General features: G+C 70.1%; 55 protein-coding genes and 1 pseudogene (1 of these 56 only partly in view). 27 read left to right on the forward strand and 29 right to left on the reverse strand.

What is annotated here, in order from left to right; genetic code table 11:
* The 5 genes from ABD927_RS11640 to ABD927_RS11660 all read right to left on the reverse strand — a co-directional run.
* On the reverse strand, positions 1–626 hold a 626-nt coding region (locus ABD927_RS11640; protein WP_345249514.1), incomplete at its 3' end, for a DUF4390 domain-containing protein.
* 23 nt (positions 627–649) lie between these two features.
* Entirely contained in the window at positions 650–2,032 is a 1,383-nt protein-coding gene (gene rsmB, locus ABD927_RS11645) for a 16S rRNA (cytosine(967)-C(5))-methyltransferase RsmB (RefSeq protein WP_345249516.1), read from the reverse strand.
* 24 nt (positions 2,033–2,056) lie between these two features.
* Complete coding sequence (gene fmt / locus ABD927_RS11650) at positions 2,057–3,010, reverse strand: methionyl-tRNA formyltransferase (protein WP_345249518.1); 954 nt, start codon at positions 3,008–3,010, stop codon at positions 2,057–2,059.
* 19 nt (positions 3,011–3,029) lie between these two features.
* Complete coding sequence (gene def, locus ABD927_RS11655; RefSeq protein WP_345249520.1) at positions 3,030–3,536, reverse strand: peptide deformylase; 507 nt, start codon at positions 3,534–3,536, stop codon at positions 3,030–3,032.
* Positions 3,537–3,655: 119 nt separating this feature from the next.
* Positions 3,656–4,345, reverse strand: a complete 690-nt coding sequence (locus ABD927_RS11660; RefSeq protein ID WP_345249522.1) for a fumarylacetoacetate hydrolase family protein — start codon at positions 4,343–4,345, stop codon at positions 3,656–3,658.
* A gap of 276 nt (positions 4,346–4,621) precedes the next feature.
* On the opposite strand from ABD927_RS11660, the gene dprA reads away from it, so the two are divergent.
* From dprA to ABD927_RS11680, 4 genes are all read left to right on the forward strand, one after another.
* Positions 4,622–5,740 (forward strand): DNA-processing protein DprA, encoded by a 1,119-nt coding sequence (gene dprA / locus ABD927_RS11665; RefSeq protein WP_345249524.1) that lies wholly within the window; start codon positions 4,622–4,624, stop codon positions 5,738–5,740.
* Between the two features lie 147 nt (positions 5,741–5,887).
* On the forward strand, positions 5,888–6,346 hold the full coding sequence (locus ABD927_RS11670; RefSeq protein ID WP_345249526.1) for a Smg family protein: 459 nt from the start codon (positions 5,888–5,890) through the stop codon (positions 6,344–6,346).
* 127 nt (positions 6,347–6,473) lie between these two features.
* Positions 6,474–9,122 carry a DNA topoisomerase III gene (locus tag ABD927_RS11675; RefSeq protein ID WP_345249528.1) on the forward strand — a complete coding sequence of 883 codons (2,649 nt, stop codon included), beginning with the start codon at positions 6,474–6,476 and terminating at the stop codon, positions 9,120–9,122.
* Between the two features lie 65 nt (positions 9,123–9,187).
* Entirely contained in the window at positions 9,188–9,808 is a 621-nt protein-coding gene (locus ABD927_RS11680) for an SET domain-containing protein (RefSeq protein WP_345249530.1), read from the forward strand.
* 87 nt (positions 9,809–9,895) lie between these two features.
* On the opposite strand, the gene ABD927_RS11685 is transcribed toward ABD927_RS11680, so the two are convergent.
* Positions 9,896–10,615 (reverse strand): outer membrane lipoprotein, encoded by a 720-nt coding sequence (locus tag ABD927_RS11685; protein WP_345249532.1) that lies wholly within the window; start codon positions 10,613–10,615, stop codon positions 9,896–9,898.
* A gap of 246 nt (positions 10,616–10,861) precedes the next feature.
* Here ABD927_RS11685 and ABD927_RS11690 point away from each other — a divergent pair, with 246 nt between their 5' ends.
* Positions 10,862–11,107, forward strand: a complete 246-nt coding sequence (locus tag ABD927_RS11690; protein ID WP_345249534.1) for a DUF3717 domain-containing protein — start codon at positions 10,862–10,864, stop codon at positions 11,105–11,107.
* Positions 11,108–11,122: 15 nt separating this feature from the next.
* Here the strand turns inward: ABD927_RS11690 and ABD927_RS11695 are convergent, their stop codons facing one another.
* Positions 11,123–11,947, reverse strand: coding sequence for an NUDIX hydrolase (locus ABD927_RS11695; RefSeq protein ID WP_345249536.1), 825 nt, complete (start codon positions 11,945–11,947; stop codon positions 11,123–11,125).
* A gap of 213 nt (positions 11,948–12,160) precedes the next feature.
* Here ABD927_RS11695 and ABD927_RS11700 point away from each other — a divergent pair, with 213 nt between their 5' ends.
* From ABD927_RS11700 to ABD927_RS11710, 3 genes are read left to right on the forward strand one after another with little or no spacing between them, the layout of a single operon-like run.
* Positions 12,161–13,552, forward strand: coding sequence for an efflux RND transporter periplasmic adaptor subunit (locus ABD927_RS11700; protein ID WP_345249538.1), 1,392 nt, complete (start codon positions 12,161–12,163; stop codon positions 13,550–13,552).
* Complete coding sequence (locus ABD927_RS11705; RefSeq protein WP_345249540.1) at positions 13,552–15,516, forward strand: MacB family efflux pump subunit; 1,965 nt, start codon at positions 13,552–13,554, stop codon at positions 15,514–15,516. Before ABD927_RS11700 ends, ABD927_RS11705 begins: the two co-directional genes overlap by 1 nt.
* Before the next feature lie 5 nt (positions 15,517–15,521).
* A complete protein-coding gene (locus tag ABD927_RS11710; RefSeq protein ID WP_345249542.1) occupies positions 15,522–16,958 on the forward strand; it encodes an efflux transporter outer membrane subunit in 1,437 nt (478 codons plus the stop codon).
* 107 nt (positions 16,959–17,065) lie between these two features.
* Here ABD927_RS11710 and ABD927_RS11715 read toward each other — a convergent pair whose 3' ends face one another.
* The 3 genes from ABD927_RS11715 to ABD927_RS11725 form a co-directional block, all read right to left on the reverse strand.
* The gene (locus ABD927_RS11715) at positions 17,066–18,454 is read right to left on the reverse strand and encodes an MmgE/PrpD family protein (RefSeq protein WP_345249544.1); all 1,389 of its coding nucleotides are present in this window, start codon (positions 18,452–18,454) and stop codon (positions 17,066–17,068) included.
* Positions 18,451–19,863, reverse strand: a complete 1,413-nt coding sequence (locus ABD927_RS11720) for an MmgE/PrpD family protein (protein ID WP_345249546.1) — start codon at positions 19,861–19,863, stop codon at positions 18,451–18,453. The genes ABD927_RS11715 and ABD927_RS11720 overlap by 4 nt, the downstream gene beginning before the upstream one ends.
* An 81-nt stretch (positions 19,864–19,944) precedes the next feature.
* Entirely contained in the window at positions 19,945–20,916 is a 972-nt protein-coding gene (locus ABD927_RS11725) for a Bug family tripartite tricarboxylate transporter substrate binding protein (protein ID WP_345249548.1), read from the reverse strand.
* A gap of 206 nt (positions 20,917–21,122) precedes the next feature.
* Between ABD927_RS11725 and ABD927_RS11730 the strand changes: the two genes are divergently transcribed.
* Complete coding sequence (locus ABD927_RS11730) at positions 21,123–22,160, forward strand: Ldh family oxidoreductase (RefSeq protein WP_345249550.1); 1,038 nt, start codon at positions 21,123–21,125, stop codon at positions 22,158–22,160.
* Positions 22,161–22,255: 95 nt separating this feature from the next.
* On the forward strand, positions 22,256–23,167 hold the full coding sequence (locus ABD927_RS11735) for a GntR family transcriptional regulator (protein ID WP_345249552.1): 912 nt from the start codon (positions 22,256–22,258) through the stop codon (positions 23,165–23,167).
* Between the two features lie 23 nt (positions 23,168–23,190).
* Here ABD927_RS11735 and ABD927_RS11740 read toward each other — a convergent pair whose 3' ends face one another.
* A complete protein-coding gene (locus ABD927_RS11740) occupies positions 23,191–23,931 on the reverse strand; it encodes an SDR family oxidoreductase (RefSeq protein ID WP_345249554.1) in 741 nt (246 codons plus the stop codon).
* Between the two features lie 352 nt (positions 23,932–24,283).
* On the opposite strand from ABD927_RS11740, the gene ABD927_RS11745 reads away from it, so the two are divergent.
* Complete coding sequence (locus ABD927_RS11745; protein ID WP_345249556.1) at positions 24,284–24,577, forward strand: (2Fe-2S)-binding protein; 294 nt, start codon at positions 24,284–24,286, stop codon at positions 24,575–24,577.
* A gap of 151 nt (positions 24,578–24,728) precedes the next feature.
* Positions 24,729–25,208, forward strand: coding sequence for a bacterioferritin (bfr, locus tag ABD927_RS11750; RefSeq protein ID WP_345249558.1), 480 nt, complete (start codon positions 24,729–24,731; stop codon positions 25,206–25,208).
* Between the two features lies 1 nt (position 25,209).
* Here the strand turns inward: bfr and ABD927_RS11755 are convergent, their stop codons facing one another.
* Together ABD927_RS11755 and ABD927_RS11760 are read right to left on the reverse strand one after the other, a co-directional pair.
* On the reverse strand, positions 25,210–25,896 hold the full coding sequence (locus tag ABD927_RS11755) for a hypothetical protein (protein WP_345249560.1): 687 nt from the start codon (positions 25,894–25,896) through the stop codon (positions 25,210–25,212).
* 56 nt (positions 25,897–25,952) lie between these two features.
* The gene (locus ABD927_RS11760) at positions 25,953–27,575 is read right to left on the reverse strand and encodes a peptide chain release factor 3 (RefSeq protein ID WP_345249562.1); all 1,623 of its coding nucleotides are present in this window, start codon (positions 27,573–27,575) and stop codon (positions 25,953–25,955) included.
* Between the two features lie 184 nt (positions 27,576–27,759).
* Between ABD927_RS11760 and ABD927_RS11765 the strand changes: the two genes are divergently transcribed.
* From ABD927_RS11765 to ABD927_RS11795, 7 genes are all read left to right on the forward strand, one after another.
* The gene (locus tag ABD927_RS11765) at positions 27,760–28,161 is read left to right on the forward strand and encodes an MbcA/ParS/Xre antitoxin family protein (protein WP_345249564.1); all 402 of its coding nucleotides are present in this window, start codon (positions 27,760–27,762) and stop codon (positions 28,159–28,161) included.
* Positions 28,158–28,853, forward strand: a complete 696-nt coding sequence (locus ABD927_RS11770) for an RES family NAD+ phosphorylase (protein WP_345249566.1) — start codon at positions 28,158–28,160, stop codon at positions 28,851–28,853. The genes ABD927_RS11765 and ABD927_RS11770 overlap by 4 nt, the downstream gene beginning before the upstream one ends.
* A gap of 101 nt (positions 28,854–28,954) precedes the next feature.
* Complete coding sequence (locus ABD927_RS11775; RefSeq protein ID WP_345249568.1) at positions 28,955–30,115, forward strand: ABC transporter substrate-binding protein; 1,161 nt, start codon at positions 28,955–28,957, stop codon at positions 30,113–30,115.
* A gap of 7 nt (positions 30,116–30,122) precedes the next feature.
* Positions 30,123–30,983 (forward strand): branched-chain amino acid ABC transporter permease, encoded by an 861-nt coding sequence (locus ABD927_RS11780; protein ID WP_345249570.1) that lies wholly within the window; start codon positions 30,123–30,125, stop codon positions 30,981–30,983.
* Entirely contained in the window at positions 30,980–31,936 is a 957-nt protein-coding gene (locus ABD927_RS11785; protein WP_345249572.1) for a branched-chain amino acid ABC transporter permease, read from the forward strand. Before ABD927_RS11780 ends, ABD927_RS11785 begins: the two co-directional genes overlap by 4 nt.
* A complete protein-coding gene (locus ABD927_RS11790) occupies positions 31,933–32,799 on the forward strand; it encodes an ABC transporter ATP-binding protein (protein WP_345249574.1) in 867 nt (288 codons plus the stop codon). Before ABD927_RS11785 ends, ABD927_RS11790 begins: the two co-directional genes overlap by 4 nt.
* A complete protein-coding gene (locus ABD927_RS11795) occupies positions 32,792–33,550 on the forward strand; it encodes an ABC transporter ATP-binding protein (RefSeq protein WP_345249576.1) in 759 nt (252 codons plus the stop codon). The genes ABD927_RS11790 and ABD927_RS11795 overlap by 8 nt, the downstream gene beginning before the upstream one ends.
* On the opposite strand, the gene ABD927_RS11800 is transcribed toward ABD927_RS11795, so the two are convergent.
* On the reverse strand, positions 33,537–34,934 hold the full coding sequence (locus ABD927_RS11800) for a DEAD/DEAH box helicase (protein ID WP_425570245.1): 1,398 nt from the start codon (positions 34,932–34,934) through the stop codon (positions 33,537–33,539). The genes ABD927_RS11795 and ABD927_RS11800 overlap by 14 nt on opposite strands.
* A 365-nt stretch (positions 34,935–35,299) precedes the next feature.
* On the opposite strand from ABD927_RS11800, the gene ABD927_RS11805 reads away from it, so the two are divergent.
* Both ABD927_RS11805 and ABD927_RS11810 read left to right on the forward strand, forming a co-directional pair.
* Entirely contained in the window at positions 35,300–35,590 is a 291-nt protein-coding gene (locus ABD927_RS11805) for a type II toxin-antitoxin system ParD family antitoxin (RefSeq protein ID WP_345249577.1), read from the forward strand.
* Entirely contained in the window at positions 35,590–35,958 is a 369-nt protein-coding gene (locus ABD927_RS11810; protein WP_345249579.1) for a type II toxin-antitoxin system RelE/ParE family toxin, read from the forward strand. Before ABD927_RS11805 ends, ABD927_RS11810 begins: the two co-directional genes overlap by 1 nt.
* A gap of 56 nt (positions 35,959–36,014) precedes the next feature.
* Here the strand turns inward: ABD927_RS11810 and ABD927_RS11815 are convergent, their stop codons facing one another.
* From ABD927_RS11815 to tcuA, 5 genes are all read right to left on the reverse strand, one after another.
* The gene (locus ABD927_RS11815; RefSeq protein WP_345249581.1) at positions 36,015–36,926 is read right to left on the reverse strand and encodes a LysR family transcriptional regulator; all 912 of its coding nucleotides are present in this window, start codon (positions 36,924–36,926) and stop codon (positions 36,015–36,017) included.
* Between the two features lie 119 nt (positions 36,927–37,045).
* Complete coding sequence (locus tag ABD927_RS11820) at positions 37,046–37,999, reverse strand: Bug family tripartite tricarboxylate transporter substrate binding protein (RefSeq protein ID WP_345249583.1); 954 nt, start codon at positions 37,997–37,999, stop codon at positions 37,046–37,048.
* A 57-nt stretch (positions 38,000–38,056) separates the two neighbouring features.
* The gene (locus ABD927_RS11825; RefSeq protein WP_345249585.1) at positions 38,057–38,761 is read right to left on the reverse strand and encodes a Sua5/YciO/YrdC/YwlC family protein; all 705 of its coding nucleotides are present in this window, start codon (positions 38,759–38,761) and stop codon (positions 38,057–38,059) included.
* Positions 38,762–39,006: 245 nt separating this feature from the next.
* A complete protein-coding gene (gene tcuB / locus ABD927_RS11830) occupies positions 39,007–40,134 on the reverse strand; it encodes a tricarballylate utilization 4Fe-4S protein TcuB (protein ID WP_345249587.1) in 1,128 nt (375 codons plus the stop codon).
* A complete protein-coding gene (gene tcuA, locus ABD927_RS11835) occupies positions 40,121–41,515 on the reverse strand; it encodes an FAD-dependent tricarballylate dehydrogenase TcuA (RefSeq protein WP_345249589.1) in 1,395 nt (464 codons plus the stop codon). The genes tcuB and tcuA overlap by 14 nt, the downstream gene beginning before the upstream one ends.
* Positions 41,516–41,697: 182 nt before the next feature.
* Here tcuA and ABD927_RS11840 point away from each other — a divergent pair, with 182 nt between their 5' ends.
* Together ABD927_RS11840 and ABD927_RS11845 are read left to right on the forward strand one after the other, a co-directional pair.
* Positions 41,698–42,363: a GntR family transcriptional regulator gene (locus ABD927_RS11840; RefSeq protein ID WP_345249840.1), complete on the forward strand. Its 666-nt coding sequence runs from the start codon at positions 41,698–41,700 to the stop codon at positions 42,361–42,363.
* A gap of 216 nt (positions 42,364–42,579) precedes the next feature.
* Positions 42,580–43,833, forward strand: a pseudogene (locus ABD927_RS11845) (malic enzyme-like NAD(P)-binding protein); the annotation flags it as partial.
* A 138-nt stretch (positions 43,834–43,971) separates the two neighbouring features.
* On the opposite strand, the gene queC reads toward ABD927_RS11845, so the two are convergent.
* From queC to ABD927_RS11860, 3 genes are all read right to left on the reverse strand, one after another.
* Entirely contained in the window at positions 43,972–44,694 is a 723-nt protein-coding gene (gene queC, locus ABD927_RS11850; RefSeq protein ID WP_345249591.1) for a 7-cyano-7-deazaguanine synthase QueC, read from the reverse strand.
* Positions 44,694–44,855: a DUF6726 family protein gene (locus ABD927_RS11855; protein ID WP_345249593.1), complete on the reverse strand. Its 162-nt coding sequence runs from the start codon at positions 44,853–44,855 to the stop codon at positions 44,694–44,696. Before ABD927_RS11855 ends, queC begins: the two co-directional genes overlap by 1 nt.
* 205 nt (positions 44,856–45,060) lie before the next feature.
* Positions 45,061–46,293 carry an MFS transporter gene (locus tag ABD927_RS11860; RefSeq protein ID WP_345249595.1) on the reverse strand — a complete coding sequence of 411 codons (1,233 nt, stop codon included), beginning with the start codon at positions 46,291–46,293 and terminating at the stop codon, positions 45,061–45,063.
* 337 nt (positions 46,294–46,630) lie between these two features.
* On the opposite strand from ABD927_RS11860, the gene ABD927_RS11865 reads away from it, so the two are divergent.
* A complete protein-coding gene (locus tag ABD927_RS11865; protein WP_345249597.1) occupies positions 46,631–47,428 on the forward strand; it encodes a DODA-type extradiol aromatic ring-opening family dioxygenase in 798 nt (265 codons plus the stop codon).
* A 97-nt stretch (positions 47,429–47,525) separates the two neighbouring features.
* Positions 47,526–49,373, forward strand: coding sequence for an ABCB family ABC transporter ATP-binding protein/permease (locus ABD927_RS11870; protein ID WP_425570246.1), 1,848 nt, complete (start codon positions 47,526–47,528; stop codon positions 49,371–49,373).
* A gap of 46 nt (positions 49,374–49,419) precedes the next feature.
* Here ABD927_RS11870 and ABD927_RS11875 read toward each other — a convergent pair whose 3' ends face one another.
* Together ABD927_RS11875 and ABD927_RS11880 are read right to left on the reverse strand one after the other, a co-directional pair.
* Complete coding sequence (locus ABD927_RS11875) at positions 49,420–50,124, reverse strand: uracil-DNA glycosylase family protein (protein WP_345249601.1); 705 nt, start codon at positions 50,122–50,124, stop codon at positions 49,420–49,422.
* The gene (locus ABD927_RS11880; protein ID WP_345249603.1) at positions 50,121–50,456 is read right to left on the reverse strand and encodes a DUF488 domain-containing protein; all 336 of its coding nucleotides are present in this window, start codon (positions 50,454–50,456) and stop codon (positions 50,121–50,123) included. The genes ABD927_RS11875 and ABD927_RS11880 overlap by 4 nt, the downstream gene beginning before the upstream one ends.
* An 80-nt stretch (positions 50,457–50,536) precedes the next feature.
* Between ABD927_RS11880 and ABD927_RS11885 the strand changes: the two genes are divergently transcribed.
* Complete coding sequence (locus ABD927_RS11885) at positions 50,537–51,382, forward strand: DUF3014 domain-containing protein (protein WP_345249605.1); 846 nt, start codon at positions 50,537–50,539, stop codon at positions 51,380–51,382.
* Between the two features lie 88 nt (positions 51,383–51,470).
* Here the strand turns inward: ABD927_RS11885 and ABD927_RS11890 are convergent, their stop codons facing one another.
* Both ABD927_RS11890 and ABD927_RS11895 read right to left on the reverse strand, forming a co-directional pair.
* Positions 51,471–52,127 (reverse strand): bifunctional 4-hydroxy-2-oxoglutarate aldolase/2-dehydro-3-deoxy-phosphogluconate aldolase, encoded by a 657-nt coding sequence (locus ABD927_RS11890; protein ID WP_345249607.1) that lies wholly within the window; start codon positions 52,125–52,127, stop codon positions 51,471–51,473.
* 81 nt (positions 52,128–52,208) lie between these two features.
* On the reverse strand, positions 52,209–53,381 hold the full coding sequence (locus ABD927_RS11895) for an MFS transporter (protein WP_345249609.1): 1,173 nt from the start codon (positions 53,379–53,381) through the stop codon (positions 52,209–52,211).
* Positions 53,382–53,493: 112 nt separating this feature from the next.
* Here ABD927_RS11895 and ABD927_RS11900 point away from each other — a divergent pair, with 112 nt between their 5' ends.
* Positions 53,494–53,790, forward strand: a complete 297-nt coding sequence (locus ABD927_RS11900; protein WP_345249610.1) for an acylphosphatase — start codon at positions 53,494–53,496, stop codon at positions 53,788–53,790.
* Between the two features lie 13 nt (positions 53,791–53,803).
* Here ABD927_RS11900 and ABD927_RS11905 read toward each other — a convergent pair whose 3' ends face one another.
* From ABD927_RS11905 to ABD927_RS11915, 3 genes are all read right to left on the reverse strand, one after another.
* Positions 53,804–54,610 carry an SDR family NAD(P)-dependent oxidoreductase gene (locus tag ABD927_RS11905; protein ID WP_345249612.1) on the reverse strand — a complete coding sequence of 269 codons (807 nt, stop codon included), beginning with the start codon at positions 54,608–54,610 and terminating at the stop codon, positions 53,804–53,806.
* A 61-nt stretch (positions 54,611–54,671) separates the two neighbouring features.
* Positions 54,672–55,250: a nuclear transport factor 2 family protein gene (locus ABD927_RS11910; RefSeq protein ID WP_345249614.1), complete on the reverse strand. Its 579-nt coding sequence runs from the start codon at positions 55,248–55,250 to the stop codon at positions 54,672–54,674.
* 73 nt (positions 55,251–55,323) lie between these two features.
* Positions 55,324–55,395: the 3' end of an NAD(P)H-quinone oxidoreductase gene (locus tag ABD927_RS11915; protein WP_345249616.1), read on the reverse strand. The gene runs 972 nt beyond the window's last position; 72 of the gene's 1,044 nt are visible here — the last part of the coding sequence; its start codon lies off the right edge, out of view — the gene reads right to left on this strand; its stop codon occupies positions 55,324–55,326.

Consider the following 55,395-nt stretch of genomic DNA (forward strand, 5'->3'; position numbering starts at 1 on the left):
GGCGGCGACGGCGCGCGCGGCTGCGGCTCGGCCGTCGTGCCCATGGCGCCCGGCGACCTGGCCGGCGGCGGCGCGCCGGCATCGGCCGCCACCCGCACCGGGAAAGAGGCCCACTGGGTGGTCAGAGACCAGTCGCCGCTGTTCAGTGCGTTGACCTGGAACGGCTTGGACAATTGGGAGAGATCGAACCGTACCCGCAGCCGGCCTTCGTAGTCGACGTCGTCCCTCAGCACGCCGCGATCGGCGATGCGCCAGGTGCGGATGTGCCGCACCACCGACAGCGCCTCCGACAGCGAACCGAGCGGCAGCGCCAGCACGCCGGTACTGACACGCCATTGCCCGGTGAGCGGGTTGTGCATGATGCGCCAGGTCTGGGAAGCGGTGAGGACGGTTTCGTCGAACCAGTACCAGCGCGGCCGGCTGATCTCGACCTCGGCCGTGAAATACAGCGGCAGGCCGCGGTCGGCGGCGTCTTGCAGCTGGCTGTTCAATTCCAGCGAAATGTCGGCGTTGAGGACGAGATCGTGGCCGCGCGCGGCCACTTCGACCGACTGGATGCTGGGTTCCGGCGGCCCGGCCGGCGAACTGCCGGCAAGCAGCAGCGAGGCCAGGGCCAGCAGGCGCAAGACGCGATGGAAGCGGAGAATTGTCAAACCTTGGCAAACAACGCGTAGAAAAAACCATCGTGCTGCTCGCCCGGACGCTCCGACGCCGCCTGCGGCAGCAGTTGGCCCGGCGCAGGCAGCCGCCGGGCCTCGGGGTGCCGAGCCGCGAAAGCTTCGGCCTGATTCACGCCCTCGGCCTGGAAAATCGAGCAGGTCGCATAAAGCAATTTACCACCGGGCGCCACCACTCGCCACAGGGCGTCGGCGATGCGCGCCTGCAAGGCGGCGGTACGGCCGACGTCATCTTCGCGGCGCAGCCAGCGAATGTCGGGATGGCGCCGCACGATGCCCGACGCGGTGCAGGGCACGTCGGCCAGCACGGCGTCGAACGGCCGGCCGTCCCACCAGGCATCGAGATCGGCCACGTCGGCGGCGCGGGTGCGCGCGGCCAGGCCCAGGCGCGCCAGGTTGTCGTCGACCCGCGCCAGGCGGGCGGCGTCCACGTCCAGCGCCAGCAGGTCGAGATCGGCCAGTTCGAGCAGATGCGCGGTCTTGCCTCCGGGCGCGGCGCAGGCGTCGAGCACGCGCATGCCGTCGCGCGGCTGCAGGAGCGGCGCAGCCAGCTGCGCGGCGGCGTCCTGCACCGACCACCAGCCTTCGGCGAAGCCGGGCAATTGCTGCACCGGCCGCGCCTGCGGCAGCACGATCCCGGACTCGCCCGCCGGCAGGGCCGGCAGGCCTTCGGCGGCGAAGCGTTCGATCAGCGCGTCGCGCCCGATGCGGCGGCGGTTGGCGCGCAGCGTGAGCACCGGCGCGCGGTCGGCCGCGCGCAGGATGTCCTGCCACTGGCCGGGATACTCGGCGCGCAGGCGCTTCACCCACCAGGCGGGATGATTCCAGGCCGCCTCGTCGTTGCCGGCCAGCCGCGCCAGCACGGCCTCGCGCTCGCGCAGGAAGCGGCGCAGGCTGCCGTTGACCAGCCCCTTGAACGGCGCCAGCCGGCGCTTGCCGGCCGCCGCGTTCACGGCCTGGTCCACCACGGTATGCGGGGCGTAGTCGGCGCCCGCGCCCGGCGCGTCGGCGGCCAGCAGCGCGAAAGCCACCAGCAGCAGCGCGTCGAGCAGCGGTTCGGCCGGGTCGCGCGGGATCAGCGCCCGCTTGACGGCACGCGCCCGGCCCAGCGTGCGCATGGCATGGAAGGACAGCGCCTGCGCGGCAGGCCGCAGCGGCGCCGGGGTGCGGGCCAAGGCCTCGGTCAGCGAGCTGCCGTCCAGCACGGCACGCACGGCTTCGGCAGCGGCGACCAGCACCTCGGCCAGCGCCGGACCGGGGGAACCTGCCGGGGCGCCGGCCGGCGACGGATGCCCGGCCCGTGCAGCGGGCCGGGCGCGGCGGCGCGGGGACGCGTTGTCGGAGGAAGCCGTCATGCGGATCTTGCGGCTGGCAGGACGTCAGCGCGCGGCGGCCGGGCCGGCGGCGCGCACGAACACGTCCACCGGCTGCCGCTTGCCGCCGGCCTTCTGCAGTTCGAGCAGCCGCAGCACGCCATCGGCGGTGGCCACGTCGATGCCGTCCGGCCCGGCGTGCAGTACCGTGCCTGGCGCGGCGTCGCCGGCCGCCGCGGGCAGCGCGCGGGCCTTCCAGACCTTGACCGGCTCGGCCAGCCAGGGCAGGCGCAGCGTGGCGCCCGGCACCGGGTCGAAGGCGCGCACCCGGCGCGCCAGCACCGCGGCGGGCTGGCCGCAGTCGAGGGGCGCTTCGGACTTGTCGAGCTTGGCGGCGTAGGTGACGCCCTCGGCCGGCTGCGGCCGCGGCGCCAGGCCGGGCCCGGCGGCCCGTTCGAGCGCGGCCACGATCAGCCGGCCGCCCAGCGCCGCCAGCACGTCGTGCAGCGCGCCGGCCGACTGCTCGGGGCCGATGTCCACCGCTTCGGCCAGCAGCATGGGGCCGGTGTCGAGCCCGGCGTCCATCTGCATGATGGTGATGCCGGTGCGCTCGTCGCCCGCTTCGATCGCGCGCTGGATGGGCGCCGCGCCGCGCCAGCGCGGCAGCAGGCTGGCATGGATGTTCAGGCAGCCCAGGCGCGGGATGTCGAGCACCGACTGCGGCAGGATCAGCCCGTAGGCCGCCACGATCATCGCGTCGGCGCGCGCGGCCCGCAGCGCCTCGTGCGCGGCGGCAGCTTCGTCGGGGTAGCGGCCGTCCAGCCGCAGGCTGCGCGGCTGCAGCACCGGGATGCCGGCGGCCAGGGCCTCGGCCTTGACGGGACTGGGAGTGAGCCTGAGCCCTCGGCCGGCAGGCCGGTCGGGCTGGGTCAGCGCCAGCGCGACCTCGTGGCCGGCGGCGATCAGGGCGGCCAGCGCCACCCGGGCGAATTCCGGCGTACCGGCGAAAACCAGGCGCATTCGGGGTTCCTGCCGGCCCTCAGGCCGATTGACGCTCGAGCTTGCGCAGCTTGGTCTTGATGCGGCTCTGCTTGAGGTAGGAAAGGTATTCGACGAACACCTTGCCTTCGAGGTGGTCGAGCTCGTGCTGCACGCAGACCGCGAGCAGCCCTTCCGCGTCGAACCCGTAGCGTTCGCCGTTCTCGTTGGTGGCCTCGACCTTGATGCGGGCCGAGCGCCGGACTTCGTCGTACACGCCGGGCACCGACAGGCAGCCCTCTTCGTAGACCTGGGTTTCCTCGCTCTTCCAGGTGATGACCGGATTGATCAGCACCAGCAGGTCGTCGTGATTCTCCGACACGTCGATCACCACGATGCGCTCATGGATATCGACCTGCGTGGCGGCCAGCCCGATGCCCGGCGCTTCGTACATGGTTTCGGCCATGTCGCGCACGATGCGGCGGATGCGGTCGTCGACCACGTCGACCGGCCTGGCCTTCTTGTGCAGCCGGGCGTCGGGATAGTGGAGAATCGGAAGCAGGGCCATTTCGTCAAAAAAGCGGTTTCAAAACCCGGATTACGGATAACCAGATAGGGGCAAAACGCGCGAATCCAAGCCCAAGATAACACAGCGCTGAACGCTCAAGAACCCGGCTCCGCCGGCCGCTAGGAGGCGTACGTCACCTTCAGATCGCCCACGCCGTCGATGTGGCCGTGCAGCGTATCGCCCGGATGGCAGGGGCCGACGCCGGCCGGGGTGCCGTTCAGGATGATGTCGCCGGCTTCCAGCGCGACGAAGCGCGACAGATAGGCGATGGTTTCGGGCACGCGCCAGATCTGCTGGTTCAGGTCGCCCTGCTGGCGGATTTCGCCGCCGATCTTGAGCCAGATGGCGCCGGCGGCCGGGTGGCCGATGCGCGCGGCGGGCGCCAGCGGCGACACCGGGCAGGACTGGTCGAAGGCCTTGCCCATTTCCCACGGGCGCTGCAGCTTCTTGGCAATGCCCTGCAGGTCGCGCCGCGTCATGTCGAGCCCGACGCCGTAGCCGAACACGTGCTCCAGCGCCTGGCCTTCCGGGATGTCGCGGCCGCCGCGGCCGATGGCCACCACCAGTTCCACCTCGTGGTGCAGGTCGGACGTCTGCACCGGGAAGGGCAGCGTGCCGCCGCCGGGCACGACGGCGTCGGCCGGCTTCATGAAAAAGAACGGCGGTTCGCGGTCGGGATCGTGGCCCATTTCACGGGCATGGTCGGCGTAGTTGCGCCCCACGCACCAGATGCGGCGCACCGGGAACACGGCATCGCTGCCTTCGACCGGAATGGCGGCGACGGGCGGCTGGGGAACGGCGAATTTCATGGCGGATTCCTGGAAGGCGCGGCGTGCCCGCGCCGGACGGCGGAAGGGGCGCAGGGCGAACGGCAGGCCGCAGGCCCGGCGCGCCACGGTGTGGGCAAGAAGTATAGCGAGTTGTTCGGGCGCGCAGCCCGATGCCGTCGGAAAACGGCGACGGCGCGCCGCCCGGCGTCCGTGCGCGGCGTCTCGCCGGCCGGCCACGCGGCGGCCGTGCCGGCTCGGCTGTTTCGGTCCGACCGGCCCCGCCGCGCGGCGCACCGGGCGTGATACATATCTGCCATGCCTCTCGCCCACACGCCCGAAGACCTGTCCGGCTGGCTGCGGCTTTCGCTCGAACCCGGCATCGGCCCGGTCGGCGCGCGCGAACTGCTGTCGGCCTTCGGCCCGCCCGACCGGATCTACGCCGCCGGCCACGACGCCCTGGCCGCCCGCCTGCCCGCCGCGCTGGCGCGGCAGCTGTGCGCGCCGCCGGGCAACCAGGTACGGGCCCAGGCCGAACGCACGCTGGAGTGGGCCGGCGCGCCGCAGAACCACATCGTCACGCTGGGCGATCCGGGCTACCCGCCGGCGCTGCTCAACACCCACGATCCGCCCATCCTGCTGTACGTGGTCGGCGACCCGGCCATGCTCGCGCGCCGCGCCATCGCCGTGGTGGGCGCGCGCAGCGCCACCGCCGAGGGCCTGGACAACGCGCGCGCCTTCGCCCGCCACCTGGCGCTGCACGGCTGGTGCGTGGCCAGCGGGCTGGCGCTGGGCATAGACGCCGCGGCGCACGAAGGCGCGCTGGAGGCCGGCGCCGAAGGGGCCGGCACGCTGGCGGTGATCGGCACCGGCGCCGACATCGTCTACCCGGCCCGCAACCGCGCGCTGGCGCACCGCGTGGCGGCAGGCGGCGCGATCCTGTCGGAGCTGCCGCTGGGCACGCCCGCCGTGGCGCACCAGTTCCCCCGCCGCAACCGGCTGGTGGCCGGCATGGCGCGCGGCGTGCTGGTGGTGGAGGCGGCCGCGCACAGCGGTTCGCTCATCACCGCGCGGCTGGCGGCCGACGGCGGGCGCGAAGTGTTCGCGATCCCGGGTTCCATCCATTCGCCGCTGTCGCGCGGCTGTCACGCGCTGATCCGGCAGGGCGCCAAGCTGGTGGAGACGGCGCACGACATCCTGGTCGAGGTGAGCGACACGCCGGCAGCGGACGCGCCGGAGGCGCCGGCCGGCCAGGCCGCCGAAGCGGCCGACCCGCTGCTGCGGGCCATGGGCTACGGCCCGGTCCATCTCGACGAACTGGCGGCCCGCGCCGGCCTGGCCGCCGCCGCCGCGCAAGCCCGGCTGCTGGAGCTGGAACTGGACGGCGAAATCGCGCGCCTGCCCGGCGGGCGGTTCCAGCGCCGCGCCGCCGGTTGAAGGCCGCGCAGGCGGGCGCCTTCCCGTCATGCCGGGGCCCGGCAGGCCGGGCTGTGACCGCACCGCAACAGGGCCCGACGCCCCCGTATGCAATTTGCCTCGTCCCCCGATTAGGCGTAAATTTGGAGCTGCCTTGCAAACGGACTTATGTTCGACATTCTCGTCTACCTCTTCGAGAACTACTTCACGCCGGCAGCCTGTCCGGATCCGGGCACCCTGGCGCGGAAACTCGCCGCCGCCGGTTTCGAAGACGACGAAATCGACGACGCCCTGACCTGGCTGTCCGGGCTGGCCGAATCCACCAACCGCTGTGTCGATCTTGCGCTGGTTCCCAGCCAGGGCTCGCGCGTGTACGCCGAGGCCGAATACGGCCAGCTCGGTTCCGAAGCCATCGGATTCGTCGCCTTCCTGGAAGCCGCGGGCGTGCTGTCGTCGCCATTGCGCGAGATCGTGATCGATCGCGCCTCGGCGCTGGGCGAATCGCCGGTCCCGCTGGAAAAGCTCAAGATCATCGTGCTGATGGTGCTCTGGAGCCAGGAAACCGAGATCGACAACCTCATCCTGGAAGAGCTCCTGGAAGACGGCAGCGCCCGCCAGATCCACTGAAAACCGCCGCTGCGCGGCAAGCGTGGACGCACCCGGTCACACGCGCGACTTGCATGCCGCAAAAATCCCCCCGTATTATCCGGCGCTTCGACGCATTGTTTTGCGCCGACACGGTCACTGGAACTCAATGGGCAAGACTCTGATCATCGCCGAAAAACCGTCCGTCGCGCTCGACATCTCGCGCGCGCTGGGCGGTTTCAAGCGCGAAGGCGAATATTTCGAAAGCGACGACTACGTGCTGTCGTCGAGCGTCGGCCACCTGCTGACCCTGGTCGCGCCCAATGACCCGACCAAGGGCAAGTGGAGCTTCGCCCACCTGCCGGTCATCCCGCCCGAATTCGAACTCGGCCCCGCCGACAAGCGCTCCGAAGAGCGCTTGCGCCTGCTGGTACGGCTGATCAAGCGCAAAGACGTCGACGCCATCATCAACGCCTGCGACGCCGGGCGCGAAGGCGAGCTGATCTTCCGCTACATCGTCCAGTACGCGAAAACGAACAAGCCGATCCGGCGCCTGTGGCTGCAATCGATGACCCAGCAGGCGATCCGCGAAGCCTTCTCCGACCTGCGCAGCGACAACGCGCTGCGCCCGCTGGAGGCCGCCGCCCGCTCGCGCGCCGAGGCCGACTGGCTGGTGGGCATCAACGGCACGCGCGCGATGACGGCCTTCAACAGCAAGGACGGCGGCTTCTTCAAGACGCCGGTGGGCCGGGTGCAGACCCCCACGCTGGCCATCGTGGCCGAGCGCGAAGAGCGCATTCGCCGTTTCGTGCCGCGCGATTATTGGGAAGTGCGCGCTCAGTTCGTAGCCGCGGCCGGGCTGTACGAGGGCCGCTGGTTCGACCCCAAGCACGTGCGCGACCCGCTCGACCCGGAAAAGCGCGACTCGCGGCTGTGGGCCAAGGCCGCCGCCGAATCGGTGGTGGCCGCCTGTCGCGACAAGCCCGGCACGGTCACCGAGGAATCCAAGCCTTCCACCCAGCTGTCGGGCCTGCTGTACGACCTGACCAGCCTGCAGCGCGAGGCCAACTCGCGCTTCGGCTTCTCGGCCAAGACCACGCTGGCGCTGGCGCAATCGCTGTACGAGCGGCACAAGGCGCTCACCTACCCCCGCACGGATTCCCGCTACCTGCCGGAAGACTACGTGCCCACCGTGCGGCAGACCATGCGCGCGCTGGGCGAGAGCCGTCCGGCGTACGCGCCGTTCACCGGCCAGGTGCTCGACAACAATTGGGTCAAGCCCAACCGGCGCGTGTTCGACAATAAGAAAGTGTCCGATCACTTCGCCATCATCCCCACGCTGCAGGCCCCGCGCGAGATGAGCGAGGCCGAGGCCAAGCTGTACGACATGGTCGTCAAGCGCTTCCTGGCGGTGTTCTTCCCGGCGGCCGAATTCCTGGTCACCACCCGCATCACCGAGGTCGCCGGCCACCATTTCAAGACCGAGGGCAAGGTCCTGGTCAACCCCGGCTGGATGGCGGTGTACGGCCGCGAGGCCCAGGGCGAGGACGCCACGCTGGTGGCCGTCGCGCCCGACGAGAAGGTCCGCACCGAATCGGTGGAGGCCATCGGCCTGGCCACCAAGCCGCCGCCCCGCTACACCGAAGCCACGCTGCTGTCGGCCATGGAAGGCGCCGGCAAGCTGGTGGAAGACGAAGAACTGCGCGAAGCGATGTCGGCGCGCGGCCTGGGCACGCCGGCCACTCGCGCCGGCATCATCGAAGGCCTGATCAACGAGGCCTACCTGCGCCGCGAGGGCCGCGAACTGATCCCCACCGCCAAGGCGCGCCAGCTGATGACGCTGCTGTCCGGGCTCGACGTGGACGAGCTCACCTCGCCCGAGCTGACCGGCGAGTGGGAGCACAAGCTGTCGCAGATCGAGCAGGGTCAGCTGGCGCGCGAGGCCTTCATGCGCGAGATCGCGCAGATGACGCAGGTGATCGTCAAGCGCGCCAAGGAATACGACCGCGACACCGTGCCGGGCGACTACGCCACGCTGTCCACGCCCTGCCCCAAGTGCGGCGGCGTGGTGAAGGAAAACTACCGCCGCTATGCCTGCACCGTGTGCGACTTCTCCATCGGCAAGCACCCCGGCGGCCGCACCTTCGAGCAGAGCGAGGTCGAGGAACTGCTGGAACGGCGCGAGATCGGCCCGCTCAACGGCTTCATCAGCAAGATGGGGCGGCCGTTCTCGGCCATCCTGCGCATTACGGACGACTACAAGCTGGAATTCGATTTCGGCCAGGACGACGAAGAGGCCGCCGAGGCGGTGGACTTCTCCGGCCAGACCCCGGTGGGGCCATGCCCGAAGTGCGGCGCGCGCGTGTTCGAACACGGCATGAGCTATGTGTGCGAGAAATCGGTCGGGCCGGAGCGCAGCTGCGATTTCCGCTCCGGCAAGGTCATCCTGCAGCAGGAAATCTCCGCCGAGCAGATGGGCAAGCTGCTGACCGAAGGCCGCACCGACCTGCTGCAGAACTTCGTGTCCAGCCGCACCAACCGCAAGTTCAAGGCCTTCCTGGTGCGCCAGCCGGACGGCAAGGTGGGCTTCGAATTCGAGCCGCGCCCGGCCCGGCCCGCCAAGACGGCCGGCGCCGCCGACGGCAGCGCCGCATCCGCAGCGGCCACGGCCCGCCGTGCGCCGGCCAAGAAGGCGGCCGGGGCGACCGCCAAGACCGCCGCGAAAACCGCCGCCAAGACGGCCAAGACCGCCGCCCGCAAGACCGCTGCCAAGAAGGCGCCGCGCAAGACGGCCGCCGGCAAGGCAGCGGGCGCCTGAGCCTGCATCCGCCACCGACACCCGCCCTTCCCTCGCTCCCGAGCCACCCCGCCTCTCCGCAGACGATGACCGCCCGCAAAACCCAGGCCGCAGGCCGCAAGAACACCGCTTCGCCGCGCAAGCCGGCACCGCAAGCCCCGGCCGAGCCGGTCGCCGCCGATCCCGGCCCGGGCGGCAAGCCCTGGCACGTGGTGCGCCGCTCGCGCATCCACGGCAACGGCGTCTTCGCCGCCCGCAACATCCCGGCCGGGACCCGCATCATGGAATACGTGGGCGAGATCATCAGCAGCGCCGAAGCCGACCGCCGCCACCCGGTCAACCCGGAAGACCCGTTCCACACTTTCTTCTTCGCGATCGAAGGCGGCAAGGTGATCGACGGCGGCGTCGAAGGCAACGACGCCCGCTGGATCAACCATTGCTGCGAACCGAACTGCGAAACGGAGGAAACCGGCGACGGCCGCGTGTTCATCGTGTCGCTGCAGCCCATCCGGCGCGGCGAGGAACTGAACTACGACTACGGCCTGGTGATCGACGAGCGGATCACCAAGACGCTGAAGGAAAACTATCGCTGCCTGTGCGGCACGCCGTCGTGCCGCGGCACGATGCTGGCGCTGAAGCGGCGCCGGCCGGCGGCGAAGAAGACGGCCAAGGCCGCGAAAACGGGCAGGGCCGCCAAGGCGGCCTGACGCGGGCCGCCGTCGCGCCGGGCCGGCGCGCGTTGAGGCCGCGGACGGACGCTACTCTGCCGGCGGCTTCAACGGCGCCGGGCCGCGTCAGCCGCTCACCCGCATGGCCTGGGTGTCCGCATCGCGCGAGACCACCCGTCCGCCCATCACCCGTACCGGATCGCCGCTGTGCCATGCATACGGCGAGGCGCTGTTGAACCGGCGCACGGTACCGTCGTCCATCCGGATCGTCATCTCGTAGCGCGTGGTGGTACGCACGCGCTTTTCGACCTGGTTGCCGGCATAGGCGCCGCCCAGCGCGCCCAGCACCGTCAGCACGGTGCGGCCATGGCCGCCGCCGAACTGGTTGCCCACCACGCCGCCCAGCACCCCGCCGCCGACGGCGCCGATCCCGGTGCCCTGGCCCTCCACCTGGTAGGCGCGCACGTCCTGCACGACGCCGCAATCGGCGCAGCGCTCGACCGCGGCCTGCCGCACCGGCGCCGGGGCGCGCGCAAGCGCGGGTGCTGCGGGTGTTTGCGCGGGCGCGGTGCCGAAACGGCGGGCGGCATCCTGCCGCGCGGCCGCGGCGGACATCGGCGGCGCGAGGGCGTCGGCCTGTTGCTCGGCGGCGGCATCGGGCGCCGTGCGCGCCAGCGGCGACGGCAGCAGCCCGGTCATCACGCCGACGCCCACGGCCGACAGCACGATCACGCTGACCGCCGCGCCGGCCAGCAAGGGATGCAGGCGAGCCGGCGCGCGCGGTGCCGGCGCGGGGGCGGCGTCCTGCGCCAGCAGCGCGGCGCGGCGGTTGGGTCGAGTGCTCATGTCGATCTCCCTGCGTAAGTCTTGTGTAAGCAAATTAACCCCAAACCGCTTTCCAGGGTGTTTCGCCGCCGGCGCCGAAACGACGCTTTCTGTATCCCGAATGTCGGAATGTTTCGGGACGGGGCCCCTGGCGCCTGCGGCCGCTCCGCTCAAGGGGCGGCGCTGGCGGACCGGCAGCCGAATCCGCGGCGCCCGGGATGGATCGGGGCAAGGCCACGAGGGATGATTTTTTGCGAGAATGCAGGCATGGAGATCTCGCTGACAGACCTGGAACAGGCGATCAATTTCTGGCGCAACCGCTATCCTTCCACCGGCAAGGAACAGCGGCTGTGCTCGCAGGCCAATGCACTGGCCGCGCCCTATGCGGAAATGATCATGAGCAAGCGCCGGCAGATCGACGAGGCCGAGCTGCCGGCCGACGCCCGCACCGCGCTGGGCGACTGGCGCCTGCTGACCGCGGCGGCGCCTCCGGCAGCGTCCGCCAAGCCCTAGGCCTGCGCCAAACCGCTACGCGGCCACCGCCGACAGCGCCTCCGGGTCCACCCCCAGCGGCACGTGCCGGGCGGCGCAGCCCAGCAGCAGCGACAGCGCCGCCTCCAGCGTGAATTCGTCGCGGCCGATCATGGCCAAGGCCTCGTCGCAGCGCACGGTCCGGATCAGGTCGACTTCGCCGTCCTGGTTGGCCGGGGTCACCCCGGGGCCCAGCACCACGTCGACCACCGTCACGTTCTCGATCTGGTAGCCCTCGGGCAGGGTGCGCCGCACCCGGAAGCGCCCGCGGCGCTGCCCGCCCGCCAGATGTTCCGGCATCAGCCCGGCTTCTTCCCAGCTTTCGCGCGCCAGCGCGATCTCGGGCGTTTCGGCGGCGCTGATCAGCCCGCCCACCAGGGTGTCCCACTTGCCGGGATCGGTGGTCTTGGTGGCCGCGCGCCGCGCGATCCATGCGCGCCCGTCCGGCGTCCAGGCATTGAGGTGCACCGCGTGCGTGGCGATGCCCAGGGGCCGCACGGCGGCGCGTTCGATCACGCCCAGCACGGTGCCGTCGTCGGCCTCCACGTCCAGCAGCTCGTTGCGCCAGCCGTTGAGCCGGCCGGCCTGGAACAGGGCCTGCGCCACCCGCGCCAGCAGGCCGTCGACCGCGGCGCGCGCGGGCTGCCCGGTGCCGGGCAGCATATGCACCGCGTCCGGCGCGACGGCGATCTCTTCGGCAAACGGCAGCAGCAGCGGCACGACATCGCCGGCCACCCAGCCGCAGGCGCGGCCGGCGATCGACAGGCGGCGGGCGTCGGCCGGCGGGTCGACCTGCGCCCGCGCCAGGATGGAGTTCAACACATTGACTACCGGAGATGAAGAAGGGGGGATTGTGCCGCAAGGCATTGCCGGCGGGCGGCACGCAGTCGAAACAGCATTTTTCCGCGGCCGGCGCGCCGCCTCCAACACCCGGCAAACGGAATCCATTTCAATGGATTTCCCGGCAATGGCGCGCTATTGCGCGGGTAGGGGCCGTTGGGCAGACTGCCCCTCGTCCGATCCGCGCCCGCCGCCATGAACGCTCCCGCCGCCCTTTCCGCCCGGTCTTCCCGCCCGCCCCGGCGCCGCCGCCCGCTGTGGCACGCGGCGCTCGCGCTGGCCGCGCTGGCATTGGCGGCCGCGGCCTACGCCGGCTGGCGGCACTTCTTCCTTGCCCCGCCGGCGCGCGATCTCTACCAGATCGTCGCCGTGCAGCGCGGCGACATGGAAGACCTGGTATCGGCCACCGGCACGCTGCAGCCGCGCGACTACGTGGACGTCGGCGCGCAGGTGTCGGGCCAGTTGCGCAAGATCCACGTGGAAGTCGGCTCCACCGTCAAGGAAGGCGACCTGCTGGCCGAGATCGACCCGACGGTGTTCCTGGCCAACGTGGATGCGCGCCGCGCCGGGCTGCGCAACCTGCGGGCCACCATGCTGGACCGGCAGGCGCAGCTGACGCTGGCGCAGATCCAGTTCGACCGCCAGCAGAACCTCAAGGCCGAAGGGGCGACCAGCACCGATGCCTTCCAGCAGGCGGACGCCGCGCTCAAATCGGCCAAGGCGCAGATCGCCGCCTTGCAGGCGCAGATCGAGCAGACCGAATCCACGCTGCGCGCCGACGAGGCCAACCTGAACTACGCCAAGATCTACGCGCCGATGAGCGGCACGGTGGTGTCGATCACCGCGCGCCAGGGGCAGACGCTCAACAGCAACCAGTCGGCGCCCATCATCCTGCGCATCGCCGATCTTTCCACGATGACGGTGCAGACGCAGGTATCGGAGGCCGACGTCAACAAGCTGCGCGACGGCATGGCGGTCTACTTCACCACGCTGGGCAACGCCGGCCGCCGCTGGTGGGGCAAGCTGCGCAAGATCGAGCCGACGCCTACCGTCACCAATAACGTGGTGCTGTACAACGCGCTGTTCGACGTGCCCAACCCAGGCGGCACGCTGATGACGTCGATGACGGCGCAGGTGTTCTTCGTGGCGCAGTCGGTGCGCGATGCGCTGTTGCTGCCGGTGGCGGCGGTGCAGCAGCAAGGCCCGGCCGGGCGCGGCCGGCGCGAGGGTGCCGGCGCGCCGCCCGGCGCCGGCGAGCGGCCGGCCGAATCGAACGGCCGGCGCCGGCGCGCGGATACCGCCGGCGCCGCGGCAACCGATGGCCATGGCGGCGCGGAAGACGCGGCGGCCCGCCGCATGCCGCGCCGCGCCACCGTCAAGGTGATCGACGACCAAGGCAACATCGCCGAACGCCAGGTAGAACTCGGCGCCAGCAACCGCGTGCAGGTGGAGATCCTGTCCGGGCTGGAGGAAGGCGAACAGATCGTCGCCGGCCTGCGGCAGGATCCGCGCGCCACGCCCGCGCGACAGCAACAGCAGCAGCAACGCCCCGGCCCGCAGGGGCTCGGCATGCCGCGGATACGCTGATGGCCGCCGTCCCCCGACCCGCCCCCGCCGCCGCGCCGCTGATCGCGCTGGCGGGCGTCACCAAGACCTACCGCAACGGCGACCTCGCGGTCGAGGTGCTGCACGGCATCGACCTGGAAATCCGCGAGGGCGAGTTCGTCGCCATCATGGGCGCCTCCGGCTCGGGCAAGTCGACGCTGATGAACATCCTCGGCTGCCTGGACCGCCCCACCACCGGCAGCTACCGCTTCATGGGCCGCGACGTGTCGCGGCTGTCGCGCGACGAGCTGGCGGCGCTGCGGCGCGACGAATTCGGCTTCGTGTTCCAGAGCTACAACCTGATCGCCACCGCCAACGCGGCCGAGAACGTGGAAGTGCCGGCGCTGTACTCGGGCCTGCCGGCCGAGCGCCGGCACGAACGCGCGCAGGCCCTGCTGGCCGAACTGGGCCTGGCCGACCGCATCCACCACCGCCCCGGCCAGCTATCGGGCGGCCAGCAGCAGCGGGTATCTATCGCGCGGGCGCTGATGAACGGCGGCCGCATCATCCTGGCCGACGAACCCACCGGCGCGCTCGACAGCAAGAGCGGCGCCGACGTGATGAAGCTGCTGGCCGAGCTGTCCGCACGCGGCCATACGGTGATCCTGATCACCCACGCGCGCGAAGTGGCCGACCACGCCCACCGGCTGATCGAGATCCGCGACGGCCGCATCGTGGCCGACCCCGGCCCGCGGCCGCCGGCCGCCGCGCAGGCGCCGTTCGCGCCGCAGGCCGGCCGCGGCGTCGCCTCGGCGCTGGCCGACGTGGTGGAGGCCGCCAAGATGGCGCTGCGCTCGCTGCGCGCCAACGTATTCCGCTCGGTGCTGACGCTGCTGGGCATCGTGATCGGCGTCGGTTCGGTGATCGCCATGCTGGCCATCGGCGACGGCGCCCGCCAGGCGGTGGTCGACCGCATCAGCGCGATGGGCTCGAACCTGCTGCTGGTGCGGCCGGGCGCGCCCAACCAGCGCGGCTTCAGCGGCACCGCCACGCTGGTGCTCAACGACGTCTACGCGATCGACGAGGTGCCCAACGTGCTGGCGGCGGTTCCCGAGCAGACCAGCACCGCCACGCTGCGCTTCGGCAATGCCGATACCGTGACCAGCGTCAACGGCACCTCGTCCAAGTTCCCCATCGCGCGCCAGTGGCCGGTGGCGCGCGGCACCTTCTTCAGCGACCGCGACGAGGCCGACTTCGCCACCGTCGCGGTGCTGGGCCAGACGGTGGCCGACGCCCTGTTCCCCGGCGGCCGCGACCCGATCGGCCAGTACGTGCTGGTCAACAACCTGATCTTCCAGGTGGTGGGCGTGATGAGCGTGCGCGGCGCCTCGCCGATGGGGTCCGACCAGGACGACATCGTGTTCGTGCCCTACGCCACCAGCAGCCTGCGGCTGTCGGGCCAGCGCTACCTGCGCAACGTGACGGTGGCGGTGGACGACGTCAAGCGCATCGACGACACCCAGGCCGAGGTCGAGACCCTGCTGCTGGAGCGCCACGGCGTGGTCGACTTCCAGATCCGCAACATGGCCTCGATCATCGAGACCACCGAACAGACGCAGAACACGATGACCATCCTGCTCGGCTCGATCGCCGCCATCTCGCTGTTCGTGGGCGGCATCGGCGTGATGAACATCATGCTGGTGTCGGTAACGGAGCGCACGCGCGAGATCGGCATCCGCATGGCCACCGGCGCGCGCGAGCGCAACATCATGCAGCAGTTCCTGATCGAGGCGGTGGTGGTGTCGGCGCTGGGCGGCGCGATCGGCGTGGCGGGCGGCCTGGCCGCGGCGGCGGTCATCGCCGCGCTCGGCACGCCGATCCAGTATTCGGTAGCGCCGGTGCTGCTGGCCTTCGGCTGCGCCTTCGCCACCGGGCTGGTGTTCGGCTATCTGCCGGCGCGCAAGGCGGCCAAGCTCGACCCGGTGGTCGCGCTGGCGGCGGAGTAGATCGAATGGCAACGCACGAGACCACCTCGCCACGCAGCGGCACGGCCGCGCCTGCGAAGCGCGCCGCGCGATGGTGCGCGCCGCTGCTGGCGGCCGCCTTGCTGGCCGCTTGCGCGGCCCCCATCGACCACACCGCGCCCGAGGTTCCGCTGCCGGCCGCCTGGAGCGAACCGGCGCCCCGCGCCGCGCAGCTGGACGCCGAATGGTGGCGCGATTTCCAGTCCGACGAGTTGGCCAGCCTGGTGAATCAGGCGCTGGCAGCCAGCCCGACCCTGGCGATCGCCGCCGAACGCGTGCGCCAGGCCGAGCTGGCGGTGCGCAATGCCGGCGCTTCGCTGTTCCCCACGGTCAGCCTCAACGGCAGCACCGCCCAGCGCCGCAACAGCCCGGCCGGCGGCGGCTGGACGGTGGGCGACAGCAGCGGCATCACGCTGGGCGCCAGCTACGAGGTGGACCTGTGGGGCCGGCTCGACGTTGGGGTGCAATCCAGCCAGGCTTCGCTGGCGGCCAACCGCTTCGATTTCCAGACCGCGCGGCTGACGCTCGCCACCGGCGTGGCCAACGCCTATTTCCAGGTCATCGCGGCCCGCACCCGGCTGGCCATCGCCCGCAGCAACCTGGAGATCGCCGAGCGCGTGTTCAATATCGTGGAGATCCGCCACCGCAACGGCGTGGTGTCCGACCTGGACCTCTCCCGCCAGCGCACCACCGTGCTGTCGCAGCGGGCCACCATCCAGCCGCTGGAAGTGCAGGAGCGGCAGGCGCTCGGCGCGCTGGCGATCCTGCTGGGCCGCATACCGCAGGGCTTCGGCGTTGCCACGCAGGACTTCGAGCGCATCGCGATTCCCGCCGTGGCGCCCGGCCTGCCTTCCGACCTGCTGGTACGCCGCCCCGACCTGGCCAGCGGCGAAGCGCAACTGGCCGCCGCCGACGCCAACGTGGCAGCCGCGCGCGCGGCGCTGCTGCCGAGCATTTCGCTGTCGGGCTCGGCCGGGCTGGCCAGCACGGCGCTGCTGTCGCTGGCCAATCCGGCCTACAGCCTGGGGCTGACCGGTTCGATCGCGCAAACATTGTTCGACGGCGGCCGGCTGCGCAACCAGGTGACGCTGACCGAATCGCAGCGCCGGCAACTGGTGGAAACCTACCGCGGCGCCGTGCTGACGGCGCTCAAGGAAGTGGAAGACGCGCTGTCGAACATCGACCGCAATCGCAACTCGGAAGCGGCGCAGACCGAAATCCGCGACGAAGCGCAGCGCACGCTGCGGCTATCGGAACTGCGCTACCGCGAAGGCGCCGACGACATCACCACCGTGCTCGACGCCCAGCGCACCCTGTTCGCGGCCCAGGACACGCTGGCCCAGCTGCGGCTGGCGCGGCTGACCTCCGCGCTCGACCTCTTCAAGGCGCTGGGCGGCGGTTGGCGCAGTCCAGCGGCAGGCTAAAACATTGCCGCTTGCCGATAGATACGGCCCAGTGACCATCGACCGACTGCCCCTTGGGATTCCTGCCTATACGGACTGCAACGCCCCTGGGCAGCGGCCAGCTTTCCTCACCCAGCCAACCGCTGCGCCAACGTACTCGTGTCGGCCAGTTCCGGCAGGCGCCGCATATCGTCCATCAGCGCCGCGACCTGCTCCGGCGCATAACGCCGTCCCAACTCTTCGGCCGCGCGGTCGACGTGGTCCTGCCGGGTGAACGGGCGCGACGCGCTGCCCTTGGGGGCCAGCACGAAGCCGGTCAGCTCGCGGCCGTCGTTCAGGTGCAGCGTGACGCGGGCGCTGACCGATTCGGCCGCGCTGGTGCGCTCGACCTCGTCGTCCAGCACGCACGACACTTTCGCCGACAATTGCGTGACCACCGGATCTTGCAGGCCGGCCTCGAAATCGTCGACGTTCAGCGTGAAGGCCGGCGAACGCGATTCCTTGCGGATCGCCACCGCGATGCAGAAAGGCGCGCTCATCTGCGCGGCCTGCAGGCTGCGCGGCTCGGTGCCGGTGAGCCGGCCCTGGATCACGCTCGGGATGCCGAGCGTGATCGCGGCGATGTCGGCCGCGCCGATCCCGTGCTCGCGGCACAGCGTGGCCGCGGCCTCGACCGCCGACTGGGTGCGGGCGCTGCACGCATGCGGCTTGACGAGCACTTCGGTCATCCGGAAGGCGGTACCGAGGCCGTCGAACAAGGGCGCGAAGTCGAAGCCGTCCGAGTACGCGCGGGCGAAGCCGTCCTGGCCTTCCAGGATGTCGGCCGGCCCCGAGAAGCCCGCCTCGGCCAGCAGCGCCGCCTGCACGCCGGCGCGCGCCGCCTGGGCCGCGTGCACCCGCTTGACGGTGGAACCGGAATGGAAGAACTGCACCAGGCCGCCGCTGAACGACGCTGCCATGCCGATGGTGCCGGCGATGCGCGCGGCGTCGCCCGGGAACAGCAGCGCCGCGGCCGCCACGGCCGAGCCGAACACGCCGCAGGTGGCGGTGCTCTGGAAGCCGCGCTTGAAGTGGGAAGGCTGCACCGACAGGCCGATGCGGATCATCGCCTCGTAGCCGGCCACCACCGCCGCCAGCACCCGGTGGCCGGACAGGCCGCGGGCCTGGCCGATGGCCAGCGCGGCCGAGAATACGATGCATCCGGGGTGCAGCATGGCCCCCACGTGGGTATCGTCGGCGTCGATGCTGCCGGCGTAGACCGTATTCAGGAAGGCGGCGCTGACCGGATCGGTGCGCAGCGCCGAATACAGCACCGGCGCGCCGCCCTGCCCGCCGGTCTGCCGCACGTAGTCGCGCGCCCAATCGCTCCAGGGCATGCGCTCGCCCAGCGAAGCCACGCGCAGGTAGTCGATCGACAGTTCGAACAGCAGGCCCTGGATCGATTCGGGCAGCCGCCGATAGTCGAGGCCGGCGGCGAAGCCGGCCAGCGCGGCGGTAGGGCTGGCAGGAACATTCATCGCTTCTCTCCTTCCCCGGCGCGCAGGGCAAGCAGCGGCGCCACCGAGTCGAGCCGCTCCAGGCCGCGGGCGGCGGCGAGCCAGGCGTCGATCGCGGCGCGGTCGAAGCCGGCTTCGGCGATGGCCACGAACCGCTGGCTGATCTCGTCGACCGTAAGCGGATTCTGCGGGCAACCCTTGGGCGATGCGATGAAATGCTCGCGCCGGCTGCCATCGCGCAGCGTGCAGGTGACCCGAGCCGCCACCGACTCGGCGGTGGTGAGCCGCTCGACCTCGGCATCGGCGCTGCAGGTGGTGCGCGCCGACAGGTCGGCGATGCGCGGGTCGCCGAAATTGCCTTCGTAGTCGTCGATGGTCAGCGTGACCGGGCCACTGCGCCCGGGCGTCAGCGCCAGCGCCAATGCCACCGCGAACGGCGTGCTCAGCTGCGCCTGCTGCACGTCCACCGGCCGGCTGGCCGTCAGCTTGCCGATCATCGCGCGGTGCACGCCGATCTCGACCGACGCGACATCGTCGAAGCGCACGCCGTCCTGCGCCAGCCAGATGGCCGCCTCGATCGCCGCCTGCATGCGCACGCTGCCCACGTGCGGCTTGAGCGAAATCCATTCGGTGCGGAAGCCCGTGCCGAGGTCCTTGACCGCGGTGGCCGGATCGAAGCGGTCGGAAAACGCGCGGCCGAAGCCCTGGCTGCCTTCGATCGCGTCGTGCGGGCCGGTCAGCCCGGCATGCGCCAGCAGCGCGGCCTCGACCCCGTTGGCCGCCGCCTTGCCGGCGTGGATGCGCTTGATGTCGGAGCCCGACACGAAGAACTGCGACAGCCCGCAGGAGAACGACGACGCGATGCCGAGCGCATCGCGCACGCCTTCGGGCGACAGCTTCAGCAGCCGGGCGCAGGCCGCCGCCGCGCCGAAGGTGCCGCAGGTGGGCGTGCCCTGGAAACCGCGCAGCGAATGCTCGGGCTGGATCGACATGCCGATGCGGATCGCCACCTCGTAGCCCGCCAGCACGGCGGCCAGCAATTCGCGCCCGCTGGCGCCGGTGGCCTCGGCCACCGCCAGCGCCGCCGGCCAGATGCAGATGCCGGGATGGATGATGGCGGCGACGTGGGAATCGTCCCAGTCCAGGCTGCCGCAGGCGGTGCCGTTGATGAAGGCCGCGCGCGCCGGATCGGCCCGGCGGCCGCTGTAGAACACGGTGGCCGCCAGCGCCGAGGTGGTGCCGCCGAACAGCGCGTCGACGCTGCGCGTCCAGGGTTTGCCGCGGCCCACGGCGCCGGCGCGGAATACGTCGATCAGCAGCACCGGCATCAGGCCGCGCACGTGGGCCGGCACGTCGTTCCAGTCGACCGTGGCCGCGAACTCGGCCAGCTGCGCCGTTACGGCCAGGGAAGAATCGGAAGATGAAGTCATGGATGAAACGCCTCGGCGCGCAAGGCGCCATCGCAGTCGACGAAAAAACACCGGCCACCGCCGCCGCGCGGCGGCGGCGAATCATTCGAGCCTGATGTTGCCTTCTTTGGCCACCTTGGCCCAGCGGTCGTAGTCGGTGCGCAGGTAGGCGGTCAGGTCTTCCGGCGTGCCGCCGGCCAGTTCGACCGATTCCTGGGCGAACCGCTTCTTCGTTTCGGGCGACGACAGCACCTTGTTCATTTCGGCGTTCAGGCGGTCGACGATGGGCTTGGGCAGCCCGGCCGGGCCCCACAGGCCCCACCACTGGATGGCCTCGAAGCCGGGCAGGCCCGACTCGGCGATGGTGGGCAGCTCGGGCGCCAGCGCGATGCGCTTGGTGCTGGTGACGCCCAGCGCGCGCAGCTTGCCGCTCTTGAGCATCGGCAGCGCGCTAGGATAGCCGGTGAACAAGGCGGCCACCTGGCCGCTCGCGGTGTCGGCCACCACCGGCGCCGCCCCCTTGTACGGTACGTGCAACACGTCGATGCCGGCCGAGCGCTTGAACAGTTCGATGGTCAGATGGCTGAGCGTGCCCACGCCGTTGGAGCCGAAATTGAGCTTGCCGGGCGCCGCCTTGGCCGCGGCGATCAGTTCCTGCACCGAGTTCACCTTCAGGCCGGGATTGACCACCAGCACGTTGGGCGCGTAGCCGACGAACACGATGGGGGTGAAGCTCTTGAACGGGTCGTACGGCGTCTTGGCCGACAGATTGGGATTGATCGACATCGTGCTGGACGAGGTCAGCACCAGCGTGTAGCCGTCGGGAGCGGCGCGCGCCACGTAATCGGTACCGATCGCGCCGCCGGCGCCGGCCTTGTTGTCGACCACGAACGAGGTGCCGGTGTTTTCGGTCAGCTTCTGGGCGATTATCCGCACCACCACGTCGGCCGCGCCGCCGGGCGGGAAGGGGCTGATGATGCTGACCGGGCGGTTGGGGTAATCCTGGGCGAAGGAGGCGCCGCCGGCGCTGAGCGCGACGGCGGCCAGCATGGCCTTGAAGGCGAGTAATTTCATGGAACAGTCTCCGGGTATGGGCGGCACTGCGCGGGTGCGTTCGGCCGCGTTCATTTTTTCGGCCATAATTGCATGTTTATGCTTGGAAATGCAATACTGGTCGACCGCAGGGGGTAGCCCGGCCACCGCCGATGCCGGCCGGCGCTGCCGGAGGCAGGCCTGGAGACGGCCGCCATCCGGCGCAAAGCCATGAGGAAGATACCGAAATGAACAACGACGCTGTGATCCGGATCCCGGAAGACGATTTGCTGGCGCTCGCCGCGCAGGCGCTGTCGCGCTGCGGCATGACGCCCGAAGACGCGCGCGACGCCTCGCGCATCCTGGTGCTGGCCGACCTGTTCGGCCTTTCCACCCACGGCGTGAGCCGGGTCGAGTCCTACGGCGGCCGGCTGCGGCTGGGCGGCATCAAGGCCCGGCCCGACATCCGGCTCGAACAGGTGGCCCCGACCATGGCCAGGCTCGACGGCGACAACGGCGTCGGCACGCTGGTCGGCATCCGCGCGCTCGACGCCGCGATGAAGATGGCCGGCGAAACCGGCGTCGGCATCGTGTTCGCGCGCGGCAGCAACCACTTCGGGCCGATCTCGCCCTATGCCTGGCTGGCGGCGCAGGAAGGCTTCGCCAGCATGGTGTGCAGCAACGCCACGCTCACCATCACGCCCTGGGGCGGGCGCGAAGCGCGGCTCGGCAACAATCCGCTCGGCTTCGGCATCCCGGTGCCCGGCGGCCATCCGATCATGCTCGACATGGCCATCAGCGTGGCGGCGCGCGCCAAGATCCGGCGGGCGCTGCAGCGCGGCGAGAGCATTCCCGCCACCTGGGCCACCGACGCCGACGGCCGCCCCACCACCGACCCGCGCGCCGCGCTCGACGGCTTCCTGCTGCCGATGGGCGGCCACAAGGGCTACGGCCTGGCGCTGATCGTCGACCTGCTGGCCGGCGTGCTGTCCGGGGCGGCCTACCTGACCCACGTGAAGTCGTGGGTGGACGCGCCCGACGTGCCGCAAAACCTGGGGCACTTCTTCCTGCTGTTCGACACCAAGCGGCTGGGCGGCGCCGACTGGCTGGCCGCGCGGCTGAACGACTTCCGCGCCATCCTGCTCGACACGCCGGCGGCCGATCCCGCCGCGCCGGTGATCGTGCCGGGCGACATCGAGGTCGGCAAGCTGTTGCGGCAGCGCGAGCATGGGGTGGAGATCGATCCCAAGGTGCATGCCATGCTGAAGGAATTCGCTGGGGGTTGAGCCCCTCCTGCGCGCTTCGCGCCCGCTCGAGGGGCAACGCGTTAACATCCGCCGGTACGGATTACGCGGGGCGTGGGCCCCTCCTGAATTTCTGCATGAATACGGTTGCCGCCTCCGCTCCCCGCGCCGAACCGCGCAAGGCCGTCGTGCCTGCGCTGGCGGGGCGCATCGTTTCCTATATCGCCGGCAATGCGCTGCCGGCCGGCGCCCATCTGACGGCGCAGGCGCTGGGCGATCATTTCGGCGTTTCGCGCTGGACGGTGAGCCAGGCGCTGCAGTTGCTGGCTGACAAGGGCGTGCTGCGGCATGAGTCGAACCGCGGCTATTTCGTCGCCGATGCCGACGTCGCGGCCCCGGAGCAACTGGGGCTGGCCACCGAACCCGATCTGACGCGGGCCTATTTCAGCATCGCCGAAGACCGGCTGGCCGGGCGCCTGAAAGACCACGTCACCGAGACCTATCTGCGCCAGACCTACGGGCTGACCCACCGCCAGCTTGGAGAGCTGCTCAACAAGATTTCCCACGAGGGCTGGGCCGAGCGCCGCATCGGCTACGGCTGGACGTTCTCGCCCATCCTGCGCACGCCCGAGGCGCTGGCGCAGACCTACAGCCTGCGGGTGGCGCTGGAACCGGCCAGCCTGCTGGAGCCCGGCTTCAATCTGAGCCCGGAAGCGGCCGCGCGGCTGCGCGAGGTCGAACGCCAGATCCTGGCCGGCGGCGCCGAAACGATGACGGCCGACGCGCTGTACGAGCGTGCCGTGCAATTCCACGAAACGCTGGCCGAGGCTTCGCAGAATCCGTTCTTCATCGACGTGCTGCGGCGCGTGAACCGCGTGCGGCGGCTGCTGACCTACCGCGCGATGGTGGATCGCCAGCGCTATTACCGGCAGGCGCGCGAGCACCTGGAGATCCTGGACCTGCTGGAGGCCGGCCGCAACCGCGAGGCGGCCGATGCCATGCGCCGCCACCTGGAAGCCGTGGCGGCGAACCTGCGCCAGCCGGCGTAACGCCGTCTCGCCGACCGGCCCGATCAGGCAAAGCCGCCGTTGGCGCGCAGCACCTGCGAATTGACCCAGCCGCCATCGGGCCCGGCCAGGAACGACACCACATTGGCGATTTCTTCCGGCGTACCCAGCCGTTCCAGCGGCGCCAGCCTGGCGATCTGACCGATCTGCTCGGGCGTCTTGCCGTTGAAGAACAGTTCGGTGCCCACCGGCCCGGGAGCCACCGCGTTGACGGTGATGCCGCGGCCGCGCAGCTCGTTCGCGAGCACGTGCACCAGCCCTTCGACGCCGGCCTTGGAGGCGATGTACGGCCCATAGCCCGGGAAGGCCTTGGCGATGACGCTGGTTGACAGCGCGATGATGCGCCCGCCTTCGCCGAGCGCAGTCGCCGCATGGCTCAACACCAGGAAGGTGCCGCGCAGATTGGTGGCGATGACCTGGTCGAAGGCCTCCAGGCTGCCGGCGGCGATCGGCGCCATCGGCATGACGCCGGCGCTGTTGACCACCACGTCGATCCGCCCGAAGGCCTGCCTGGCGCCGTCGAACAGCGCTGCCACGCTGGCCGGGTCGGCCACGTCGGCCTGGATGGCGACGGCCCGGCCGCCGCCCGCCTCGATGGCCGCGACGGTTTCCCGGGCCTTGGCCGCGTTGCCGGCATAGTTGACGACGACGGCGAAGCCGTCGGCCGCCAGGCGCCTGGCGATGGCCTGGCCGATCCCGCGCGATGCGCCCGTGACGAGGGCGGCTTTCTGGATATCGGTGTTCATGGGGACTCCTGTCTGGCTGCAAGCGATGAAAACCGTGATGGGTGAATTCTGATCATTTCACCGGGGCAGACAATGGTCCAGAATGGATATGCCCATTCAATACAGCTCAATTCAAGTCGTCGGGCCAGAAGGCGTGGCCCGGATGCTCCCGCAGCTGCCTGACGACTGGCGCGACAGCTGCCGGCGACCCCAGGGGATCCGGATATTTCGGGTGGCCGATGCTAGCACCGAACATCGGTTCGGGCGCATGCGACATGTGGACTATGCGCCACTTGCATTGGGAACGAATGTTATTAATAATTAATCTCATTCATATGCTCGATCGCGCTGCCGCGCGTGCCGATCCGCTGCCATGTACGTCTGTGTCTGTAACGCCATCACTGAACGCCAGGTGCGCGCCAGCGTTGCCGCCGGCGCCAGCACGCTGTCCGATCTGCAGTTCGACCTGGGCGTGGCCACCTGCTGCGGCTGCTGCGCCGACACGGCCCGCCAGTACCTGCCTGAGGGCGGCTGCGAGCGCGCGTTCGAAGCCGAGGTCACGGTGTTCGAGGCCGAAGCCGCCGTGGTCGCCCACGCCGTGGAAGCGGCGCCGGCACCCGCCACCACCCGCCGGTTCCCGGTGCACCGCATCGCCAGGGCGGCCTGACCCGGCTGCGTCCGGCCCCGCACCGCGAACGGTTCTCATAGCCGTTTCGGTTGTCACTTTCCTAGCCGATAACGCCAGGATGCACGGTCTGCGCACTTTGCGCAGCAGATGCTAACCTTCTGCGATTCCACGAGACTTCGCAGGGGCATCCATGCAAGGCGACAAGACCGTCATCCAATTCCTGAACAAGCAGCTCACCAACGAGCTGACCGCGATCAACCAGTACTTCCTCCACGCGCGCATGTTGCGGCACTGGGGGCTGGGCAAGCTGGGCAAGCACGAGTACGAAGAATCGATCGAGGAAATGAAGCACGCCGACCGGCTGATCGAGCGCATCTTCATGCTCGACGGGCTGCCCAATCTGCAAGACCTGAACAAGCTGCTGGTGGGCGAGGACGTGCCCGAGATCCTGTCCTGTGACCTCAAGCTCGAACAAGGCTCGCAGGCGGTCCTGAAGGAAGCCATTGCCTACTGCGAAAGCGTGCGCGACTACGTGTCGCGCGACCTGCTGCAGGACATCCTCGACGATACCGAGGACCACATCGACTACCTGGAAACGCAGATCGGCCTGGTGGGCCAGGTCGGTCTCCAGAACTACCTGCAGTCGCAGATGGCGGTAAGCGAAAGCTGATTCAGTTGTTGCCGGTGACGGGGCAATCCGGCGTGCGGCCCCAGCCGTTGTTGGGGCCGCAATAGCGCCATCGCGCCTGGTCGGCGCACGCCGTGCGGGTGCCGGCGGACTGGGCGGTGCAGCGTTCCAGGTCGGCGCGCAACGCGCCCATCCAGCCATCGCCGGAGGCGCCTGCGGCCGCGGCGCCGTTCTGCGCCAGTTGCGGCGATATGCCGCGCCCGGCCGGCGCCGTCCCGCCCGGAGGCGCTACATCCACGGTCGTGACCTGCGACGATTGCAGCGGCCGCGGCGACGGCGCCGGCAGCGGCGATGGCAGGCCCGGCTGCCCCTGATCCTGCCCTTGCCCGTATTGTTCGCGCAGCGCGTCGGCATCCGGCGCCACGGTGGACACCGTCACGTCGGGCGAGGGATTGTCCAGCGCCGACACCATCGGCACCTGTTGCGTGGCCGCAACCCGGCGGGCCGGCACGCCGCGCGTGCCATCGATGCGCGGCTGGGGCGGTTCGGGCAGGTACTGCTGCGTGTCGACCGCGGCCACCGGCGCTTCGCCGGGTAGCGGCTGCGTGGGCGACGGCGCCTCGACCACGCGGTCGACCGGCGCATGCCACGACAGCCAGATCCCCAGCAGCACGCCCACCAGGGCTACGCAGACGAGGCCCGCCAGCGCAATGAAAATACGGGATCGCATCGTTTCACCTCTCGGGGCGCGCCTCGGGCCGTGCGGCGCGCCGTTTCGTTCTGATATCAGGCGAAGGCGGAATCGCCGACCTTCGTCTGGAAAACCTGGCCGCCGTGCTCGCGCAACGCGTGGAACTGCACATTCGGATAGAGCTCCTGCGCCACCCGAAGTTGCGCCGAAGAACCGATCAGGAAGGCCGGCGCATCGACCACGTCGTAGGCGATGTGCTGGGCGTTGGCGTCCATGAACTTCTTCAAGTCCTTGGGATCGTCGGCGGTGATCCAGCGCGCCATCGAATAGCGCGACGGCATCATCCGCGCCGCCACGCCGTATTCGGTCTTGAGCCGATGCGCCACCACCTCGAACTGCAGCTGCCCGACCGCTCCCAGCAGCAGCGCGCCGCCGGCCACCGGCCGGAACACCTGGATCGCGCCCTCTTCGCCCAGCTGGGTCAGGCCGGTGCGCAGCTGCTTGGTGCGCAGCGGGTCGGCCACTTCCACCGCCTGGAACAGCTCGGGCGCGAAGAACGGCAGGCCGGTAAACTGCAGCACCTCGCCTTCGGTCAGCACGTCGCCCAGCTGGAGCACGCCGTGGTTGGGGATGCCGATCACGTCGCCGGCATAGGCCTCGTCGAGCAGCTCGCGCCGCTGCGACAGGAACGACACCACGTTGTTGGGCCGGATCTCCTTGCCCGTGCGGCATACCTTCAGCCGCATGCCGCGCTCGAAGCGGCCCGAACAGACGCGCACGAAGGCCACGCGGTCGCGGTGGGCCGGGTCCATATTGGCCTGCACCTTGAACACCACGCCGCTGAAGCGGGGCTCTTCGGGCAGCACTTCGCGCTGCAAGGCGTGGCGCGAGCCCGGCGGCGGGGCCATGTCGACCAGCGCGTCGAGCACTTCCTGCACGCCGAAGTTATTGATGGCCGAGCCGAAGAACACCGGCGTCTGCCTGCCGGCCAGGAAGGCGGCGGCGTCGAACGGCGGCGCGGCCGCCTCGATCAGGTCGATCTCGCCGCGCGCCTGCCCGAAGGCGGCGCCGAAGCGCCGCGCGATTTCCGGGTTGCCGATGCCTTCGATGATCTCGTCGTCGTGGCTGAGGCGGTCTTCGCCGGCGCGGAACACGCGCATGCGGTCGCGCCGGATGTCGAACACGCCGCCGAAACTCTTGCCCATGCCCACCGGCCACGAGAACGGCACCGCGTCCATGCCCAGATGGCCTTCGATCTCGGACAGCAGGTCGAGCGGCTCGCGCACCTCGCGGTCCATCTTGTTGACGAAGGTGATGATGGGCGTATTGCGGGCCCGGCACACCTGCAGCAACCGGATCGTTTGCGGCTCGACGCCGTTGGCGGCGTCGATCATCATCAGCGCCGCGTCGACCGCGGTCAGCACCCGGTAGGTGTCTTCGGAGAAGTCCTGGTGGCCCGGGGTGTCGAGCAGGTTGATGACGGTGTCGCGGTATTCGATCTGCATGACCGACGACGCCACCGAAATGCCGCGCTGCTTTTCGATTTCCATCCAGTCGGACGAGGCGTGGCGCGAGGCCTTGCGGGCCTTCACGCTGCCGGCGATCTGGATCGCGCCGGCGAACAGCAGCAGCTTTTCGGTCAGCGTGGTCTTGCCCGCGTCGGGGTGGGAAATGATGGCGAAGGTGCGTCGCCGGGCGACTTCGTGAGCTAGGGTCATTTGGTGGAATTTTAACCCCCCGGGCCTGACGGTTCGTACCGGCCCGGGACGACCGCAAAAAAGATCTGTGAGCAGACATGACGACCGCGCCCCGGACAGCGCGTCTCATACCAAACGAGACTTTTGATTGAAATTCATCCCGAATGGGATTAAACTGAAGATTCAGTCCACTGGAAAACGCGCCATGGCCATTGCCGCTTCCAAGACCCCCGATCTTTCGTCGCAGGCCGCCGCCGGCGCGGCGCTGCGCACCTTTTTCAGCATCGCCCAGGCGTGGCAGCTCAGCGCCGACGAATCCGCCACGCTGCTGGGCATCCCGCGCTCGACCATGTTCCGCTGGAAAAGCCATCCGCCGGCCTCGCTGCCGCGCGACGCGCTGGAACGGCTGTCGCTGGTGTTCGGCATCTACAAGGCGCTGCAGGTGCTGCTGCCCGTGCCCGAACGCGCCGACGCCTGGCTGCGCCGCCCCAACGACGCCCCCCCGTTCGGCGGCCGGCCGGCGCTCGACCGCCTGCTCAGCGGCCTAACCAGCGACCTGTACGTGGTGCGCACCTATCTCGACGCCCAGCGCGGGGGGTGGTCTTGAGCACGCCCATCCCCGAGGTCCGCAAGGTCCGCTGGACACCGTGCCACCGCCTGGTGCCCAGCCGCTTCCCGCCCACCGGCCTGTACGACCGCGTGGCCGACCCGGCCGATCTCGACGTCGTGTTCGCGATCGAAAACCTCACCAACCCCCGCGTGCGCGACGAAACCGGCAACCTGCAGCTGGTGCCGCCCGAAGACCGCATCGCCGGCCCCGGCGCCACGCCCATCATGGCCGCCTTCACCCACCTGAACCCCGACGGCAGCCGGTTCTCGGACGGCAGCTGGGGCGTCTACTACGCCGGCGAGAGCCTCGCCACCGCGGTGGCCGAAACCATGTACCACCGCGCCGCGTTCTTCGCCGCCACCCGCGAGCCGGCCATCGAGGTCGACATGCGCCACTACCTGGCCGACCTGTCGGCGCCGCTGCACGACCTGCGCGGCCGGCGCGAACAGTGGCCGGCCGTCTACGACCCGGCAGACTATTCCGCCGGCCAGGCGCTGGCCCGCACGCTGCGCGGCCAGCAAAGCTGGGGCATCGCCTACGACAGCGTGCGCCGCCCTCAAGGCCAGTGCGTGGCCGTGTTCCGGCCGCGGGCGCTGGCGCGCTGCCGCCAGTCGCAGCACATCGCCTTCATCTGGGACGGCGGCCGGATGTCGGGCTGGTATAGCAAGTCCGATATCGAACCCGTGTAGCGGCTCCCTTCACGCAGGCAGCCCGGGGGCAGGTCGCCAAGCCTCCCTCATCTGGCCGATAATCCGCTCTCGTCACAATCGCTATCGAACCGGGAGATGACATGAAGATGCGCGGGTTGGCCTGGCTGCTGGGCCTTGCCGTGTGCGGCGCGGCCGCGGCGCAAACGCCGCTGAAGGTCGGCATGGTGGTCGAAATGTCGGGCCAGCAGGCCGAATACGGGCTGCAGATGACCAACGGCGCCAAGCTGTACCTGCACGAGCATGGCGACGTCGTCGCCGGCCGGCGCATCCAGCTCGTCGTCAAGGACGTGGGCGGCCCCAACCCCGAAGTGGCCAAGCGGCTGGCGCAGGAGCTGATCGTGCGCGACAAGGTCGAGTTCCTGGCCGGCTTCGGCTTCTCGCCCAACGCGCTGGCGGTGGCGCCGCTGGCCACCGAGGCGAAGATCCCGATGGTGGTGATGAACGCCGCCAGCTCTTCCATCACCACCAAGTCGCCGTACATCGTGCGCAGTTCGATGACGCTGGCGCAGACGGCCTTCGGCATCGCCGACTGGGCGCTGAAGAACGATATCAAGACGGTGTACTCGCTGTATGCCGACTACGCACCCGGCCAGGACGCCAACCAGCAGTTCCGCAAAACATTCACCGGCGGCGGCGGCCGGATCGTGGGCGAGGTGGCGGTGCCGCTGAAGAGCCCGGAGTTCGGGCCCTACATGCAGCGCATCAAAGACGCCAGGCCCGACGCGGTCTTCATGTGGTTCCCGTCGGGGGAACTGTCGCGCGTCATGCTGCGCGCCTACCGCGAGCGCGGGCTCGACAAGGCCGGCATCCGCGCCATCTCCACCAGCGACCTGACCGACGACATGTTCCTGAACGCGATGGGCGACGACGTGGTGGGGCTGGTCACCGCCGGCCATTATTCGATGATTCACGACTCGCCGCGCAACAAGGCCTTCGTGCAGGGCTACCAGTCGCTGTACGGCACCTCCATCCGGCCCGATTTCATGGCGGCGGCCGGCTACGACGGCATGGCGCTGATCGTCGAAGCGGTCCGGCGCCTGAACGGCCGCGTCGACGGCGACGGCGCCATCGCCGCCATGAAAGGCATGAAGCTGGACAGCCCGCGCGGCCCGATCAGCATCGACCCGGAAACGCGCGACATCGTGCAGACCATCTACATCCGCCGGGTCGAAAAGCGCGGCAACGAGCTGTACAACGTCGAGTTCGCGCAGATCCCCGACGTCAAGGATCCTGGCAAGTAAGCGGGCGATGGGCATCGTCCTGTTCGACGGCGTGGCCTACGGCATGCTGCTGTTCCTAATCGGGGCCGGGCTGTCGCTCACGCTGGGGCTGATGAATTTCGTCAACCTGGCGCACGGCGCCTTCGCGATGGCGGGCGGCTACGCGGCCAGCCTGGCGATGGCGCGGCTCGGCCTGCCGTTCGGCGCCGCGCTGGCGCTGGCCTTCGTGGCCGCCGCGCTGGCCGGCGCGGTGCTGGAGCGGCTATTGTTCAGGCACCTGTACCGCGCGCATCCGCTGGATCACGTGCTGCTGTCGATCGGCGTGGTGTTCGTGGCGGTGGCGGGCGCCACCTGGCTGTTCGGGCCGACGGGCCAGCCCTTCGAGCCGCCCGCCTGGCTGCGCGGCAGCTCCGCGTGGTTCGGGGTCGAGGTAGGCAACTACCGGCTGTTCCTGATCGCCTTCGGCTGCGCGGTGCTGCTCCTGCTGCTGGCGCTGCTCGGGCGCACCCGCTACGGCGCCATGGTGCGCGCCGCGGTCGACAACAGGCGCGTGGCCGAATCGATGGGGTTGCGCGCCGGGCGGCTGTTCTTCTTCACTTTCGCGCTGGGCTGCGGCCTGGCCGGGCTGGGCGGCGCGCTAGGCATCGGCATGCTGGGACTGGATCCCAATTTCCCGCTCAAATATCTGGTGCACTTCCTGATCGTGGTTTGCGTGGGCGGCGCCGGCACGCTGCTCGGGCCATTCCTGGCGGCAATGCTGGTGGGCATCGTGGACGTGGCCGGCAAGTATTACCTGCCCGCAGCGGGATCGTTCCCGGTCTATCTGTTCATGGTCCTGGTGCTGCTGCTGCGGCCGCGCGGGCTGCTGCCGAGGCAGGGGCGGGCATGATCGAACTGCATCCCCGTGCGGCGCGGGCGCTGGAAATCGCCTTCTGGCTGCTGCTCGCCGCGGCGCCGCTGGCCTTCCCGGACCAGCGCGTGCTGCTCACGCAGATCCTGATCGCCGGCCTGTTCGCCGTGTCGCTCGACATCGCGCTGGGCCATGCCGGCATTCTTACGGTGGGCCACGCGCTGTTCTTCGGCGCCGGCGCCTATGCCGCCGGGCTGCTGTCCAGCCACGGCTGGGGCGAGCCGCTGTCGGGGCTGGCGCTGTCGCTGGCGGCAGGCGCGCTGCTGGGCTGGTTGTCCGGCTTCCTGGTGGCGCGCGCCGGCGACCTGGCGCGGCTGATGATCACCATCGGCCTGTGCCTGCTGGGCGGCGAACTGGCCAACCGCCTGTCGTCCGTCACCGGCGGCGCCGATGGCCTGCAGGGCATCGACATGTGGCCGGTGCTGGGCCTGTTCCGCTTCGACATGTTCGGCCGCACCGGCTTCGCCTACGCCTTCTGCGTGGTGCTGCTGGCCTTCGGCGCGGTGCGGCTGCTGCTGCGCTCGCCCTTCGGCCTGGCGCTGCGCGGCATCCACGCCAACCCGCGGCGCATGCGCGCGCTAGGGTCGCCGGTGGACGCGCGGCTGCGCCAGGCCTATGCGATTTCTGCCGCGCTGGCCGCGCTGGCCGGCGCGCTCCTGGCGCAGACCACCCAGTTCGTCGGGCTGGAAATGCTGGGCTTCAACCGCTCGGCGGAGATCCTGATCATTCTGGTCCTGGGCGGCGCCGGCCGTCTGTACGGCGGCATGGTCGGGGCGTTGCTGTACATGATCGCGCACGATGTCTTCGCCGATCTCGATCCGAGATACTGGATGTTCTGGCTCGGCCTCTTCCTGATCGCCGCGGTGCTGCTCGGCCGCGGCGGCGTGCTGGGCGGGCTGGCGCGGTGGGTGCGCGTGCGGGAGCGGGCGTGAGCGGCGCGATGGGTACGCATGCGGATGCAAGCGCAAGCGGCGCGCCGGCTGCCGCGCCCCGGGCCGACGCCGGGGGTGCGGCCACGCCCGGCGCCGCCGCGCCCGCGCTGCACGTCGATCGGCTCGGCAAGCGCTACGGCGATTTCACCGCGCTCAGCGACGTCACGCTTACGGTGCCGCCCGGCGCGCGGCATGCGCTGATCGGCCCCAACGGCGCCGGCAAGACCACGCTGATCGACCTGCTCAGCGGCCTGGCGCGGCCGTCGGCCGGCACCATCCGGCTCGGCGACGACGACATCACCGCGCTGCCGGCCGAGCGCCGCGCGCGGCTCGGCATCGTCCGAACCTTCCAGGTCAACGCGCTGTTCCCGCTTCTTACGCCGTTCGAGGCCGCCTCGCTGGCCGTGGCCGAACGCCAAGGGCTGGGCCGCGTCTGGTGGCGGCCGCTGGCCCGCTACGGCGCCATCGCCGACGAGGCGCACGAATGGCTGGCGCGCTTCGGCCTGGCCGCCCATGCCCGCACGCCCACCGCCGCCCTGCCCTACGGCCGCCAGCGGCTGCTCGAAATCGTGCTGGCGCTGGCCGCGCGGCCGCGCATCCTGCTGCTCGACGAACCCGCCGCCGGCATTCCCGCCGGCGAAAGCGCCGGACTGTTCGACGCCCTCGGCGCGCTGCCGGCCGACATGACGGTGCTGCTGATCGAGCACGACATGGACCTCGTGTTCCGCTTCGCACGGCGCATCACCGTGCTGGCCGGCGGCGCGGTCCTGGCCGACGGCACGCCCGCCGACATCGCGGCCGACGCGCGCGTGCAAGAGGCCTATCTCGGCACCTCGGTGCCCGCGGCGGCGCGCCATGGCTGACTTCCTGGACATCGAAGCGCTGACGGCCGGCTACGGCGACGCGGTGGTGTTGAACGGGCTGTCGCTGAGCTTGCGGCGCGGCCGCAGCCTGGCCGTGCTGGGCCGCAACGGCGCCGGCAAGACCACGCTGATCGAGACCGTGATGGGCCACACCACGGTGTTCCAGGGCGCCATCCGCTGGCAGGGCGCCGACATCACGCGCCTGCCGCCGGCCGAGCGCGCGCGGCGCGGCATCGGCTGGGTGCCGCAGCAGCGCGAAGTGTTTCCGTCGCTGACCGTGCACGAACACCTGCGGGTGGCGGCCCGGCCCGGCCCGTGGACGGCCGACGCCGTCTACGAGCTGTTCCCCCGCCTGCGCGCGCGGCGTCGCAACCACGGCGGACAGCTATCGGGCGGCGAGCAGCAGATGCTGGCCATCGGCCGCGCGCTGACGACCAATCCCACGCTGCTGCTGCTGGACGAGCCGATGGAAGGCCTGGCGCCCATCCTGGTGGCGGAACTGGCCGCGGCCATCGGCCGCATGGGCCAGGGCGGGCTGACCACGGTGGTGGTCGAACAGCATCCGGCGCTGGCCCTGGCCATGACGCATGACGCGATCGTGCTGGAGCGCGGCGCCATCGTCCATGCCGGCGAGAGCGCGGCGCTGGCCGCCGACGGGCCGCTGCTGGAACGGCTGCTGGGCGTGCCGGCGGTAACGGCGCCGAATCGGGACGGCCCGCCGTCCACGCCGCGCCGGATCAGCGTGCCGTAGCCTTGGCGTTGAACAAGGCCGGCCGCCGGGCCGGGCCCGTGCCAGCGCCTTGCTGCGCCCGTTGCGGCTGGGCGGCGGGCGACGGGCGTTGCGGGGCGGCCGCCTGCGGTGCCTTGCCGGTACCACCGTGCCGGCTGCCCTGGCGCGGCGGCGCGCTGCGCTGGCCTTCGGCCCGCTGCCCGCCCGGACGTCCGGGCCGGCCCTGCGGCCGCGGCGGACGGTCGCGATCGTCGCGGTCCGGCGCCGTCACGGTGAATTCGGGCAGCGGCTCGCGGTCGATCTTGCGCTTGATGAGCCGTTCGATGTCGGCCAGCAGCTTGCCTTCCTCCGGCACGTCGACCAGCGATACCGCCGCGCCCGTGGCGCCGGCGCGGCCGGTGCGGCCGATGCGGTGCACGTAGTCTTCCGGCACGTTGGGCAGTTCGAAATTGACGACCTGCGGCAGCTGGTCGATGTCGAGCCCGCGCGCCGCGATGTCGGTCGCCACCAGCACCGACACCGAACCGTCCTTGAAGCCGGACAGCGCCTTGGTGCGCGCCGACTGGCTCTTGTTGCCGTGGATCGCCGCGGCGCTGATGCCGTCGCGCACCAGTTTCTCGGCCAGCCGGTTGGCGCCGTGCTTGGTGCGCGTGAACACGAGCACCTGTTCCCAGCCGCGGCTGCGGATCAGGTGGCTGAGCAGGTCGCGCTTGTGTTCCTTCTGCACCAGCAGCACCGTCTGCTGCACCAGTTCCGACGCGGTATTGCGGCGCGCCACCGACACCTCGACGGCGTCGTTGAGCACGCCCTTGGCCAGCGTGCGGATCTCGTCCGAGAACGTGGCCGAGAACAGCAGGTTCTGCCGGCGCGCCGGCAGCAGCGCCAGCACCTTGCGAATGTCGCGGATGAAGCCCATGTCGAGCATGCGGTCGGCTTCGTCCAGCACCAGGATCTCGACGCCCGACAGGTCGACCGTCTTCTGCCCGGCGTGGTCCAGCAGGCGGCCCGGCGTGGCCACCAGGATGTCGAGCGGCTTCTTCAGCGCGGCGATCTGCGGATTGATGTTGACGCCGCCGAACATCACCATCGATTTCAGCGGCACGTACTTGCCGTAGGTCTGCACCGACTCCTCCACCTGCGCGGTCAGCTCGCGCGTGGGGGTCAGGATCAGGCAGCGCGGGCGGCCGGGCCGCTGCCCCTGCGGGCGCGACTTCGACAGCAGGTGCAGGATGGGCAGCGTGAAGCCGGCGGTCTTGCCGGTGCCGGTCTGGGCGGCGGCCAGCAGGTCGCGGCCCTGCAGCACCTCGGGGATGGCCTGCGCCTGGATCGGCGTGGGCCGGCTGTAGCCGGCATCGGCGATCGCGCGCAGCAAGGGCTCGGCCAGGCCGAGCCCGGCGAATTGCATTTCGGAAGTAATCAAGACAACTCCAACGACGGCCTGTCGCTCGATCGCTCGGGCGACTCCAATCGGGGCAGACGGAAGTAGGGGATTGACGCCTGCCGGGGCACCCCCGGCAAACAGCGGGCCCGCGGAAGGCAGGCCCGGGATCGCTCGCGCGGATTGGAAACGGCGCGGCGTTGCGACATTGTAGCGTCAATGGGGGATTGCCGCCATGTTTCGCTGCGGCGCACAGCGATATGGGCGCCGCGCGATGGAATTCCGGCAACACTCCTGGGCGGCCATGGACATTGCGGTCCAAACGCTGATTGGCGTTTTATGCCAACGATGGTACGCTCGGACAAGAATCGTCCCACGGTGAACCGATAGCCATGCCGACACGCAATGTCGTGCTCAGCGAACAGCAACACGATCTCGTCGAAAATCTCGTCCGATCGGGGCGCTACCAGAACGCCAGCGAGGTGCTGCGCGACGGCCTGCGCCTGCTTGAGCAGCGCGAACGGCTGGAGGCCGCCAGGCTCGAGGCGCTGCGCAGCGCCGCCGATGCGGGCTGGCGCGACGTGGCGGCCGGCCGCTATGCCGATGTCGCCGACGCCCGGCTGGAAGACTTCATCGGACAACTGGGGCAACAGGCCGCAGAACGGGCACCCGGGCAGGATTGATGGCGCGCCGATATCGGCTATCGGCCGCGGCGCAGGCCGATCTGATCGGCATTTTCGCCTGGACCCACCGGCATTTCGGCGCATCCGCCCGCCGCCGCTACGAAGCGCTGGTCATCGCGGCGCTGCGCGACGTCGCTGCCGATCCGGACCGGCCCGGCAGCATGCAGCGGCCCGAACTCGGCGACGGCATCCGCTCGTGGCATCTGCGGTCCAGCCGCAGGCGAGCCCGGACCGGAAGCGGCATGGTGGGCCAGGCAAGGCATTTCCTGCTCTACAGGGTGGAAGACGATGTGATCGTCGTCGGCCGGGTCCTGCATGACGCCATGGAACTTGAACGGTACATAGCGTCAGGACAACCCTGGGAATAGCGCAGCGCCGCCGGCGCGACACCATGGCCTCGTCGTCCAGCAAGCCAGCGGTCGGCTCAACGCGGCACGAACACCCCCTGCGGGCACAGCGACGCCACGAAGGACCGCGCGATCGGCGGCAAGGCGCCGAAATCGCGCACGCCCAGCAGCAGGTCGCGCGCCGTCCAGGGATCGTTCAGCCCGACCTGGACCAGCGGCAACTGGGCGAGCTGGGTCTGCAAGGCGGCGCTCGGCAGGACGGCCACGCCCAGGCCGGCGCCCACCAGGCGGCACATGGCGTCGTAGCTCTTCACGCAGAAACGCACCGGCACCCGGCGCTCCTGCGCCTCGGCCTCTTCGCGCAGGCGGATCGCCAGCGAGGTCGAGGGCGGCAGGCAGATGAAGTCGTAATCGAGCACCTCGCTGAAATCGACGCTGCGGCGCGCGGCCAGCGGGTGCCCGCGCGGCGCCGCCAGCACCAGCTGGTCGGCGCGGAACACGCAGCTCTGGATGCCGGCCGGCGGCGTGCGGCTGACGAACACCGCGACGTCGGCCTCGCCCTGCAGCAGGGCGATGATCGCCGCGCCGCTGGTGCTGTGCTCCAGTTCGATGCGGGTGCCCGGGTTCGCGGCCAGGAAGCGGGCGACGACCTCGGGCAGGTACTGCGTGGCGGCCGACGTATTGGCCCAGATCCGGATCGCGCCGGCGTGGCCGGCGGCGTGGTCGGCCAGTTCGGACACCATCTGGCTGACGTCGGCCAGGATGCGGCGCGCGTGGTCTTCCAGCGTGCGGCCGGCCGGCGTGATGTGGATCCCGCGCGAATGGCGCTCCAGCAGGGCGACGCCGAGCGTCGCCTCCAGGTCGGCGATGCGCTTGCTGGCGGCGCCGACCGCCAGGCCGGCCGCGTGGGCGCCGCGGGTGATGCTGCCGGTCTTGGCAACCTTGGAAAACAGCGACAGCGTGGCCAGGTCGATCCGGTTGATATTCACTCGGCGTGCCGTCCGGAGGGCGCGGTGGGCGACTGGCGCGGCGGAGCCGGCGCGCGCTGCCCCTGCGCGATCCCGCTCTTATAGCGCAGTTCCCCGGCGGCGTCACCGCGCCGGCGGCCTCATTCCGGCTGGATGCCGGTGGCGGCGATCAGCGAGGTCCACTTCACCGTTTCGGAGGCCACGAAATCGCGCAGCACGCCGCTGTCGCCTGCGAAGGGCTCGACGCCGACGTTGGCCATGCGCGCCTGCACCGCCGGATCGGCCACGCCCGCCACCACCTGCTTCGACAGCGTGTCGCGGATGTCGGCCGGCAGGCCGCGCGGCGCGAACAGCCCGAACCAGGCCAGCAGCGTGAAGCCTTTCACCGTCTTCGACATGGACGGCACGCCGGGCAACAGCGGGATCTCGTCGGCGGTGGTCACGGCCAGCGGCCGCAGCTTGCCGCCCTTGGCCATCGGAATCACGTTGGTCGGATCGGCCACCGTGAAATCGATCACGCCGCCGGCCAGGTCCACCAGCATCTGCGGCACGCCTTTGTACGGCACCGGGATCGCGTCGAGGCCGGCATCGCGCACCAGCGCGCCGCCGGCGATCTGGTTGGCCGCGTTGGCATAGCCCCAGCGCAGCTTGCCGGGATGGGCCTTGCCGTAGTCCACCAGTTCCCGGGCGGTCTTGACCGGCAGGTCGGGCCGCACCGCCAGCACCTGCGGGATCAGCCCGATGCGGGCGATCGGCTCGAAGTCCTTGGCCGGGTCGTATTGGATATTCTTGACCAAGGCCTTGGCGGCGGCCTGCGTCGTATTGTTGCCCAGCAGCAGGGTGTAGCCGTCGGCGGGCGCATGGGCCACGAAATCGGCCGCGATCGTGCCCTGGGCGCCCGGCTTGTTCTCGACGAAATAGGTCTGCCCGCTGGCCTTCGTGAGGATCTGCGCCACCTCGCGGGCGATGACGTCGGTCGACGTGCCCGCCGGGAAGGGGCACACCACCCTGACCGGCTTCGAGGGATAGGCCTGGCCGTGCGCCGCCGCGGCGCATGCCATCCATGCAGAGAAAACCAATGCCCGCTTCATCATGTCGTCACCTCCGTTCTTGTCATCGTGCCGGGCCCGCGCGCCGGCGGCGCCCTGCAGTCATTTTTCCTTCAGCGCGATGCCGAATTCGGACCGGAACACCGCCTCGATCGCGTCGAAGCACACGCCCTTGCGAACGATGCTGTAGTCGCGGAAATCGATCATGGTGCTGGAAAGCCTGTCCGGGTTCTCGTAGCGCGAACGGCCGTAGTCGACCACCACGTCGGCGATGGCCAGCAGCGCCGGATCGATGTCTTCGACCGCGTAGCGGCTGCCGGTCAGCGATACGTTGGCCGACGAGCCGACCATCGGGATCTGCTCCTGCCAGCTCAGCTCGCCGATGCGGTTGCGCAATGCCCCGGCGTTGAGCAGCAGGTTCAGCGTGTCGCCCTTGATCGCGTTGTTGAAGACGAAGGGCTCCATGTTGGCGAAGAAGGGATGGTCGCGGCGGAACGGCGCCACCACCGCCAGCGGCAGGTCGTGTTCCACCGTGACCGCGCGCACCACGCGCCGGCCCTCTTCGCTGACGATGTGCAGCGCGTCGTGGGCGGGCAGCGAGCCGACGATGCCGGTCGGCTTCGAATAGCTGCGCCGCTTGGTGTCGTAGATCTTCCTGACCGCGGCCTCGGTGCGGGCCAGGATGGAATAGGCCACGTCGAGGTAGATGACCGCGATGCCGCCCGCGCGCAGGATGTCGAAGGTGGTTTGCGCATCGGCCGCGACATCGCCGGAATTCAACAGAAGATAGGGTTGGGTCGTGGCCATGCCGCCGTCTCGCGTGCGTCCGTTGCTGCCGGACGCGGTTGTCGTTTGCGGCAGATTCTAGGCATGCCCGCGCGGCGCGGTGACGTATTTGGAGAAAGCTGCTTTCGCGGCCGCAGAAGGCCATCGCCTCGTCCCGCGGACTATCGCGATGCGGCCCGGCCCAAAAAAAGCGGGCGTCCCGCGAAACCGCCAGACGCCCGCCCTGCAGTTTGCGCGCGGCCTGCCAGGCCACGCGCGCCAGCGAATCAGCCTTCCCCGCCCAGCCCCAGGTTGGGCCGGCGCGCTTCCAGCGCGTTCTTCAGCAGCGCGGCGAGCCGGTACATGCCGTGCACGAACTTGCCGTAGGGCAGCGTCACGAACAGCGCCATCACGATGCCCAGGTGGATCACCAGCAGCAGGCCGAGGAACGACGTTTCGCGGAAGGCCAGCAGCGCCAGCCCGCTGATGCTGGTCAGCAGCAGTTGCACGATGAAGGCCACGTCCATGCCGGTCTGCTTGACGTCGGCCGTGTTGGGATCGCGCTGCAGCTTCAGGTACAGCAGCCCCGCCGGGCCGATCACCAGCCCGATCCCGCCCAGCGTGCCGAGGATCACCGGCAGGCTGAGCAGGCCGTACGGCGCATGCCAGTCGAACACGTAGTGGTAGATCGTGCCCACGCAGGTGGCGGCGAAACAGGCCATGAAGCCGTAGAACGTGAAGTGGTGGAACCAGCGCCGCGCGTTGGACTGGTCGTCGCGCGGGTAGGTGCAGCCGACGTTGCCGTTGCCGTGCAGGTAGCGCAGGCTGAGCGCGTCGTCCAGCGCCTGGCCCAGCGGACCGGGCTGCACGATGCCGCCCGGCGCCTCTTCGGCGTCGCGCCAGAAGCGCGAGAAGCCGATCACCAGTGCCAGCAGCACGAACAGCGCCACCAGGCCGAAGGCCGTGGCCATCACGTTGTGCGGGATGATCTGGTAGAAATTGCCGCCGGCCGCCGGCGTGAGCAGGGCATCCCAGCTGCCCAGCACCGCCACCGCGATCAGCAGCGCGCCGACGATGCCCACCGCCAGCGCCAGCGACGCGAACAGGCCGTTGCGGTCGAACAGCGCGGCCAGCGGGCCCGGCCAGGCATAGCGCCGGTACGAGCCGCCGCGCACCTGCGCCAGCACCTGCGGGATGTTGACGGCGAACTCGTTGGGCGGCGCGTACTGGCACGAGTAATAGCACTCGCCGCAGTTGTGGCACAGGTTGGCCAGGTAATGGATGTCGCCCGGCGTGAACTGCAGCCGCCGCTCCATGGCCGGAAACACCGCGCAGAAGCCTTCGCAATAGCGGCAGGCGTTGCAGATGGTGAGGGTGCGCTGCGCTTCGCGCACCAGGTCGTCAAGCTGCTGCATGCGCCGCTCCCGTTCCCGCGATGCGGCCGAACACCGTGCCGATCGTCATGCCGAAACCCGCGGCATAGCCCTTGCCGAGGATGTTGCCGGCCATGATCTCGCCGGCCGCGAATAGATTGTCGGACATCGAGCCGTCCTCCATCAGGATCCGGGCGTTTTCGTCTACCTTCACGCCCAGATAGGTAAAGGTGATGCCGGTGCGCAGCGGGTAGCCGTAGAACGGCTTGCGGTCCAGGCGCTGCGCCCAGTGGGTTTTCTCGACCTCCAGACCGGCGGTGCGGCAGTCGTCCTGGACCGAGTGGTCGAAGGTGCCGGGCTGCACGGCGGCGTTGTACTCGTCCACCGTCTTCTGCACCTGCTCGACCGGCAGTTCCAGCTTGGCGGCCAGTTCGGCGATGGTGTCGGCCTGCACCGCCGGATACACGGTGGGCATGAAGCGGCCGACGGCCTTGGAATCGATGATCGAATAGGCGATCTGCCCCGGCTGGCCGGCCACCAGCCGGCCCCAGATGGCGTAGCGCTTGGGCCAGAAATCCTCGCCCTCGTCGTAGAAGCGCTTGCCTTCGCGGTTGACCACGATGCCGAGCGATACGCAATCCACGCGCGAAGCGATGCCGCCGTCGTACAGCGGCGCGCGGGCGTCGATGGCCACCATGTGGCCCTGGGTCGGGTCGCCGATGATCGAGGCGCCGCGCTCCATCATCTTGCGCAGCAGCACGCCCTGGTTGAAGCGGGTGCCGCGGATCAGGAAGTTGCGCGCCACCGGGCCCCAGGCTTCTTCCAGCCATTCGAGGTTGGATTCGAAGCCGCCGCAGGCCAGCACGTAGGCGCGCGCCGACACATTGAAGGTCTGGCCGCCGCGGCGCGCCACCAGGTGATCGACCCGCCCGCCTTCCATGACGATGTCGATCACCTCGACTTCGTACTCGACGCGCACGCCCAGGCGCTGCGCCGACTTGTAGTAGGCATTGACCAGCGCCTTGCCGCCGCCCAGGAAGAAGGCATTGGTGCGCCCCAGGTGCAGCGTGCCGCCCAGCGAGGGCTGGAAGCGCACGCCGTGCTTGCGCATCCAGGGCGTACAGGTTTCCGACTGGCGGATGACGTGCCGCAGCAGGTGCGGGTTGGTCTGGCCGCCGGTGACCTTGAGCATGTCCTGGTAGAACTCTTCTTCCGGATAGGCATCCGTCAGCACGTCGGTAGGCGCGGTGTGCATGCAGCGCAGATTGCGCGTATGGCAGCTGTTGCCGCCGCGCCATGCGATCGGCGCCGATTCGAGCAGCAGCACGCTGGCCCCCGCCTCGCGCGCCGTGAGCGCGGCGCACAGCGCCGCGTTGCCGCCGCCGACCACCAGGACGTCGTATCCCGATAATTCCTGCGTCACGTTGGTATCCCCTTTCACATCCCCCGCTTGCCGCGGGCAGCGCAGTTTAAACCGGAAAGACCGATGTACACAAATGTATTCATATGAGCGCAGCGGTCGCGGAGTGTTCGCAAACTGGTTATCATTGCCCGCGTCGCAGCCTAGATGCCCTCGCCATGCCCAGAAGCCGTTCATCCGCCCGCATGCCGGACGCCAAGACCGTGGGCAGGACGGCCGGGTCGCGCAGTGACCACGCCTACCAATACGTGCGCTCGGCCATCCGCAACGGCGACCTCGCCCCCGGCACGCGGCTGCGCGAAACCGAGCTGGCCGAACTGTTGGGGCTGAGCCGCACGCCGGTGCGCGAGGCGCTGGGCCGGCTGGAAAGCGAAGGGCTGGTAGCCAACGAGCCGGGCCGCGGCCTGATCGTCACCGAGCTCGACCACGGCATGATCAGCGAGCTGTACGTGATGCGCGAAGTGCTGGAAGGCACGGCCGCGCGGCTGGCGGCGCGCCACGCGTCCGACGTGGAGATCGCCACCCTGCGCGAGATCGCCGACCGCGACGACGCGCTGCGCGGCGACGCCGAGCGGCTGGCAGCCAACAACCGCTACTTCCACGAAACGCTGTACCGCTGCGCGCACAACCGCTATCTGTTGAAGACGCTGAACTCGCTGCAGGAGTCGATGGCGCTGCTGGGGCCCACCACGCTGGAAGTGCCCGAACGGGCCGCCACCAGCACCGGCGAACACCAGGAAGTCGTGGCCGCGCTGGAAGCCCGCGATCCCGACCTGGCCGAAAAGCTCACGCGCGAGCACATCCGCGCCTCGTACAAGGTACGGCTGAGCCGGCTCTGGCCGACGTTCTGAACGCCCGCCACGGCAGATGTCGCGTAAACCCTAGCATGCTGCAACGCGAAAAAAATGCTAGCGGCCGGCCGGCGATTGCAGCCCCCACTCCGATGCTGCGCCGCGCAAACAGCGCGTCGTGCCTGGGTTTGCCTGGAAAAACTACACGGTATGCCGGCTATCCGGGCATACAATGAAGCCCCCGCACGCACCCCAGGCGCTTTTCGAACCACCGACATGGACTCCTCCCTTACCGATCGGGCCTTGGCCTATCACCAGTTTCCCACCGCCGGCAAGATCGCCGTCGTCCCCACCAAGACGCTCGACAGCCAGAGCGACCTGTCGCTGGCCTACTCGCCCGGCGTGGCGGCCGCCTGCGAGGCCATCGCGAACGAACAGCACAACGTCGGACGCTACACGTCGCGGTCCAACCTGGTGGCCGTGATCTCCAACGGCACCGCGGTGCTGGGCCTGGGCAACATCGGCCCCTACGCGGCCAAGCCGGTCATGGAAGGCAAGGCCTGCCTGTTCCAGAAGTTCGCGGGCATCAACGTGTTCGACCTGGAACTGGCGGAAACCGACCCCGACAAGCTGATCGACGCGATCGCGATGATGGAGCCCACGTTCGGCGGCATCAACCTGGAAGACATCAAGGCGCCCGAGTGCTTCTACATCGAGCGCAAGCTGAGCGAGCGCATGTCGATCCCGGTGTTCCACGACGACCAGCACGGCACTGCCATCGTCACCTCGGCGGCCATCGTCAACGGCCTGCGCATTGCCGAGAAATCGCTGGACGACGTCAGGCTGGTGTGCTCGGGCGCCGGCGCCGCGGCCATCGCCTGCCTGGATCTGCTGGTGCGCCAGGGGCTGCGCAAGGAAAACGTGGTGCTGGTCGACTCCAAGGGCGTGGTGTTCGAGGGGCGCGACGAGCGGATGGAGTTCAACAAGTCGCGCTACGCCACCACCGGCACCGCCCGTTCGCTGGTCGACGCGGTGAAAGACGCCGACGTGTTCCTCGGCTGCTCGGCCGGCGGCCTGCTCAAGCCCGAGATGGTCGCATCGATGGCGCTGCGCCCGCTGATCCTGGCACTGGCCAATCCCGAACCCGAGATCCGGCCCGAAGAGGCCAAGGCCGTGCGGTCCGACTGCCTGATCGCCACCGGCCGTTCGGACTACCCGAACCAGGTCAACAACGTGCTGTGCTTCCCCTTCCTGTTCCGTGGCGCGCTCGACGTCGACGCGATGCGGATCACCGACGAAATGAAGCTGGCCTGCGTCGAGGCGCTGGCCAGCATCGCCCGCCAGGACGTGCCGGCGGAAGTGGCCAAGGTCTACGGCAAGGAACTGCGCTTCGGCCCCGACTACTTCATCCCCACTCCGTTCGACCCGCGCCTGATCGGCGAGATCGCGGCGGCGGTGGCGCAGGCGGCGATGGATTCCGGCGTCGCGCGCCGTCCCATCGACAACATCGACGCCTATCGCGAAGCGCTGCTGAAGAAGCCGGCCGCCGCGGCTTGATGGGCCCACCCCTGCGCGGCCCTCGGCCGCGCCCCCTCGAGGGGGCGGCGCGTGGCGGACCGGCAGAGCCGGATCCGTGGCGCCCTGGGTAGGTCTCTGCCTGCGGGAAGATCAGGCGGGCGGCAACGGCCCGGCCTGGCCGGCGCGCCAGCGGCGAAAGCCGCGCGCGCGCAGCTCGCAGGCCGGGCACGCGCCGCAACCGTAGCCCCATTCGAAGCGCCGGCTGCGGTCGCCGTGGTAGCAGGTGTGGGTGTGTTCGACGATCAGGTCCACCAGCGGCGCGCCGCCGAGGTCCTCGGCCAGCTGCCAGGTCTGCGCCTTGTCGATCCACATCAGCGGCGTCTCGAACAGGAAACGCCGGGCCATGCCCAGCGACACCGCCACCTGCAGGGCCTTGATGGTGTCGTCGCGGCAGTCCGGATAGCCGGAAAAATCGGTCTCGCACATGCCGCCCACGATCACGTCCAGCCCGCGCCGGTAGGCCAGCGCGGCTGCCATCGTCAGGAACACCAGGTTGCGGCCGGGCACGAAGGTATTGGGCAGGCCGTCGGCCGCCATCCGGATCTCGGTATCGCGGGTCAGCGACGTGTCGCTGATCTGGCCCAGCACCGCCAGGTCGACCATGTGGTCGTGGCCCAGCCGCCCAGCCCAGTCGGGAAAGCCGGCGCGCAGTTCGCGCAGCACGTTCTGCCGGGCTTCGAGCTCGACGCGGTGCCGCTGGCCGTAGTCGAAGCCCACGGTTTCCACGCGCTCGCAGCGGGCCAGCGCCCAGGCCAGACAGGTTGCGGAATCCTGCCCCCCCGAGAACAGGACCAGGGCGCCGCGGGGCGACATCAGTCGATGGCCGCGGCGCAGGCGTCGGTGGGCAGAGCCGCGACGCCGCCGACCAGCGGCACCATCTTGATGCCGGCCGATGCGACCCGGCACGGCGCGGCCATCACGCCGCAGCCTGACAACATCGCCGCGGCCAGCGCGGCAAACAAAAGGGGTTTCATATCGATCCGGCGGGGAAAAGCGCGAGGCTGGGCGTCACCTTAGCACCAAAATGCCGCAACGCAATAGCTCGGACCCCGCGCGTACCGCAACACCACCCAGCACGCCGCGGATCCGGCTCCGCCGGTCCGCCAGCGTCGCCCCTCGAGGGGCGCGCGAAGCGCGTAGGGACGGGCCTCCTCCCGGAAGCGCGTAGGGGTGGGCCGGTTACGCTCTGGCCTGCTGGCGGCGGTCGCGGCCGAGGTCGGGCAGGAAAACGGCCAACAGGCCCAGCAACGGCAGGAAGGCGCACAGCTGGTACACGAACACGATGCCATAGGCATCGGCCACGCGCCCCAGCACCGCGGCGCCCAGGCCGCCCATCCCGAATGCGAAGCCGAAGAACAGGCCCGACACCGTGCCCACCTTGCCCGGCATCAGTTCCTGCGCGAACACGATGATGGCCGAGAACGCCGACGCCAGGATCAGCCCGATCACGAAGCTCAGCACGCCCGTCCACAGCAGGTCCACGTGGGGCAGCACCAGCGCGAACGGCGCCACGCCCAGGATGGACCCCCAGATCACCTTCTTGCGCCCGATGCGGTCGCCGATCGGGCCGCCCAGGATGGTGCCCACCGCCACCGCCAGCAGGAACGCGAACAGGTGCATCTGCGCGTTCTGGACCGAAACGCCGAAGTGATCCATCAAATAGAACACGTAGTAGCTGGTGAACGCCGCCATGTAGAAGTATTTCGAGAACAGCAGCGTCATCAGCACCGCCATCGATGCAATCACGCGCCCGCGGCTGACCGGCGAGGCCACGTTGGACGCCGCCCGCGCCTTGCGCGCGCCCAGGTGGTTGCGCCGATACCATAGGCTGACCTGCAGCAGCACCCAGATCGCCACCAGCGCCGCCAGCCCGAACCACGCCACGCTGCCGCGGCCGTTGGGGATGATGATCCCGGCCGCCAGCAGCGGCCCCATCGCGCTGCCGAAATTGCCGCCCACCTGGAAGATCGACTGCGCCAGCCCATGCCGGCCGCCCGAGGCCAGCCGCGCCAGCCGCGACGACTCGGGATGGAAAATGGAAGACCCCGTGCCCATCAGGCAGGCGGCCACGATCAGGAAGCCATAGCTCGGCGCCACCGACAGCAGCAGCAGTCCGCTCAACGTGCAGGTCATGCCCACCGGCAGCGAAAACGGCTTCGGATGGCGGTCGGTGTACAGACCGACCAGCGGCTGCAGCAGCGAGGCCGTGACCTGGTAGGTGAGCGTGATCAGGCCGATCTGCGTGAACGACAGCGAAAAGCCGCTCTTGAGCAGCGGGTAGATCGCCAGGATCAACGACTGCAGCATGTCGTTGAGGAAGTGCGAGAAGCTGAGCGCACCCAGCATGCGAAAGCCGGTGCGTGCGGCGGGCGTCGAGGTCGGCGCGCCGTTGGCGGTTTGAGCGGTTGGCATGATGTCTCGGATTTATTGGACGCCGGTCCCGGTGCGGCGCGACGGCGGGATGCACCAGAAAGAAGCGGTATCCGTAGACTACCTAAGTTGACTTCGCCTGTCTTGCGAAATTCGGGCAATAGGTTCGTCGAAAAGGACACATTTGCGCTTTCAACGGGCTGAATGCGCCGTCATTTTTTGCACTATTGTGGTGCACCCGGCAAGAGCATTATCCACTCCCGCGGAACGATCCCTTCACCGAAACGCCATTGATCGGCCTGCTGACGGGCCCCATATTGTTTCAGGGCCGCCCGCCGGCGGCCCGCCCAGCGGCGGCCCGCCGCGCAGGAAACCCGCCATGCCTACCCCCCTTCCCACCTACTTCATCCCGCACGGCGGCGGCCCCTGTTTTTTCATGGAGTGGCCGGGCGACCCGCACATGTGGGACCGCATGGCCGACTTCCTGCGCGGCCTGGCCGGCGACGCCGGCGCCCGCCCGAAGGCGGTGCTGGTGGTGTCCGGCCACTGGCAGGAAGACGCCTTCACCGTCAACGCCGGCGCCCGGCCGCCGCTGCTGTTCGACTACTACGGCTTCCCGCCGCACACCTACCAGCTGCAGTACCCGGCGCCCGGCTCGCCCGGGCTGGCCGGGCGGGTGCAGGCGCTGCTGCGCGAGGCCGGCCTGCCGGCGGCGGAGAACGCCGAGCGCGGCTACGACCACGGCGTGTTCGTGCCCTTCAAGCTGATCTACCCGCAGGCCGACGTGCCCATCGTGCAGCTGTCGATGAAAAACGGGCTCGACCCGGCCGAACATCTGCGCGCCGGCGCCGCGCTGGCGCCGCTGCGCGACGAAGGCGTGCTGATCGTGGGCAGCGGCATGAGCTTCCACAATATGCGCGGCTTCACGCCGGCCTTCCGCGACGCCTCGCTGCGCTTCGACGACTGGCTGGCCGCCGCCGTGGCGCTGCCGCCGGCCGAGCGCGAACGCGCCCTGGTCCAGTGGCGCGACGCGCCCGACGCGCTGAAGGCGCAGCCGCATCCCGACCATCTCCTGCCGCTGATGGTGGCGGCCGGCGCCGCCGCCGGCGATGCCGGCCGCCGCATCTTCCGGGACCAGGTGATGAACGTGGTCGTGTCGGCCTGCCGGTTCGGCTGACGGCCATGCGGCGGCTTCGCCGTCCCGCGCCGGCGGCGTCCGGCCGCCACGGCGGCCGGCTTCCAACTGGCGTATCGTTCCGGCTATCGCATCGAGGATTTCCGCTTTGAACCCTCCCTCCCCCGCAAGCCGCCGCGGCGGCGGCTTCGCCACGCTTCGCACCCTGCTTCCCTATCTGTGGCCGCCCGGCGCGCGCGGGCTGCGCATGCGCGTGGTCGGCGCGGTTGCGCTGCTGATCGTCGCCAAGCTGGCCAATGTGTACGTGCCGATGTTCTACAAATCGGCGGTCGACGCGCTGGGCGGCACCGCCGGCGTGGCGGCGGCGATTCCGCTCGGCATGATCCTGGCCTACGGCGCGGCGCGCGTGGCCACGCTGCTGTTCTCGGAACTGCGCGACGCGGTGTTCGCGCGCGTGGCGCAGAACGCCATCCGCGTGGTCGGCCTGCAGGTATTCCGCCACCTGCACGCGCTGGCGCTGCGCTTTCACCTGGCGCGCCAGACCGGCGGGCTCACGCGCTCGATCGAGCGCGGCACCAAGGGCATCGACACGCTGCTGTCGTACATGCTGTTCAACGTGCTGCCCACGCTGTTCGAGATCGGGCTGGTCACCGTCATCCTGTGGCGCATGTTCGACGCCTGGTTCGCGCTGGCCACGCTGGCCACCGTCACGCTGTACATCGTCTACACGCTGGTGGTGACCGAATGGCGCACCAAATTCCGCCGCCAGATGAACGAGACGGATTCGGAGGCCAACACCAAGGCCATCGACAGCCTGCTCAACTACGAAACGGTCAAGTACTTCGGCAATGAAGAGCACGAGGCCGCGCGCTACGACAAGGCGCTGCAGCGCTACGAGCGGGCCGCGGTCAAGAGCCAGGTCAGCCTGTCGATGCTCAACATCGGGCAGGCGGCCATCATCTCGGCCGGCCTGACGGTGGTGATGTGGATGGCGGCCCGCGGCATCGTGGCCGGCCGCATGACCATAGGCGATTTCGTGCTGGTCAATACCTACCTGCTGCAGCTCTACCAGCCGCTGAACTTCTTCGGCTTCGTCTACCGCGAGATCAAGCAGTCGCTGATCGACATGGACAAGATGTTCGAGCTGCTGTCGGTGGACCGCGAGGTGGCCGACAAGCCCGGCGCCGCGCCGCTGCGCGTGCAGGGCGCCACGCTCGAATTCCGCAACGTCACCTTCGGCTACGACCCGCGCCGCACCATCCTGCACGACGTCAGCTTCACCGTGCCGGCCGGCAAGACGGTGGCGGTGGTGGGGCCGTCGGGCGCCGGCAAGTCCACCCTGAGCCGGCTGCTGTTCCGCTTCTACGACGTCGACGCCGGCGCCGTGCTGATCGACGGCCAGGACATCCGCGACGTGACCCAGGCCAGCCTGCGCGCGGCCATCGGCATCGTGCCGCAGGACACGGTGCTGTTCAACGACACCATCCTCTACAACATCGCCTACGGCCGCCCCGGCGCCTCGCAGGCCGAGATCGAGCAGGCCGCGCGGCTGGCGCACATCCACGACTTCATCCTGGCCATGCCCGACGGCTACCAGACGGTGGTGGGCGAGCGCGGCCTGAAGCTGTCGGGCGGCGAGAAGCAGCGCGTGGCGATCGCCCGCACCATCCTCAAGCGACCGGCCATCCTGCTGTTCGACGAGGCCACCAGCGCGCTCGACACCCATACCGAACGCGAGATCCAGACCAATCTGCGCGAGGTCAGCGCGGGCCGCACCACGCTGACGATCGCCCACCGGCTGTCGACCATCATCGACGCCGACGAGATCATCGTGCTGGAAGCCGGCCGCGTGGCCGAGCGCGGCACGCACCACCAGCTGCTGGCGCGCGGCGGTATCTATGCGGCGATGTGGCAGCGGCAGCAGGAAATGGCGACGGCCGGCAGCGTCGAGGCCGAAACCGAGGCCGCCGAGCCCACCGGCGCCTGACGGCGAGGCCGCGGCGGTCTCGCGTTCCGCCGGCCGGCGCCCGCTTTCATGCGCCGCCGGCCCGCCCCTTTCGGCCGCTGCCGGCAAGCGCCGCGCGGACGTCCGCCCGCAGCGCCGGCAGCACCTCGGCCTCGAACCATGGGTTCTGCTTGAGCCAATGGTTGTTGTGCCAGGAAGGATGCGGCAGCGGATACACCCGCAGCGATGAATCCCTCTGGCGAAGCGCGCGCCACGACCGCACGGTCTCGGTAACGCCCTGCCGCGCCATCGCCGGCCCCAGGTGCCATTTCTGCGCATGGCCGCCGATGGCCAGCAGCAGCGTCAGGCCGGGCAGCCGCGCGAACAGCTTGGCGCGCCAGATCTCCTGGCATTCCGGGCGGGGCGGCAGGTCGCTGCCGCCGGGCCGCCATCCCGGGAAACAGAAGCCCATCGGCACGATGGCCACCCTGGAGGCATCGTAGAAATCGTCTTCGCCGACGTCCATCCAGCGCCTGAGCCGCGCCCCCGACGGGTCGTTGAAAGGACGCCCGCTTTCATGGACCCGGATGCCCGGCGCCTGGCCGGCGATGCAGATCGTGGCCGTGGACGAAACCTGGATGACCGGCCTCGGCTCGTGCGCCAGGGCCTGTCCGTGGCGGGGCCGGTCGCGGCAGACCCTGCAGGCGCGGATGGCGTCGACATAGGCTTGCAGCGGCGCGTCGTCGTCCGGCACGACAAGGCCGGCGGTACAGGTTTCGGACTTCGGCGTCATTCCTTCAAGAGAACCTTTTTCAATACGACCGCATCGTTGTGCGCCTCGTCGCGGGCGCCGTAGACGAGCGTGACCGTCCCGGCCTTCGCGAGCGCGCGGATGCGCTCCAGTTGTTCGGCATGCTGCCGCAGTTCGGCCCGGTATCGGCGCTGGAACTCCGTCCAGCGCTCGGGATCGTGGCCGAACCACTGGCGCAACTCGGTGCTCGGCGCGATGTCCTTCATCCAGTCGTCGAGCGCGGCCTTGGCCTTGCTGAGCCCGCGCGGCCAGAGACGGTCCACGAGAATCCGCACGCCGTCGTCGGGCCCGGCCGGTTCGTAGGCCCGTTTCAATCGAAGATCCAAGATGCCTCCCTACGGCCGCCATGGGCAAGGTGTTAGGATAGACGCTTATCTCGCCCACGGGAGACGCCATGAAGCAGAAGCCCTACGCGTCCGAACGGTCGCCCGCGCCGATCATCGCCGTACTGGTCGTGCTGATCGCCGTCGCGCTGTACTGGTGGCACAACCGGCAGCAGCAAGAAGCGCCTCCTCCGCCGGCGCCTGCCGTGGCCGAGGCGCCCGCGCCCACCGTGGAGCCGCCGCCGCAGCCGGCGCAGCCCGAGATCCAGCATCCCGTCACCCCGCCGCCCGACGATACCGACCCGGCACTGGCCGCCGGCGACCTCAACGCCGGCCTGATGGCGCTGCTGGGCAACCAGACCGTGCTGTCGATGCTCAATACCGACCATTTCGCGCAGCGCGTGGTGGCCACGGTCGACAACCTCGGGCGCTCGCTGGCCGCGCCGGCCGTCTGGCCGGTGCATCCGGCGCCCGGCCGCTTCACGGTCGACGCCAAGGGCGACCGGCTGTACATCGGCGCGGCCAACGCCAAGCGCTACGCGCAATTCGTGAAGCTGGCCACCGCCGCCGGCCCCGACCGGCTGGTGGCGCTCTACCGCAAGTTCTATCCCGAGTTCCAGCACGCCTACGAGGAAATCGGCTACAGCCGCGGCTATTTCAACGACCGGCTGGTGGAAGTCATCGACATCCTGCTGGCCACGCCCGAACCCGACGAAACGCCCCAGGTGCTGCTGACCCAGGTCCAGGGCCCCACCGCGCCGGAACGCCCCTGGACCCGCTACGAATACGCCGACCCCGGCCTGGAATCGCTGCCGGCCGGCCAGCGCATCCTGCTGCGCATGAGCGCGCAAGACCGCAAGACCGTAAAAGACCGGCTCGCCGCCGTACGGGCAGCCCTGGTGTCCAACCCGTCCTGACACCCCGCCCTATCCAGAACGCCGCGGATCCGGCTCCGCCGGTCCGCCAGCGTTGCCCCCGGGGGGCGCGCGAAGCGCTTAGGGGCCCCTACCCCCCGGCCGCGATCCGCGTCTGGCGCAGCGCCTCCACCAGCGCATCCGTATCGCGCGCCGCCAGATGCCGCTTGTCGTACAGATTGCTGCCCATGCCCACGAACTGCGCACCGGCTGCGAAGTAATCGCCCATGTTGGCGGCCGTCACGCCGCCGGTCGGGCAGAACAGCGTGTCTTCGAACACCGCCTTCAGCGCGCCCAGGTGCCTGGGGCCGCCGGTTTCGGCCGGGAACACCTTCACCACGTCGGCCCCGGCGTCGCGCGCGGCGATGACCTCGGTCGCGGTGAACGCGCCCACCATGCTGATCGCGTCCACCGCCGCGGCCATCTGCGGCAGTTCGGCCACCACCCCGGGCGACACCAGGAAATCGGCGCCCGACTCCAGCGCCTCGTGCGCCTGGCAGGCCTCCGTGATGGTGCCGATGCCCAGCAGCACGCCGGCGCGGCCGGCGCTCTGGCTCTCGGCCCGCAATGCGCGCAGCACGTCCAGCACGCCGGGAATCGTCCAGGTCAGCTCTATCGCCTGGCAGCCCGCCGCCAGCGCCACTTGCGCGGCGTAGCGGGCCGTATCGGCATCGTGGTAACGCAGGACCGGGATCAGGCGGGTGGCGCGCAGGACGGCCCAGCGGCGCGTCAGCGTAGGGGAAGACATGGCGCTACTCCTGGGAAATGTCGGATGTCACAACGCTAACGCTAGCACAGCGGCGTGCCGGGCGTGTTGACCGCGGCGACTTCAGGACCCGGCCGGCCGCCGCAGCCAGGCGGCCAGCCCCACCGCGCCGATCGCCAGCCCGGCGACGCCCACGCCCGTCCAGCCCGCATGCTGGTAGGCCTGGGCCGACAGCAGCGAACCGACGGCGCCGCCGCTCAGGTAGCAGGTCATGTAGCCGGCGTTGATGCGGTTGCGCGCCTCGGGGCGCAGGCGGTAGATCGCGCTCTGGTTGCTGATGTGCACCACCTGCGCGGCCAGGTCGAGCAGCAGGATGCCCGCCAGCAGCGCCGCCAGCGAATCGCGGGCCAGCAGCATCGGCAGCCACGAGGCCGTCAGCACGGCCAGGCCGACCAGCGTCGCCAGGTTGCCGTGGCCGCGGTCGGCCAGCCGCCCCACCCTGGACGCCGCCAGCGCGCCCGCCGCGCCGGCCAGGCCGAACAGGCCGATGGTGACGTCGGAATAGTTGTACGGCGGCCCCGCCAGCAGGAACGCGATCGACGTCCACAGCAGGCTGAAATTGGCGAAGATGACCGCGCCCAGCAGCGCGCGCAGCCGCAGCACCGGTTCCTGCGCGAGCAGCGTGACGATCGAGCGCAGCAGCTGCGGATAGCTCAGCCCGCTGGCCTCGGGCGAATGGCGCGGCAGCGCGCGCCGCAGCACGAAGGCCAGGATCACCATCGAGGCCGCGGCGAACCAGTACACGGCGCGCCAGCTGCCGGTCTCGGCCAGCGCGCCCGATACCGTGCGCGCCAGCAGGATACCCAGCAACAGGCCGCTCATTACCGTGCCGACCACGCGGCCGCGCTCTTCGGGCGCGGCCAGCGTGGCGGCGAACGGCACCAGCACCTGCGCCACCACCGAGAACATGCCCGCCATCGCCACGCTCGCCAGCAGCGTTCCCAGGCCGGTCGACAGCGCCGCGCCCAGCAGGCCGGCCGCGCACACCAGCGTCATCAGGAAAATCATGCCGCGCCGCTCGAGCATGTCGCCCAGCGGCAGCAGGAATACGAGGCCTACCGTATAGCCCACCTGCGCCACGGTCACCACCAGCCCGACCGCGCCGAACGACAGGCCCAGATCTTGCGCAATGGTGTGCAGCAGCGGCTGCGCGTAGTAGTTGCTTGCAACGGAGATGCCGGTGGCGGCCGCCATCAGCCACACCAGGCCGGGCCGCAGGGAAGAAGTCGATGCCATGAAAAGGATTGCCGTGAAACCTGCAAACCCTCGATTATCCGCCCAACGCCTTGCCGCTGCCATCGCGATGGCCGGACGATAAAATCAGCGCGACGTTTTTCCGGATCGCTCCATGCAGACACTTCCTCCCGATACCCCGCTCGAAACCGTGTCCGTGCGCGTTACCGGCCGGGTGCAAGGCGTCGGCTACCGCCTGTCGGCGGTCCGCCGCGCGCACCTGATCGGCGTGCGCGGCTGGGTCCGCAACAACGACGACGGCTCGGTCGAGGCCATGATCCAGGGCACGCCGGACCAGGTCGACCAGATGCTCGAATGGATGCGGCAGGGGCCGCCGAAGGCGCGCGTGGACGATCTCGTGTCGCAGCGGGAATTCATCGACCGGCGCTTCGGCAGCTTCGAGCAGCGCTGAACGCCGCGCGGCGTCAGGCCATGAAAATGCCGCCGTTGACGTCGAGCACGGTGCCCGTCACGAAGCCCGCCGCGTCGGAAGCCAGGTAGGCCACGGCCGCCGCGATTTCGTCGGTCGTGCCCAGCCGCTGCACCGGGGTCGCGCGCGCCGCGCGTTCCAGCACCTCGGGCCGCGAGGTGCGGGCCAGCGGCGTTTCGATCTGGCCCGGCGCCACGCAGTTGGCGGTGATGCCGTGCGCGGCGAAGTCGCCGGCGATCTTGCGCGTCATGCCGATCAGCGCCGCCTTCGATGCCGAATAGTGCGTGCCGGCGCGGTCGGACCAGGCGCGGCCGGCGCGCGAGGCCACGTTGACGATGCGCCCCCAGCCGCGCGCCTTCATCGGGCCGACCGCGTGGCGGCACAGCAGGAAGGGCGCCGTCACGTTGACGCGGAACACGGCCTCCCATTCGTCGGCGTCGATGTCTTCCAGGGCCGGCACCATGCCGTTGCGCTTCGGATGCACGCCGGCATTGTTGACCAGGATGTCGCAGTGGCCGAATTGCGCCGCCGTGCCGGCTGCCACGCCGGGCAGCCCGGCAAGATCGGCCAGGTCAACCACCACTGCCAGCGCCTTGGCGCCCCCGGCCGCGAGCGAGGCGGCGGCGTCGCGCACCGCTTCGCTGCGGTCCAGCAATACCACCGCGTGGCCCGCTTCGGCCAGCCACCGCGCCGACGCCAGCCCGATGCCGCTCGCCGCGCCCGTCACCCATGCCACGCGCTGCGTGTCCGCCGGTTGCTTGTCCGTCGGCTGCCTGTCCATCGCTTTCTTTCCGTTCTTCATCGTCGGTTTCCTTGTCCGGCGGCCGGGCGGGCCGCGGCGCCGGTTTGCCTTGCGGCCGCGCTCACAGGCCGAGTTCCGCGCGCTCCAGGTACAGCGGATCCTGCCGGTCGCGCCGTCCCACCAGCCAGCCCTCGCGCGGCCGCGGCGCGTCGGCCGGCACGTCGACGATCTGCTTCCAGTCCTGCACCAGCGTGCGGCGCGCGATGCGCCATTCGCCGTCGCGGCGCTCGAAGCGGTCCACGTAGCGCGAGCAGGTGAACAGGTCGGCGCCCAGGCCGTCCCTGCCCTGGGCGCCGCCCGAAAGCTGGGCCAGCGCGGCCTTGGCCTCGGCCGGGTAGCGCTGCACGGTGCGTACATAGGTTTCCACCAGCGCCAGGTCGGGGCCGGCGAACTCGATCAGGATGTTGCTGATCTGGTGCATCGAGAACGGGATCGCGCGGTGGCGTTCGCGGATCCATTCGACCAGGCCGTCGACGCTGCCTTCGAAGGGGCCGTGGCGGTCGATGGCGTCGGGGTGGAATACCGAGCGGATGCCGTCGAAATCGAGGCGGTCCACCGCGCGGCACCAGCGGTACATGGTGTCCTGGATCGCCATGCGGTCGGCGATGCGGGCGGGGCTGTAGGGGTCCGGGTCGTTCATGGTTGAAATCTCCTCGTTGCTTGGCGCGAATGCCGCTTCGGCCGCTGGCCGCGGCCCGGCCGCATGGCGGCCGTCACTTCGTCAGAAGAATCACCTTGCCGACGGTGCCGCCGGCCTCCAGGCAGCGATGGGCATCTGCCGCCTG

Origin of the sequence: Pigmentiphaga soli (genome assembly GCF_039541095.1) — a bacterium.
GTDB lineage: Bacteria > Pseudomonadota > Gammaproteobacteria > Burkholderiales > Burkholderiaceae_B > Pigmentiphaga > Pigmentiphaga soli.

Bases quoted from the DNA above. Each gene is read 5' to 3' on its own strand.
- ABD927_RS11675 (WP_345249528.1), top strand. From the start codon at position 6,474: ATGGGCAAGACTCTGATCATCGCCGAAAAACCGTCCGTCGCGCTCGAC.
- ABD927_RS11720 (WP_345249546.1), bottom strand. From the start codon at position 19,863: ATGACTTCATCTTCCGATTCTTCCCTGGCCGTAACGGCGCAGCTGGCC.
- ABD927_RS11810 (WP_345249579.1), top strand. From the start codon at position 35,590: ATGGCGCGCCGATATCGGCTATCGGCCGCGGCGCAGGCCGATCTGATC.
- ABD927_RS11755 (WP_345249560.1), bottom strand. From the start codon at position 25,896: ATGCGATCCCGTATTTTCATTGCGCTGGCGGGCCTCGTCTGCGTAGCC.
- ABD927_RS11820 (WP_345249583.1), bottom strand. From the start codon at position 37,999: ATGATGAAGCGGGCATTGGTTTTCTCTGCATGGATGGCATGCGCCGCG.
- ABD927_RS11705 (WP_345249540.1), top strand. From the start codon at position 13,552: ATGGCCGCCGTCCCCCGACCCGCCCCCGCCGCCGCGCCGCTGATCGCG.
- ABD927_RS11910 (WP_345249614.1), bottom strand. From the start codon at position 55,250: ATGAACGACCCGGACCCCTACAGCCCCGCCCGCATCGCCGACCGCATG.
- rsmB (WP_345249516.1), bottom strand. From the start codon at position 2,032: ATGACGGCTTCCTCCGACAACGCGTCCCCGCGCCGCCGCGCCCGGCCC.
- queC (WP_345249591.1), bottom strand. From the start codon at position 44,694: ATGTCGCCCCGCGGCGCCCTGGTCCTGTTCTCGGGGGGGCAGGATTCC.
- ABD927_RS11855 (WP_345249593.1), bottom strand. From the start codon at position 44,855: ATGAAACCCCTTTTGTTTGCCGCGCTGGCCGCGGCGATGTTGTCAGGC.
- ABD927_RS11795 (WP_345249576.1), top strand. From the start codon at position 32,792: ATGGCTGACTTCCTGGACATCGAAGCGCTGACGGCCGGCTACGGCGAC.
- ABD927_RS11875 (WP_345249601.1), bottom strand. From the start codon at position 50,124: ATGACGCCGAAGTCCGAAACCTGTACCGCCGGCCTTGTCGTGCCGGAC.
- ABD927_RS11800 (WP_425570245.1), bottom strand. From the start codon at position 34,934: ATGCAATTCGCCGGGCTCGGCCTGGCCGAGCCCTTGCTGCGCGCGATC.
- ABD927_RS11840 (WP_345249840.1), top strand. From the start codon at position 41,698: ATGCCGGACGCCAAGACCGTGGGCAGGACGGCCGGGTCGCGCAGTGAC.
- ABD927_RS11905 (WP_345249612.1), bottom strand. From the start codon at position 54,610: ATGAAGAACGGAAAGAAAGCGATGGACAGGCAGCCGACGGACAAGCAA.
- ABD927_RS11735 (WP_345249552.1), top strand. From the start codon at position 22,256: ATGAATACGGTTGCCGCCTCCGCTCCCCGCGCCGAACCGCGCAAGGCC.
- ABD927_RS11865 (WP_345249597.1), top strand. From the start codon at position 46,631: ATGCCTACCCCCCTTCCCACCTACTTCATCCCGCACGGCGGCGGCCCC.
- fmt (WP_345249518.1), bottom strand. From the start codon at position 3,010: ATGCGCCTGGTTTTCGCCGGTACGCCGGAATTCGCCCGGGTGGCGCTG.
- ABD927_RS11890 (WP_345249607.1), bottom strand. From the start codon at position 52,127: ATGTCTTCCCCTACGCTGACGCGCCGCTGGGCCGTCCTGCGCGCCACC.
- bfr (WP_345249558.1), top strand. From the start codon at position 24,729: ATGCAAGGCGACAAGACCGTCATCCAATTCCTGAACAAGCAGCTCACC.
- dprA (WP_345249524.1), top strand. From the start codon at position 4,622: ATGCCTCTCGCCCACACGCCCGAAGACCTGTCCGGCTGGCTGCGGCTT.
- ABD927_RS11730 (WP_345249550.1), top strand. From the start codon at position 21,123: ATGAACAACGACGCTGTGATCCGGATCCCGGAAGACGATTTGCTGGCG.
- ABD927_RS11660 (WP_345249522.1), bottom strand. From the start codon at position 4,345: ATGAAATTCGCCGTTCCCCAGCCGCCCGTCGCCGCCATTCCGGTCGAA.
- ABD927_RS11775 (WP_345249568.1), top strand. From the start codon at position 28,955: ATGAAGATGCGCGGGTTGGCCTGGCTGCTGGGCCTTGCCGTGTGCGGC.
- ABD927_RS11825 (WP_345249585.1), bottom strand. From the start codon at position 38,761: ATGGCCACGACCCAACCCTATCTTCTGTTGAATTCCGGCGATGTCGCG.
- ABD927_RS11780 (WP_345249570.1), top strand. From the start codon at position 30,123: ATGGGCATCGTCCTGTTCGACGGCGTGGCCTACGGCATGCTGCTGTTC.
- ABD927_RS11760 (WP_345249562.1), bottom strand. From the start codon at position 27,575: ATGACCCTAGCTCACGAAGTCGCCCGGCGACGCACCTTCGCCATCATT.
- ABD927_RS11725 (WP_345249548.1), bottom strand. From the start codon at position 20,916: ATGAAATTACTCGCCTTCAAGGCCATGCTGGCCGCCGTCGCGCTCAGC.
- ABD927_RS11765 (WP_345249564.1), top strand. From the start codon at position 27,760: ATGGCCATTGCCGCTTCCAAGACCCCCGATCTTTCGTCGCAGGCCGCC.
- ABD927_RS11715 (WP_345249544.1), bottom strand. From the start codon at position 18,454: ATGAATGTTCCTGCCAGCCCTACCGCCGCGCTGGCCGGCTTCGCCGCC.
- ABD927_RS11805 (WP_345249577.1), top strand. From the start codon at position 35,300: ATGCCGACACGCAATGTCGTGCTCAGCGAACAGCAACACGATCTCGTC.
- ABD927_RS11745 (WP_345249556.1), top strand. From the start codon at position 24,284: ATGTACGTCTGTGTCTGTAACGCCATCACTGAACGCCAGGTGCGCGCC.
- ABD927_RS11885 (WP_345249605.1), top strand. From the start codon at position 50,537: ATGAAGCAGAAGCCCTACGCGTCCGAACGGTCGCCCGCGCCGATCATC.
- ABD927_RS11785 (WP_345249572.1), top strand. From the start codon at position 30,980: ATGATCGAACTGCATCCCCGTGCGGCGCGGGCGCTGGAAATCGCCTTC.
- ABD927_RS11740 (WP_345249554.1), bottom strand. From the start codon at position 23,931: ATGAACACCGATATCCAGAAAGCCGCCCTCGTCACGGGCGCATCGCGC.
- ABD927_RS11860 (WP_345249595.1), bottom strand. From the start codon at position 46,293: ATGCCAACCGCTCAAACCGCCAACGGCGCGCCGACCTCGACGCCCGCC.
- ABD927_RS11690 (WP_345249534.1), top strand. From the start codon at position 10,862: ATGGAGATCTCGCTGACAGACCTGGAACAGGCGATCAATTTCTGGCGC.
- ABD927_RS11700 (WP_345249538.1), top strand. From the start codon at position 12,161: ATGAACGCTCCCGCCGCCCTTTCCGCCCGGTCTTCCCGCCCGCCCCGG.
- ABD927_RS11670 (WP_345249526.1), top strand. From the start codon at position 5,888: ATGTTCGACATTCTCGTCTACCTCTTCGAGAACTACTTCACGCCGGCA.
- ABD927_RS11895 (WP_345249609.1), bottom strand. From the start codon at position 53,381: ATGGCATCGACTTCTTCCCTGCGGCCCGGCCTGGTGTGGCTGATGGCG.
- ABD927_RS11710 (WP_345249542.1), top strand. From the start codon at position 15,522: ATGGCAACGCACGAGACCACCTCGCCACGCAGCGGCACGGCCGCGCCT.
- tcuB (WP_345249587.1), bottom strand. From the start codon at position 40,134: ATGCAGCAGCTTGACGACCTGGTGCGCGAAGCGCAGCGCACCCTCACC.
- ABD927_RS11685 (WP_345249532.1), bottom strand. From the start codon at position 10,615: ATGAGCACTCGACCCAACCGCCGCGCCGCGCTGCTGGCGCAGGACGCC.
- ABD927_RS11900 (WP_345249610.1), top strand. From the start codon at position 53,494: ATGCAGACACTTCCTCCCGATACCCCGCTCGAAACCGTGTCCGTGCGC.
- def (WP_345249520.1), bottom strand. From the start codon at position 3,536: ATGGCCCTGCTTCCGATTCTCCACTATCCCGACGCCCGGCTGCACAAG.
- ABD927_RS11680 (WP_345249530.1), top strand. From the start codon at position 9,188: ATGACCGCCCGCAAAACCCAGGCCGCAGGCCGCAAGAACACCGCTTCG.